Genomic DNA, 55770 nt, shown 5'->3' with positions numbered 1-55770 from the left:
AGACCTACTGAGCGCTAGAGCATTTTGCAGCCAGATGGAATCATCTGGCGTCGCACAAATGCGGCACAAACAATCAGATAGATCTGATCGGCGTTTCAATGAAACGGTGAACCGGTCTAGGCCGCGCGGCGCGGAACCGGGCCCACATAGCGCGACTGCGGGCGGATGAGGCGCCCGGTGCTCTCCTGCTCCAGCACATGCGCCGCCCAGCCGGCCACGCGCCCGATCGCGAAGACCGGCGTGAAGGTCTCGCGCGGAAGTTCCAGCGCCTCGAGCACGAGCGCGGTGTAGAATTCCACATTGGTCTTGAGCGGGCGCGAGGCCTTGCGCCGGGCGAGGATGTCGAGCGCGCCGGCCTCAACCTCCTCGGCGAAGCGGATGCGATTTTCGCCGCCGCGCAGGCCATTGGCGACGGCCTTCAGCACGTCCGCGCGGGGGTCGCGCACGCGGTAGACGCGGTGGCCGAAGCCCATCAGCCGCTCGCCGCGGTCGAGCGCATCCGTGAGCCAGGGCTCGATATTCCTCTCCGCGCCGATATCGTCCAGCATGTCGAGCACGGGTCCCGGCGCGCCGCCGTGCAGCGGGCCCTTCAATGCGCAGAGCGCGGCCACGACCGAGGAGACCATGCCGGCGCGGGTGGCGGCGACCACGCGTGCCGCGAAGGTCGAGGCGTTGAGCCCGTGGTCGACCACCGTGACGAGATAGGTCTCCATCGCCTTCACATGCTCGGGCGGAACGGCGGCGCCGCGCAGCATCCGCAGGAAGTCCTCGGCCTGGCCGAGGCCGGCATCGGGTGCGACGGGCGAGGCGCCCTGCCGGTCCCGCGCGATCGCTGCGACGAAGACAGGCATGGCCGCGGTGACAAGGATGTGCGCCGGAACCTCCGAAGCGTCGGGCAGGGCGCCAAGCATGAGGCGCAGTGCCTCGACGGGAGCAAGCCCGTCGGAGAAGGGGAGCAGCCGCTCAGCCACCGGGAAAGCGGCGACCCGCGCAGCACCGAGGGCGGAGCGAACGGCCGCCTCGCCATCCTCTTCCGCAAAGCCGCTCCAGAGAAGCGCGGCGACCGCCTCATAGCTCCTGCGCCCGGCCAGTTCCTCGACGTCGTGGCCGCGGACGATCAGCCGGCCGGCTTCTCCGTCCACATGGCTGAGCACGGTTTCGGCTGCGATTACGTCGTCAAGTCCCACAGACATGGATCACCTCATGAGATTCCTGCATCTTGACGGAATGATCAATGTCGTCAATCTTGATTCAGAGAATCAATGTTGAGGCTGGTCATGGCGGTCGCCGGCTATATCGATGCGGATGAGGCAACGGCACGGCTCGGGGTGAAGCGCACGACCCTCTACGCTTATGTGAGCCGGGGGGTGCTGCGCGCAATCGCGGACCCGGCGGATTCGCACCGCAGCCTCTACAGTTCCGTGGACGTGGATGCCCTCACAAAGCGGAAACGGCACGGCCGGAAGCCCGAGCGCGTCGCCGCCGCCACGCTCGACTGGGGCCTGCCGGTGCTCTCCTCGCGCATCACCTTGATCGAGCATGGCCGCCTCTTCTATCGCGGGCAGGACGCGGTGGAGCTCGCCGGCCATGCCAGCCTGGAGGAGATCGCCCGCCTGATGTGGGACTGCGGTGCGGAGGACCCGTTCGCCGGCCCCGCGCCCGCCGTCGACCAGGCATGGATCCGGCTCGCCGCCGCGTTGGGCAATCTCTCCGTGATCGAACGTGCAGCCGCGCTTCTGCCCCTGGTATATGGATCGACGGCCCTCACATGGCAGCGCGAGACACGCCGGCTCTGGCCGCCCGCGGTGGCTCTGGTGCGCGCGGTGGCGGCAGCGGCAGCGGGCACACGCCCCACCAGTGCTCCGGTTCATACGGTGCTGGCCGACGCCTGGAAGCTCGACAAAGGCGGTGCCGACCTCGTCCGCGCCGCGCTCGTGGTTCTCGCCGATCATGAATTGAACGCATCGACTTTCGCGGTCCGCATCGTGGCTTCGACCGGCGCGTCGCTTGCTTCGGCCCTCGCTGCCGGCCTCGCGGCGCTGAGCGGCCCACTCCACGGCGGCTCCACGAGTCTGGTCGAGATATTCTTCGATGAAGTGGAGCGGTCGGGCGATGCGGCGAAGGTTGTGGAAGAGCGTTTGTGGCGCGGTGACCGGCTGCCGGGCTTCGACCATCCGCTCTATCCGGAGGGCGACCCGCGGGGTTCCGCACTGCTCGGCATGCTGCCGCTAGCGGCAAGGCGCGTGGACGTGCTTGCCGCCATGGACCGGCTGGGCAAGCTGCCGAACGTGGACTTCGCTCTGGTGGCGCTGAGGCGCGCGCTGCGCCTCCCCCGGGGCGCAGCGCTCTCTCTGTTCGCCGTCGGCCGCACGGTGGGCTGGATCGCCCATGCGCTGGAGCAGTGCGAGGAAGGAAAGCTCATCCGCCCGCGCGCCCGTTACCGTGGCCAGGAGTGACGCGCCGTGAAGGGGATCAGTTCTTCAATTGCAAGCCTATCGCCTCTTCAATGCATCCATGAGAGCGGCACCGAGCGCGCCCTGCGCCTGACCGCCTTGCCCGGAGGGTGCATTCCGGCCATTGCGCGGCGGGGGGTTGTGCGCTGGCTTGCCGCCGCCGCGCTGCTGCTGCGGCCGTCCGCCCGCCGCTCCGTCCTTGCGCATGGAAAGGCTGATGCGTTTGCGCTTGATGTCGACCTCCAGCACGCGGACCTTCACCACGTCGCCGGCCTTCACCACCTCGTGCGCGTCCTTGACGAAGCGGTCGGCAAGCTGGGACACGTGCACCAGCCCGTCCTGATGCACGCCGACATCGACGAAGGCGCCGAAGGCGGCGACATTGGTCACGGTGCCTTCGAGCATCATGCCGGGCTCCAGATCCTTGATGTCGTCGACGCCCTCCGCGAAGGTCGCCGTGCGGAAGGCCGGGCGCGGATCGCGGCCGGGCTTTTCCAACTCGGCGATGATGTCGCGCACGGTGGGCAGGCCGAAGCGCTCGTCCACGAAAACGCGCGGGTCGAGCGCCTTCAGGGCGGCACTATCACCCATCAGTGAACGCACGTCGCGGCCGCAGGCGGAGACGATCTTGCGCGCCACGCCATAGGCTTCGGGGTGCACGGCGGACGCATCGAGCGGCTCGGCGCCCTTCGGGATGCGCAGGAAGCCGGCACACTGCTCGAAAGTGCGCTGGCCGAGCCGCGCCACCTTCAGGAGGTCCTGCCGGCTGGAGAAGGGACCGTTCGCGTCGCGGTGCGCCACGACCGCCTCTGCCAGCGAGGCGCCGAGGCCCGATACGCGGGCAAGCAGAGGGGCGGAGGCCATGTTGAGGTCGACGCCGACCGCATTCACCGCGTCCTCCACCACCGCATCGAGCGCGCGCGCCAGACGGTACTGGTCGACATCGTGCTGGTACTGCCCGACGCCGATCGACTTCGGCTCGATCTTGACGAGCTCGGCGAGCGGATCCTGCAGGCGGCGGGCAATCGAGACGGCGCCGCGCAGCGAGACGTCGAGACCCGGAAACTCGGCCGCCGCCGTCTCCGAAGCCGAATAGACCGAGGCACCCGCCTCGGACACGACCACCTTCAGGGGTTTCGGCGCCGGCATCTCGGACAGCATCTCGGCGACGAGCTTCTCCGTTTCGCGGCTGCCCGTTCCGTTGCCGATGGCCACCAGCTCCACATTGTGCCTGCGGATGAGCGAGGCAAGCTCCGCCTGGGTTCCGCGCACGTCGTTGCGCGGCGGGAAGGGGTAGACGGTCGTCGTTGCGACCAGCTTGCCGGTGCCGTCCACCACGGCGACTTTGACGCCGGTGCGGATACCCGGATCGAGACCCATTGTGGGACGGGAGCCGGCCGGGGCGGCGAGCAGCAGGTCCTTCAGGTTGCGTGCGAAGACGTGGATCGCCTCTTCCTCCGCCCGCTCGCGCAGATCCCGCATCAGATCGAGCGAGAGGTGCAGCGAGAGCTTGATGCGCCAGGTCCAGCCCGCGACCTCCATGAGCCACTGGTCGCCCGGAAGGGACCCGCCGATCTGGTAGGCGTCCGCGATCATGCGCACGACGGGCTTCACGGGCGAGGCATCGTCGGCATCGACCTCGATGTCGAGCGACAGAACATCCTCGTTGCGCCCGCGCAGCATGGCGAGCGCGCGGTGGCTGGGAACGCCTGCCCAGCGTTCCAGGTGATCGAAATAGTCGGAGAATTTCGCGCCTGCTTCCTCCTTGCCTTCGACGACGCGCGAACGCAGGAACGCCTTCTCCTTCATATAGGTCCTGAGGCGGCCGACGAGGTCGGCATTTTCGGAGAACTGCTCGGCCAGGATGTCGCGCGCGCCCTCCAGCGCGGCCTTCACGTCCGGCACGTCGTCGGTGACATAGGCCTGCGCCAGCTCCGCCGGGACGGCGGCACGGTCGGCGAGGATCGCCTCGGCAAGCGGCCCCAGCCCGCGCTCGCGCGCGATCTCCGCCTTGGTGCGGCGCTTGGGCTTGTAGGGGAGGTAGATGTCCTCCAGTTCCGCCTTGGTCGCCGCGGCGGCGATCTTCTCTTCCAGCTCGGGCGTGAGCTTGCCCTGCTCGCGGATGGAGGAAAGGATGGCATCCCGCCGCGCGTCGAGTTCGCGCAGATAGACGAGACGCTCGGACAGGAGTCGGAGCTGGGTGTCGTCGAGCCCGCCGGTCACCTCCTTGCGGTAACGAGCGATGAAGGGGACGGTCGCGCCCTCGTCGAGGAGCGCGATCGCGGCGACCGCCTGCTCCGGCCGGGCGCTGATCTCGGTGGCGATGAGGGAAGCGATGCGATTGATGTCGGTTGCCATGCCGGTTCCAGAATCGATGAACGGGCGGCGAAGATAGTTGCATTCCCATGTTCGGGCCAGCGGCGCTTATCCACAGCCGCGGCGCCCGCGCCTGCAAAGGCGCTCTCGCGCAGGTGTCAGGCCTGGATGACCACCACGCGTGTTCCCACCGAAGCCCGTTCGTAGAGGTCGATCACGTCGTGGTTGAGCATGCGGATGCATCCGCTCGAGACCGCTCCGCCGATCGTCTGCGGCTGGTTCGTGCCGTGGATGCGGAACATCGTGTCCCGGCCGTTCCGGTAGAGATAAAGGGCACGCGCGCCGAGCGGGTTGTTCGGGCCGCCGGGGACGCCGCCGGCATATCGCCTGTTGCGCGGATCGCGGCGAATCATGTTGTCGGTCGGGCGCCAGCTCGGCCATTCCGCCTTCCGCCCGACGACCGCGTTGCCGCGAAGGGCAAGGCCCTCCCGGCCGACGCCGATGCCGTATCTGATGGCCCGGCCGTTGCCGAGCACGTAGTAGAGCCGCCGTTCCGGCGTGTTCACGACAATGGTGCCCTCCGGATAGTCGCCATCGAACTCCACTTCCCTGCGCCGCAGCTCGGGCTTGATCTGGGAGAGCGGAACGGCCCTGATCGGGAAAGGCTCGTCCGGCCGGGCGCCATAGTTGGATTGCGCGGTCCGGAACTCGCCTGAGGCGCAACCCGCCGCGAACAGCGGCAGCCCGATCAAAAATCCGCGGCGAGAAATGGACATTTCATCTTCCCCAATTACCCGATGGCTCTCATTCAAAGAGCTATGGCGGTATGGTTAACAAACCCTCTACAGTTCCGAGCATACGCCATTTCCGCCGACGGCAGCGATGTTGAAACGTCTCATCCCGCCGCACTGGGCAGATGATTCCGACCGGCTGGGCCGGCTGGCCCAGCCGGCTTGCTTCCGGCCGGGAATTTCCGTTTTGTGACTGCGCAAAGGCGGTTTCGCCGGCTATTCTGCGGTGGTGCCGTCCCGGCCTGTATGAAGAATGGATCGAACCGGAAGAAAGCATGGCCCTCTCGCTACGGCTTCTTGCCATCGCGGATGCGCTGTCCTTGCGCGAAGGCATGCGCGTGCTGGAGATCGGATGCGGGCCGGGAGTGCTCGCCCGCGAGATCGCTCACCGGATCGGCGACGGCCATGTCCTCGCGATCGACCGCTCGGCAAAAGCGATCGCGCAGGCGCGTATGCTGTCGCGGGATGAAGTCGCATCCGGCAGATTGAGCCTGCGCCAGATCGCCGCCGAGGATTTGGAACTCGAAGCCGGCGAGCAGCCCTATGATCTTGCCGTTGCCATACGCGTCGGCGCACTGGATGGCCGCCATCCGGAGGCCGGACGGCGCGCCAGACGCCGGATCGCCGCGGTGCTGGGGCCGCGAGGGCGGCTCTTCATCGACGGCGGCGATCCGCTGCGCGAAATTGCGCTGGACTGAACGTCAGCTTGCCAGCGGAAGCCTGGTCTCCACACGAAGCGGGGGCTTCGCGGTCTCGACGAAGGCGCGGTGCAGGATCTTGACCGCCATTTCCCTCTCCTCGCTGGCGACCAGGAACTGGACGTCGACGCCCCGGCCGGTCTCTTGCGTCGCCAGAGGCTCGATGCCGGCATCGGCGAGCGCCGTGAGGCCCTTCAGCATAACCCCGAGCCCCTTGAGCTCGCGGCCGATGACGGACACCATGCCGGCGCGGCGCGTGGTGATGCTGGCGGAGGGGTAACATTCGGCAAGATCCCTCTCCACGCGCCGGACCGCCTTCAGCGGCGCCTCCACATAATGGACGATGGCGTTGGCGTTGGAGACCTTGGAGACGATCCGGACGCGATGGCGTGTGAGCACGTCCAGGATGGCCGCATCATAGCCCTTCACACCCACCATGTCCTGCTCGAACAGCTCAAGGCTGGTGACGGGCAGGCCGGTGATCATCTCGACGCCTGGAGTGCCTGCGGGCTCGGTATCGATCAGCGTGCCCGGGTCGTGCGGCTCGAAGGCGTTGGCGACGCGCAGCGGCACACCCGCCTGGCGCAGCTTCTTGGCCGCTTTCGGGTGGATCGCCTCCATGCCCATATTGGAGAGCTGGTCGGCCACGTCGTAGTTGGTGCGTCCGATCTTGCGCACCTTTCCTTGGCCCACGAGGCGCGGATCGGCGCTCGAGAGGTGGAATTCTTTGTGGATGATCGCCTCTCGCGCGCCCGTGAGCGCTGCGATGGTGGCGAAGGTGACCTCCGAATAGCCGCGATCGAACTCGCGCATCAATCCCTCCCGGCACTGGGCGTAGCCGGTGACGATGGGCAGCTCGCGCGAAAGGTCCACCTCGGCGAAAGCCGTTTCGATGCGTTCCTGCAGATCCGGCTGGCTTTCGTCGCGCCACCCGGTGAGGTCGAGGAAGCGGGCATTCACGCCGTGGCGGCGCAGGAGCAGCGCGAGATTGTTCGCGGAATGGGCTTCGCCCAAGGCCGAGAGCATCTCACGGATGGTCTGCATGTGCTCGACCAACTGAAAATGGCCGTAGGAGCACAGGCGCTGCAGGTCGATTAGGCAGCCGCGGGCGCCCTCGATGCGCTCGCGCACGAAATCGTCGGCCGCATGCCTGTCGCCCGGATGATCGAACATGTCGGCGTTGATGTCGCGCATGGCGCGGTTCACCTCGCTCAACGCATCCATCCAGCCGTGCTCGTTGTCGGCCTGCGCAAAGAGCGCATAGACGCCGGGCTTGCCGGACTTCTTGTGCTCCAGCAGCTTGTCCGTGATGCCGCCGAAGGCCGAGACCACGAAGGCACGCCGATAGAGCTCCTCGCCTTTGCGTTCTCCGACCAGGATCGTGTCGATGAGCTCGCGCGCCCGGCTCATGGATGTGCCGCCGATCTTCTCGACCGTGTGGCCGGGGCGCGCGGCCAGCGGTGCGCCGCGGCTCGCCGCGGCGCCTGCTTCTTTCGGTCCTGTCATGGTTTAAGCCTTCGCCTCCGCGTCAGACCAGCTTGCCGGATGCGATATCGAGCGCCTTCGCCTCGCCCCGCTGGGCCAGGAAGTCGGGCCGCGGCTTCTTGGCGCCGAACGGCTCGACCAACTGGTTCGACATGGCGTTGAACACGAAGAAGGCGTTCGAACGGGAGAACGGGGTGATATTGCCGTTGGAGCCGTGCATCGTGTTGCAGTCGAACAGCACGAGCGTGCCCGCCTTGCCGGTGGCTGCGGTGATCCCGTGCTCGGCGGCAAGCTTCGTCAGCGCGTCATGCGACGGCACGCCGACTTCCTGCTTCTTGAGCGAGTTCTTGTGGTTGTCCTCGGGCGTCTCGCCGGCACAGGCGATGAAGTGCTTGTGCGAGCCCGGCATCAGCATCAGTGCGCCGTTGAGCGCGTCGTTGTCGGTCAGGAGCAGCGAGGCGGAGACGGCGCGCATGCGCGGCATGCCGTCCTCGGCGTGCCAGGTCTCGAAATCGGAGTGCCAGTAGAACTCCTTGCCGTTGAAGCCCGGCTTGTAGTTGAGGCGCGACTGGTGGATGTAGACATCGTCGCCCAGCAGGAAGCTGGTGATGCCGGCGATGCGGCGGTCGCGCGCGAGCCGGTTGAAAAGCGGGCTCTGCTCCGGCAGCTTGAAGACGGTGCGCACTTCCTCCGAGTTGGGCTCGGTGATGACGCTGCCTTCCTCCAGGTCGCGCTCGCCGCCGCGCAGCGCCGCCGACTCGGCCATAAGCGCCTTCACCTCCTCCTCGGAGAAGAGGTTCTCGAGCACGATGAAGCCGTCACGGTCGAACTGGTCGGCCTGCTGCGCCGTCAGCGGCGCGTCGGGGCGCCACTGGCTCCACACGGTCTTGTCCTGGCGCGGCAGCCAGCGCTCCTCGGGCAGGCGGCTCGGATAGGGGTCCTGTCCTCGCTCGAGGGTCTCGGTGATTGCAGACATTCTTTTTCTCCTTCTTCTTTCGGTTTGCGCAGGCGGACGAAGTCACGCCTGCTCGGCCTCCAGTGCGTAGGAGCCGTCGTCCTGGTGCACCTCGTTGCCCGTCACGGGCGGGTTGAAGACGCAGGCCATGATCATCGGCTTGTCCGCGTCGCAGCGCAGGATGTGCTTGTCGTGGTTGTCGAGCGCGTAGACGACGCCGGGGCGGATCCCGTGGATCTCGCCGGTGGCGCAGTCCTCGATCGTCCCGGTGCCGTCCACGCAATAGACGCACTCCAGGTGGTTCTTGTAGTGCATCGGCAGTTCCGCACCCGCATGGATCGTGGTGATGTGGAAGCTGAAACCCATGCCGTCGGACTTCAGGAGCAGCCGGACGCTGTCCCAGCCATTCGAGAAGACGTGACGGTCGGTATTCTTGGCCTCGTTCAGGTCGCGTACGATCATGGGTATCACTCCGCTGCGATCTTGGTGGATTGGGCGATCTCGCTCACGGCCCGCTCCAGGATGTCCAGGCCCCGGGCGAAGGTCTCCTCGTCGATGGTGAGCGGCGCCAGCACCTTCACCACTTCGTCATGCGCGCCTGACGTCTCGATGACGAGGCCGTCCTCGAAGCAGCGCGCGCAGATCCGTTCCGCAAGTTCGCCGGAACCGACATCGATGCCCAGCATCATGCCGCGCCCCTTGAGGCGGGTGCCGGGAAGCTGGCCGGCGATCTTTTCCAGGCGCGACTTGAGATAGGCTCCGCGCCGGATCACCACTTCCTGGAGCGTGCTGTCGGCCCAGAATTTTTCAAGCGCCACGCGCGCTGTGACGAAGGCGTGATTGTTGCCGCGGAACGTGCCGTTGTGCTCGGCCGGTCCGAAAACGTCATATTCCTGCTTCACCAGCAGCGCGGCGAACGGCAGGCCGAAGCCCGAGAGTGATTTCGCCATGGTCACGATGTCCGGCTCGATCCCCATCTCCTCGAAGGAGAAGAAATGGCCCGTGCGGCCGCAGCCGGCCTGGATGTCGTCGACGATCAGCAGTGCGCCATGGTTGCGCGCGATCTCGGCGATGCGGCGTACCCACTCGCGCGAGGCGGCGTTGAGGCCGCCTTCGCCCTGTACGGTCTCCAGGATGACGGCTGCTGGCGGCTCGATACCGCTCGAGGGTTCCGCGAGCATGCGGTTCAGGAGGTCGGCGGTGTCGAGGTCGCCCATCGCCCCTTCGAAAGGCATGCGGGTCACGCCCGAAAGCGGCAGGCCGGCACCGGCGCGGTGATAGCCGTTGCCGGTCGCGGCGAGCGCGCCGAGGGTGACGCCATGAAAGCCGTTGGTGAAGGCTATCACATTGCTCCGCCCGGTCACCTTGCGGGCGAGCTTCAAGGCCGCCTCCACGGCGTTCGCCCCTGTCGGCCCCATGAACATGACGCGATGGTCCATCCGGCGCGGCTGCAGGATGATGCGCTCGAAGGCTTCGAGGAAGCGGGCCTTGGCGCCGGTGTGCATATCCAGCCCGTGCGCCACGCCGTCTCCGGCGATATAGTCGACGAGCGCCGCCTTCATGTCGGGATCGTTGTGGCCGTAGTTCAGAGAGGAACAGCCGGCCAGGAAATCGATATAGTCGCGGCCGTCGCTCCCGGTCAGCACGGCGCCTTGCGCCTTCTCGAAGACGACCGGAAAGCTGCGGCAGTAGCTGCGCGCCGCCGACTCGCGCCGTTCAAAGATGGCTTTCTCGTCCGTTGGTACGGTGGTCATGGTCTTCCCTTCGGATTGGTTGTTTCGGGGCTGCGTTGCATCCCGGCCTTTCTCAGGCCGCGCTCCGCGCCTCCTCTGGGAGCACGATGGTCACCATGTGCTCGGTGGCGTGCTCGCCGTCGAAATGCTCGTTCTTGCGGAAATAGGGCTCGCTCGCGAGCTCCGCGCCCTGGCCGCGTGCGAAGGATCTGAACAATGCCCAGCTCGCCGCGTTGTCCGAGGTGATGGTGGTCTTGAGCCGGCGCACCTGCGCACAGGCATCTCGTTTCATGAGTTCGCGAAGCATCTTCTTCGCGACGCCCTGACCCTGGGCGCTCTCGTCGACCGCGACCTGCCAGACGAACAGGGTCTGCGGGTCGTCGGGCATGAGATAGGCGGAAATCCAGCCGACAATGGCGCCATCGCGCTCGGCGGCCACGCATGTGTCGCCGAAATGGTCGCACTGGAGCAGGTTGCAGTAGAGGGAATTCTCGTCGAGGGGCTCGCAGGACTTGATCAGGCGCCAGACGTCCGCGCCGTCTTCCGTGCGGGGCGTGCGGAAGGCAATTTCATTCGATCGTTTTCGGACAAGTTGAATATTGCTGCTAGACATTGATCTCCTCTCCTGATGCGGACGGATATTACGATTGGCGAAGGATTTTTCAACAGGAAAAGGAAATTTTTATGTGCAAGAGGCGGCAAAATGCAGCGTTCTGGTTGATTCAGCGTGATAATTCCTTCGCTAATCAAATCATATTTTTTCTGCTATCAAAGGAGTTGATGATCCTCGGGCAAAGCCGTGCTGCATGGAAAACCGTACCCAGACAAGTCTCATCGCACTCCGACGCATTCTGCGGGCGACGGAGCTCAACGCCCGCATTCTGGCCCGTGCCACGGGTCTGACCACACCGCAGCTCATTGTCCTTGAGATCGTTGCGGCGGCAGGCCGCGCAACGCCGAAGGACATTGCCGGCACGGCCGGCGTGGGACAGGCCACGGCCACCGCGCTGGTGGACAAGCTGGAGGCGAGGGGTCTCGTCACCCGCACGCGCGGTGAGCGAGACCGCCGCATCGTCTGGGTAGCGGCGACCGAGGCGGGCAAGCAGATGCTGGAGGCTGCGCCGGACCCTCTGCAGCGCATATTCTCGGAGCAGTTCGAAGCGCTGCCCGATTGGGAGCAGGCCATGATCATCGCGGCGCTGGAAAAGGTCGGGGCCATGCTCAATGCGGGCACCATCGACGCCTCGCCGCTCCTCGATGTCGGCGCGGTGGATCGCAAATAGACCAGCAAGGCGGAGGGTGCTGCCTTCCGGCGGCCGCGTATATCGACCGCTCGATACACGCTTCACCCGGCCCGCCGAGAGGACGAGCCGGATAGGCGGACCGCAATTTCCGCCGTCAGTTTCCGTCCGGCAGGGTGAAGGCGATCACCTGGTCGCCGACGCGCGGCGTCAGGATGGAGTTGCCGCCGGCGACGAAGACGACATATTGCTTGCCCTTGTAGGTGTAGACTGCGGGCATTGCCACCGCCGGCGCATCGACCTGCGCCTTCCACAGAACATCTCCCGTCTTCATGTCCATCGCGCGGACCTTGGAGTCCATGGAAGCGCCGATGAAGACGACCCCGCCCTTGGTCACGACGGGCGCACCGATCGTCACCGAGCCCCAGGAATCGGGCATGTAGAAGCCCCATTTCTGGACCGCACCCAGCGGCTTCTGCCACAAGAGGTCGCCCGTCTTCAGGTCATAGGCGGAAAGCTCGCCGTATGGCGGGTTCCAGCAGGGCATGCCGAGCGGATTGAGAAAGTTCGAAAGGCGGAAGCCATAGGGGCTGTCCCGCATGGGGAAAAAGCCGCCGCTCTTGTCCGCACCGTCGCTGGTATCCTTGTTGTAGTCGTCTCGGCGGACCAGCTGGTAGATTTGCACCACATGGGAGTGATTGACCACGAAAGTCTGGCTTTCCGGATCCACCGCGCCGCCGCCCCATTCCACGCCGCCGGTCGTCGGGGGGTAGACAAGCGTGCCTTTCAGGCTCGGCGGCGTGAAGTGGCCGTCATAGCGGAGTTCCTTCGCCTTGCGGCTGCAATAGCCGAAGCTCAGCGCATCGGCGAGCCAGAACACGCCCGGCCATTCGGGGCGAACCAACGGCTGCGGCCGGTCGACGAAGGGCTGCGTCTTGGCCGCCACCTCGCCCTCCACGTCGGAGACCGGGACCGGACGCTCCTCGATCGGATAGACCGGCTCGCCGGTATAGCGGTTCAGCACGTAGAGGAAGCCCTGCTTCGAGGTCTGCACGAGAGCGGGGATGAGCCGCCCGTCCTTTTCAATGTCGACCAGCGTAGGCGGCGCGTTGGTGTCCAGGTCCCAGATATCGTGGTGCACCAATTGCCGGCTCCAGATGACCTGCCCGGTCTCCGTGTCCAGCGCCGTCACCGAGGTGGCGAGCGGTATGGGGTCGAGGCGGTTGCCGCCGTAGAAATTCGGGCTCGGGGAACTGATCGGGAGATACAGTATGTTGCGGTCCGGATCGATGGACATGCTGGCCCAGACATTGGCCGTGCCTGTCTTGGCCCGCATCTCCCGCGGAATGGAATCGAAGGTCCATTCGAGCTTGCCGGTCCTGGCGTCGACAGCAAAGATGGTCCCGGGCGGTGCTTCGCTTTCCACCCAGTCCTTGCCCGCCCAGCCGATGAAGAGCTTGTCCTTGTAGACGGTCGGCGGCTGGAGGATGGAGAGCGGCCATTTGTTGTTGGTGGTGTTCCAGGCGTTGATGTCGAGGACGCCGTCTTTCCCGAAATCCGCGCAGGGCGTGCCGGTATCGGCGTCGACCGCGTGAAGCTTCGCATCCATGGTGCCGATATAGATGCGTTTCTGGCAGCTCTGGCCCGGCAGCGGGCTTTCCGCCTCCCAGTAGGCGACGCCGCGATTCTTGAGATCGGGTTGGGTGAGCGCCTTCAGGACGGCTTTGCTGTCATAAGTCCACTTCACCTTGCCCGTATCGGGTTCGATGGCGAGGATCCTGTAGAAGGGCGTGCCGACATAGACCGTATCGTTCACGAACAGGGGTGTCGCCGACCACACCGACATCGGCACGTCGCCGCTGCCGTTCGACATGTCGCCCGTATGGACCTCCCAGGCCTTTTTCAATCGCCCTGCATTCTCCGGCGTGATCTGCTCCGCCGTTGAATATTTTTGCGCTTTGAGGTCGCCATTGAACGTTGCCCAGGTATCGTCGGCATTTGCCGTCGCAAGACCGATCGCACTCGTCAGGAGCAAGCCGCAGCAGAAGGAACGGATGGATATCATGCGGATGCTCCTTCTTTGACGGTATGGGCCCGTCCGCGCGGGCGGATGATGACGGCGAGCCAGCCCACCAGGCAGACCGCCATCGCGAGTTGAAGCCAGATGCTGGCAAGAAAATAGGCGGCGGCGCCTGTTCCCAGAATTCCAAGGAACAAGAGAAAGAGAAGGACACCGCGTAATAGACCGTGCATGGCGGGCTTGAAGACGAGCGCCAGGGCTGCAACCAGGATCGCCGCACTTGAGGCGATGACCAGCAGTGCGCCTTCGGTGCCGTTGATCCCGCTCCCGCGGGAAAGATACGCTGCTATGGATATTGCCAGGCCTGCCGCGGCTCCCAGGGCGATGAGTCCGGCGCCGATGCGTATTCCCTGAGCCATTATATTGCTCCTGTCGAGGCGGAGTGCCGTCCGGCCAATCACTTCCGCGGCTTCTCACCGAAAAATCCGGTAGCGGGCATCCATGCTCCGCGTTTAGGGAAGGAAACTGCTGCCGATTCGTGAATAAAAGGCTAAGTCAATGGTGTCAAAACCAAGTCTTATGCGCCAGTTAAGGCGGATGAGTTTACGATCATGTTGCCAAAACAAAGTTCATTTTATTTTATGTAGGAAAGAATTTCGCATTACTATCGCGTAGCGTTACAGCTAGACGGATTGCTCGACGCGATGCCAGGCATTATCGAGATGGCGTCCCAGCGCCCCCGCGAGGCGATCGGCGTCGCGCGCTTCGAGCGCGGCCATGATCTCGTCGTGTTCGGCCATGGCGGCAGCCCACTTCTGCGGCCCCTCGTGGCCGATGAAGCGCACGCGCTTCAGCCGCGCCTGCAGAATCTCATGGAAGGCGGCGAGGTGGGGGTTGTCGGCGAGAGCGACGATCGAGCTGTGGATCTGCTGGTTGAGCTTGTAATATTCCATGCGCTCTCCCGCCCGGTAATGGGCGGTCATCTGATTGTGCAGAGCGCGGAGCTGTGCAATCTGCTCGTCACTCGCTGCCGCGCAGGCGAGCCGTGCGGCCAGTTCCTCCATCGAGCGAATAAGGACCAGCATGTCCTTCACGTCCTTGGGCGTGAATTTCCGCACCACCGCGCCGCGGCTTGGAACGAGCTCCACCAACCCCTCGCTGGCAAGCGATTTCAAAGCCTCGCGCAGCGGCGTGCGGGAAACCCCCAGCGCCTCGCCCAATTGAGTTTCGTAGAGGCGCTCGCCGGGCCGCAACTCGCCCTCGATGATCATGTCGCGCAGGCGATTGACGATCTCCCTGTGAAGAGACTGACGCTCGATGGCACCGCGGCCTGAGGTCCTTTCGAGCATACGGTCACCCACCTTTCCCGTGATGTCCTGCCTAACCGGCATCATATGCCACCTTGAACGGGTTTTACAATGCACGCATAATTTTGTATACAACATTCAGAATACGTGATAGACGACGAATATCCGATTGCATTCGAGGGGAGGGAACCATCATCAGCGCGACCCCATCACCTGCTTTTTTCGCCGAACGGCCCGTGCTGGCGCTGGCGATGGGCGATCCGGCCGGCATCAGCCCGGAATTGACGGCGCGCCTTCTGGCGCTGCCCGAACTTCGAGGCCTCTGTCATTTCATTACCATTGGCGACCGGCGCGTCCTGGATGAGGGCGCCGAGATCGCCGGCGTGTCGCTCGACCTCGAAACTTGCAGGCCCGCCGACATCCCGACCGCGCCTTCCGAGAGGCCGGTTTTCGTGGATCTCGAGCATTTGGACCCGGAGGAAGTGCGAAAAGGCGAGGCGAGCCTTGCCGGGGGCACATTCGCGATCGAGAACTTCCGGACCGCCTTGCTGCTTGCCAAGGAAGGGCGGGTCGACGGGGTCTGCTTCACGCCCTTCAACAAGAAGGCCATGCGCTACGCCTATCCCGGCTATGACGATGAAATCCGCTTCGTTTCGGATGTGCTGGGCTACGAGGGCCGGATGCGCGAGTTCAATGTGCTCGACCGCATCTGGAACGCCCGCGTGACCTCTCACATCCCGCTGGGCGCGGTGGCCGGAAGCATCACGCAGGAGGCGATCCTGGCCGAACTCGAATTGACCGCGGACTGTCTCCGGCAGGCCGGCATCGAGGCGCCGAGGATCGCGGTGGCGGGTCTCAACCCTCACGCCGGCGACGGCGGCAGCTTCGGCATGGAAGAGATCGACATCATCGAACCGGCGGTGCGGCAGGCGCAGGAGCGCGGGCTCCTCGCCGATGGCCCGTTCCCTGCCGACACGGTGTTCCTCCGTGCGTTGAAGGAAGGGTTTCACGCGGTGCTGACCATGTATCACGACCAGGGCCAGATCGCGATGAAGGTGATGGGTTTCGACAAGGGCGTGACGATGATCGGCGGGCTGCCGTTCCCGCTCTGCACGCCGGCCCATGGCACTGCCTACGATATCGCGGGCCGCGGCATCGCGGATATCGGCGCCTCGCGGGAGGCCGTTCTTCTGGCCGTTCGCATGGCGAGCAGCCGCTCGCTGAAGCGTGCGGCCGAATAGAGGAGATCGCAGCGCGATCGACGATTTTGAAGCTCTACAAACGGGAGGAAAGAACATGATGAGACTTGTTTCTGCACTGGCCCTGACCCTCGCGGTGAGCGCTCCCGCGCTTGCCTTCGAGCCGAGCAGGCCGGTCGAGTTCGTCGTCACGTCCGGTGCGGGCGGCGGCACGGACACTTTCGCCAGGACCGTGCAGTCCATCATCACCAAGCACGAACTGATGGATTCTTCCATCGTCGTGACGAACAAGGGCGGAGGCAGCGGCGCGGAGGGCTATGTTTATGCCACCGGCTACCGCGGAGACCCGCACAAGCTGATCTTCGGCACCAACAACGAATATCTGCTGCCGAGCGTGGCAAAGGTGCCCTACAAGGCCGAGGACCTCGTCCCCGTGGCGGCCATGGCGCTCGACGAATTCCTGATATGGGTGAACGGGGAATCGGAATTTGATGATGCGGCAGCCTTCATAGCGGCCGCCAAGGCGACACCGAACGCCGTCACCTTCGGCGGCAGCCAGTCGAAGGATACCGATCAGATCCTCGTCTCCATGCTCGGCGACGTGGTGGGCGCCCAGTTCCGCTACATCCCCTTCAAGGGTGGCGGCGCGGCCGCGACGCAACTGGCGGGCGGCCACATCGATGCCAATGTCAACAACCCGAACGAGAACCGCGGGCAATGGGAGGCGGGCATGGTGAAGCCGCTCTGCGTCTTCCGCCCCGAACGCTTCCCCGAGAGCCAGCCCATCCACGATGGAAAAGGCTGGCACGATATCCCGACCTGCAAGGAGGCCGGCATCGATCTCGAGAACTACCGGATGCCCCGCACGGTATGGCTGCCCGCCGGAGTGGATGAAGAGGTCGTTGCCTACTATCGCGATCTCCTCCAGAAGGTCAGCCAGACGCCGGAATGGGCGGACTATCTGGCCAAGACCTCGCAATCCGGCGACTTCATGACGGGCGAGCAGTTCGACGGCTATGTCCAGAAGGACGCCGCAAGCGTGAAGAAGGTGCTCGAGCGCGAAGGCTGGCTCATTCAGTGACCACGCGGCGGCGCCTGTGTGAGCGGGCGCCGCTTTTGCCTCGGGAATGGGGAGGATCGTGATGTCGAACGGGAACGGCAGACAACTCTCGCGTTACGCGATGGAGATCGCGACCGCCATAGCGACGGGTCTGATCGGGAGCGCCGTCTGCTATGGTTCGATCGAGATCGGGATCGGCTGGAGCGAAACGGGGCCCGGCTCCGGCTTTTTCCCGTTCTGCGTCGGCGTCCTCATCGTCGCCGGCAGTCTCTGGACGCTGGGCCGCACTGTCCTGGCGAACCCGCACGGCGACGAGACTTTCCTCAACTGGGAGCGGGCGAAGCCGGTGCTCGGCTTCTTCCTGCCGCTGGTCGGCTTCCTCGTCGTTTCGCTGCTGCTCGGACTCTATGTCGGCGCCTTGCTCTATATTGCCGCAGCCATGATCTGGCAGGGCGGATATCGGCCCTGGCGTGCGCTGTTGTCCGGCCTGGCGGTCGCGGTTTTCTTCTACTTCGTCTTCGAGATCGGCTTTCAGGTTCCGCTGCTCAAGGGGCCGGTCGAAAACTGGCTCGGCATCTACTGACCGGCAGGAAGCCGCATCCGTCTGAAACGGCGGCTTTCCGGGAGGAGCTCAATGGAGAATTTCAGCCACCTTATGGATGGCTTCGCCACCGTGATCAGCGGCTACCACTTCATGATCATGGTCGTCGGCGTGCTGCTTGGCATCCTCGTGGGGGTCCTGCCCGGCCTCGGCGCCCCCAACGGCGTCTCGCTTCTCCTGCCGCTGACCTTCGCGATGGACCCGGTCTCCGCCATCATCCTTTTGTCCTGCATGTACTGGGGCGCTCTCTTCGGCGGGTCCACGACCTCGATCCTCTTCAACATTCCCGGCGAGCCGTCCTCCGTGGCCACGACCTTCGACGGCTACCCAATGGCGCGCGACGGCCACGCGACGCGCGCCCTGACGCTGGCTTTCGTCTCGGCAGGAATCGGGGCGATCTCCGGCGTTGTGATGATCACGCTTCTTTCAGGCTGGGTCGCGCGCTTCGCGCTGCAGTTCTCGTCACCGGAATTTTTCGCCGTTTACTTCCTCGCCTTCGCAAGCTTCATCGGAATGGGCGCCAGCGCACCCGCCAAGACGCTTGTTTCCATGATGATGGGCTTTGCTTTCGCCAGCGTCGGCATGGACACGATTTCGGGCGGACTGCGCCTGACCTTCGATATTCCGGACCTCATCAAGGGCGTCTCCTTTCTCGTCGCCGTGATGGGACTCTTCGGCATCGGGGAACTGCTGCTTACCACGGAGGAGGGGCTGCGCTTCGAGGGCGTGAAGGCCAGGATCCGCGCGAGTGACGTGTTCAAGACGCTCGCGGAGATCCCCCGCTATGCCGTCTCGATCGGCCGCTCGATCCTGATCGGCATCTGGATGGGCATCACGCCCGCCGGCCCGACGGCGGCCTCCTTCATGAGCTACGGGCTGGCCCGCCGTTTCGCCAAGGATCAGTCGCGCTTCGGCAAGGGCGATCCGCGGGGCATCATCAGCCCCGAGACTGCCGACCACTCCGCCGGCACCTCGGCGCTCCTGCCGATGCTCGCGCTGGGCGTGCCGGGCTCGGCCACGGCCGCCGTCATGATGGGCGGGCTCATGATCTGGGGCCTGACGCCAGGGCCGATGCTGTTCATCGACCGGCCGGATTTCGTATGGGGACTGATCGCGTCCATGTATCTCGGCAATCTCGTCGCCGTGCTGCTCGTGCTTTCGACGGTGCCGCTCTATGCGTCGATCCTTCGTGTCCCATTCGCGATCATCGGGCCCATCATCGTGGCGGTGATCTTTTCGGGCGCCTATCAGATCGCCAACTCCACCTTCGACATGTGGCTGGTCCTGATCTTCGGCATCGCCGGCTATGTCTTCAAGAAGCTGAACTATCCGCTCGCGCCGCTTGTGCTTGCAATGGTGCTGGGCGACAAGGCGGAGGACGCGTTCCGCCAGTCGCTGCTGATGTCGGACGGTTCGCTAACGATCTTCTGGTCCAATCCGCTGGTCAGCACCATCATGGGATTGGGCGTGCTGATGCTCGCCTGGCCACTGATAGCAAAGGCGGTGGGCTTCCGTAACGTCCTGCGCCGCGCCCGGCGGGATCCGTCGAGCGTCTAAAGCGAGATCGGGAGAACGACATGTTCCGTCACGCCAATTACGCGGGCGCAAACCGGAAAGTGGTGGTGTGCCTGGTCGGCTCCGGCGCCTTCGGGCGCAGCCTTCTGGCAAGCCGTGTGCCGCTGATGCATGTCGCCATGGCGGTGGACGTCGATGCGCGACGGGCTGCTGCCGCGCTGTGTGCAGCAGGCGCGGAGGAGGACAGGATTACCGTCTGCGAAAACGCAGAAGACGCGCGAGCGGCTTTTGCCGCGGGTAGCCTTATAGCCGCCGGTGACCTGGCGGACGTGATCGACCTGCCTTTCGACATCCTCGTCGAGGCAACGGGCAGTCCGGAAGCCGGTGCACGGCACGCGGAGATGGCGATTGCGGCAGGGCGCCATGTCGCGCTGGTCACAAAGGAGGTGGACAGCGTCGTCGGGCCGGGATTGGCCCGCAGGGCTGCGGCGGCAGGGGCAGTCGTCACGCCGGTCGACGGCGACCAGCCGAGCCTCCTGATCGACCTCGTCACCTGGGCGGAAGTCCTCGGCTTTGAGGTCGTCGCGGCGGGGAAGTCGAGCGAGTACGACTTTGTATTCGATCCGGCCGCGGGCACGCTCACCAGCAACGGCGCGACTGTCTCGGCGGCGAAGTTCGCTGCCCTCCTCGACCTCGGCGATCGCGACGTCGCGGAACTCGTAGCTGCCCGGGCCCAAGCGGCAGCGGCACTGCCGCAGCGCGCGGTGCCGGACCTTTGCGAACTGGCCGTCGTGAGCCATTCGGTCGATCTTGAGCCGGACCGGCCCGATCTTCACTGTCCCATCGCCCGCATCTCCGAGGTCCCGACCTTCTTTTCCACACTTCGTGAGGGCGGACTGCTCTCGGGCGAGCGCAGGATGGATGTCTTCCATTGCCTCCGGCTGCCCGGCGAGGTGAGTTTTGCCGGCGGCGTGTTCGTGGTGATACGATGCCGCGATGAAGCAAGCTGGGACATGCTGGCGGGCAAGGGGCATATCCTCAGCCGGACCGGCGAGACGGCCATGATCTACCTTCCGCGTCACCTCCTCGGGCTCGAGGCGGCGACCAGCATACTCGATGCGGCGCTGCTCGGCCGCTCGAGCGGCGCGCCGGAGCCTCGCCCGAGATTCGATCTCGTCGCGGTGGCGGAGCGGGATCTGGAGCAGGGCAGGGTGCTCGTTGCAAGCGGCCACCATCACGCGATCGAGGATGTGACCGCGGCCCTGCTGCCTGCGGCCGCGCTCGCGGCGGAACGGCCCGCGCCCTTCTATCTTGCGGCCGACCGGCGGTTGGTGCGGCCGGTGCGTGCCGGTGAGCCGATCCGGCTGGCCGATCTCGATCTCGACAGGAACTCCCCTTTGTTCATTGCGCGGCTGGAGCAGGATGCATGGTTTTTTACATCGCCCCCTCTGGCCGGTAACACTAACACTACGGCCTTTCGCGAAAGGAGTGCCTGATGCTGCTCGGCTGCATCGGAGATGACTTCACCGGCTCTTCCGATCTGGCGAACACCCTTGCGAAGGGCGGGATGCGGGTCACGCAATATTGCGGGATCCCGGACGCCTCCTCCGATCCTTCTGTGGAAGCGGGGATCGTGGCCCTGAAGTCGCGGACAATTCCGCCGGCGGAGGCCGTCGCCCTCTCGCTCAAGGCTCTCGAATGGCTCATGGCACAGGGGTGCCGGCAGTTCTTTTTCAAATATTGCTCGACCTTCGACTCCACGCCCGAGGGCAATATCGGCCCGGTGATCGACGCATTGCTCGCGCGCCTCGGCGCCGACCGCACGATCGTCTGTCCCGCCTTCCCGACAACCGGCCGGACCGTCTATCAGGGGCATCTCTTCGTCGGCGACCGGCTCCTCAGCGAAAGCGGAATGGAGCAGCATCCGCTCACGCCGATGACCGATCCGGACATCCGGCGATGGCTGGCCAGCCAGACCGAACATGCTGTCGGCCACGTCCCCGAATCCGTCGTGACGCGCGGGGCGGAGGCCATCCGCGCCGCGCTCGATGGCGAGGTTTCAGCCTGCCGGCCGGTGGTCGTCGTCGATGCCGTACGCGACGAGGACCTGCAGGCGATCGGCAGGGCTGCGCGTGATCTCAAGCTCGTCACCGGCGGTTCGGGAATTGCCCTCGGCCTGCCGGACAATTTCAGGCAATCCGGGCTGCTGGCAGAAAGCCGCGGCGGCTGGGAGCCCGCGCGCGGTCCGGCGGCGATCCTCTCCGGCTCCTGCTCGCGCATGACGCGGGCGCAGGTCGCTCGCTACCGGGAAGGACATCCTGCGCTCGAGGTGCGGCCGGAAGACCTGATGGCGGGACGTGTGACGGTCGCGGACGCCGCCGGCTGGGCGTTGGCCAGGATGGCCGACGATGCGCCGCTGGTCTTCACCTCGGACGAGCCCGCGGCAGTTGCCGCGGCGCAGAAGCGCTATGGGCGCGAGGAGATCGCGAGCGCGATCGAGGCATTCTTCGCCGAGCTGGCAAGGCGTCTTGCAGCCGGCGGGGTGGAACGTCTGGTCGTGGCGGGCGGCGAGACTTCGGGCGCGGTTGTGGAAGGCCTCCGGTTGCCTGCCCTTGAGATCGGGCCGGAAATCGCGCCCGGCGTGCCGGCCGTCAAAGCCACCGACAGGCCGTTGTGGCTGTCGTTGAAGTCGGGCAATTTCGGCGGCGCCGAATTCTTCGAGACGGCACTGAAGACGCTGGAGGGAAGCTCCCGATGAGCGCCGAAGCCAGGCTACGCGAGGAGATCTGCCTCTTCGCCCGCTCGCTCTTCGAGCGCGGCCTCACGCATGGCTCGACCGGCAACATTTCGTCGCGGCTGCCGAATGGGGATCTGCTGGTAACCCCGACCGGCTCCTCCTTCGGCCGGCTGGACCCCGCGCGGCTGAGCCGGCTCAGTCCCGACGGCAGGCACGTGGACGGCGACAAGCCGACCAAGGAAATGCCCTTGCACCAGGCGTTCTACGAGACGCGCTCATCGGCGGGCGCCGTCGTCCATCTGCATTCCACCCATTCCGTCGCGTGGTCGGTTCTGCCGGATGTCGATCCGGACGACCTCCTGCCGCCGCTGACGGCCTATTCGATCATGCAGCTCGGCAAGGTGAAGCTCCTCCCCTTCTTCGTCCCGGGCGATGCGGCGATGGGCGACGCCATTCGCGAGCTTGCCGGCAGGCGGTCGGCGGTAATGCTCGCCCATCACGGCCCCGTGGTGGCGGGGAAGGACCTTTTCGCGGCGGTCAACGCCATTGAGGAACTCGAGGCGACCGCGAAGCTCGCGTTGCTGACCCGCGGACACCAGCCCCGACACCTCTCAGGAGAGGATATTCAGCGCATTGTCTCGAAATTCGATGTGGAGTGGCCGTCATGATCCGGCTGTCGGCCAATTTGGGTTTCCTCTGGAGCGACCTGCCGCTGCCCGATGCCATCCGCCGCGCCAAGGCGGCTGGATTTGATGCGGTCGAATGTCATTGGCCCTACGACACCGATCCGGATGGGGTGAAGGCGGCGCTCGAAGAAACCGGCCTGCCCATGCTCGGTCTGAACACGTCCAAAGGAGGAGCCGGGGAGTTCGGGCTTTCGGCCCTTGCCGGCCGCGAGGGGGAGGCGCGCGCCGCCATCCGCGACGCTGTCGAGTATGCCGCTGCGATCGAGGCGCGTGCGGTCCATGTCATGGCGGGGCTTGCGCGCGGTGATGGCGCTGCCGCGATCTTCGCGGAAAATCTCGCTTATGCCTGTGAACTCGGCGCTCCCCACGGCATCACGATTTTCATCGAACCGCTGAATGCGCGCGACGTGCCGGGCTATCTTGTTGGAACGGTCGAAGAAGCCGCGGCGATCGTGGAGCGTGTGGGTCGACGTGAATTGAAGGTCATGTTCGATTGCTATCACCAGCAGATCATGGGCGGAGACCTGCTTCACCGGTTTCGGCGCCATCGCGGTCTCATCGGCCACGTGCAGTTCGCCGCCGTTCCCTCACGGGCGGAGCCGGATGAAGGGGAGGTGGCTTTCGACCGCCTGCTGCCGGCGATCGCGGCGGAAGGTTATGACGGCTTTTTCGGAGCGGAGTACAGGCCGCGCGCCGCAACGGACGCCGGCCTTGGCTGGTTGAAGGTGTTGCGCGGGAAGATCTGAAGGCGGCGGATTTCCAATCCGCGACATGGTCGGGCCGCCGGCATGGGCATCTGGTGCCCTGCGATGGTCTGCTATCCGCCTCCTGCAGGAGAACGTGGCTGCAAGCGCGTCTTCAGCGTGAGTCCGGCGCGATGATCTTGTCTGCCGCCAGGCTGGAGATCTCTTCGGAGCCGAGATCGAGCAATTCCTGGAGCACCCGTGCGGTATCGGCGCCCAGCTGCGGCGGATATTTCCGATAGCTGGCGGGCGTCTCGGAATACCTGATCGGATTGGCGAAGAATCGAAACGGGCCGTGTTGCGGATGGGGCATCTCAAAGAGCATTTCGCGATGGGCGATCTGCGGGTCCTCCAGCGCCTGCCTGAAATTGTTGATGGGGCTGCTCGGAACGCCGGCGCGGTCCAGATCGGTGCGCCACTCGGCTGCCGTGCGCCGCGAGAAGCATTCGGCCAGGATCGACACGAGGATGGCCTTGTGCGCCATGCGGTCGCGATTGGTGCGGAACCGCGCGTCCTCCGCGACGCCTTCGAGCCCGAGAACCTCGCAAAGCTTGGCGAATTGCCGATCGTTGCCGACCGCGATCATCAAATCCATGTCCGCGCAGCGGAAGGCCTGCCACGGGCATGTGGTCTGGGAAGCCGCTCCCGCGCGTACCGGCATACGGCCTGAGACAAGATAGTTCATGCCGATATGCGAAAGCGCCGCCATCTGGCAATCGAGAAGCGACAGGTCGATATGCTGGCCGCTGCCGCCGTTGTCGCGGTGGCTGACTGCGCCGAGAACGGCGATCGCCGCATAGAGTCCCGCAATGATGTCGGAAACGCTGAAGCCCACCAGATTGGGGCCCGCGCCGGGCTCGCCGTCCGGCACGCCGGTGATGCTCATGAGGCCGCTCATGGCCTGGAAGAGCGGATCGTAGCCGGGCAGGTGGGCGTAGGGACCGGTCTGGCCGAAGCCCGTGATCGAGCAGTAGATGATATCGGGATTGATCGCCTTCAGGTCCTCATAGCCAAGGCCCTGCCGGTCGAGAGTGCCGCTCTTGAAATTCTCCACCACCACGTCGCATTTGGCCGCAAGCCGGCGGATTAGCTCCCGGCCCTCTGCGCTCTTGAAATCGATCGCCACGGATTGCTTGCCGCGGTTCATTGCGAGGAAGGAGGAGGTCTCTCCGGTTTCGTTGCCGGCTTCGTCCAGCCGGTGTACGCCGAGATGGCGGGCTTCGTCGCCGTAGACGGGATGCTCGACCTTGATCACCTCGGCGCCGAAATCAGCCAGGATCTGCGTAGCCCAGGGGCCCGCGAAGACGCGGCTCAGGTCGAGCACGCGAATATGGGAAAGGCAGCCGCTCATGTTTGGGGGGTGCTTCTCGGGTCGCTGGAGGCTGAGGGGAAGGCAAGGGTGGTCTCGATGGGAAAGTCCATGGCGACGCGGGTGCCCACTGGATAGTCCGCCGTGGCTTCGGCACCCGCCTGGAACACCGTGTCGCCGACGCGAATATGGTACCGGTTCATGTTGCCGACGAAACCGGACATGACCACCTCGCCCTCCACGCGGTTGCATGTTCCGCCGCCGGGCCCGCCCGGCGCGGAAAGACGGATCGTCTCCGGACGCACCGACACGGAGATCGGCCCGGAATTGCTGCAATGGGAGCGTGGTGAACAGGCGATCGTCTGGCCTCCGCCGATCTCGACGGAGATCGCATCGCCGCCACTGGTCCCGATGAGCCGGCCGCGGACGAGGTTGGTGGAACCCACGAAACTGGCGACGAAGGAATCCTGGGGCGAGAAGTAGATCTCGCGCGGGGAGCCCATCTGGACGATGCGTCCTTCGTTGATGATGGCGATCGTATCCGACATCTCCAGCGCCTCCGTCTGGTCGTGCGTGACATAGACGGTCGTGACGCCGATCTGCCGCTGCAGGCGTTTCAGCTCGTTGCGCATCTCCTCGCGCAGGGTCGCGTCGAGATTGCTCAGCGGCTCGTCGAGGAGCAGCAGCCTAGGCTTGCGGACGATCGCCCGGGCGAGCGCCACACGCTGCTGCTGGCCGCCCGAAAGCCGGGTGGCGGGCCTGCCGCCAAATCCATCGAGGCTGACGGTGCGCAGCGCCTCGTTGACCATCGCCTCGATGTCGCGGCGGCTGAACCTCTCGTCCTTCGCCACGCGCAAGGGAAAGGCGACGTTCTCGAAAACCGTCATATGCGGCCAGATCGCGTAGGACTGGAAGACCATGCCGATCTTGCGCAGGTTCATCGGCACCCAGGTGCCGTCGGAGGAGTTGTAGAACGTCCGGTCGCCGACGCGGATCGAGCCCCGGTCGGGGAACTCCAGGCCTGCGATGCAGCGCAGCGTGGTCGTCTTGCCGCAGCCGCTGGGGCCGAGAAGGGTGAAGAAGGTTCCCTCGGGAAGGTCGAAGCTCGCGTCTCGGACGCCGCCGGCGGGCGAGCCGCCGGACTCCTGATAGACCTTGGTGAGAAAATCTACATGAAGCGCTGAAGAATCCGTCATCATTCGATATTCCAAAGAGCAGCACCCACGGTTTTCGGGGCGCGGACCGTAGCGGTTATTTGAACATCCTATCGTAGATGGCGACCATGTCCTTCAGGTCTCGCGCCGTGGCCTCCGGCGATATCACGAAGGTCTCGAAGCCTCCCTCCTTGGGCTTCAGCGTCGGCTCGGCCGCCGGGACATTCGGGTTGGCGGGGATATAGAGCGCATCGCGCATCACCGACTGCCCCTCCTCCGAAAGGATGAACTCGACCAGAAGCTTGGCGGCGTTGGGGTGCTGCGCGTTCTTGACGATGCCGAGCGGATTGACCGCCTGGATCACCGGTTCGAGCTTCACCCACTCCACCGGCGCACCCTTCTGCGCGCTGATGGCCGAGTGGTGGTTGAATGTCATGAGACCGATCGGGAACTCGCCGGCGATCACCTTGTCGAGCACGACGCGCTGGCTCGCGGGCACGTTGACGATGTTCTGCGCGGCGAGCTTCTCCAGATATTCGCTGCCTTTTTCTTCGCCCATGGTCTGCATCACGGTGTAGATGAAGCCGGGGGCGCCGAGCATCGTCGGATCGGACGTCCATGCGATCTTGCCGGTCCATTTGGGGTTGAGCAGCTTTTCGTAGGTGTCGGGGCGGTCGGCTTCCGAAACGAGCGTGGTGTTGATCGCCGGAACCATGAAGTAGAGATTGGCGGCCGTCCAGTAGCCGTCAGGGTCCTTGGTGCGCTCGTCGAAATCGGCGGCGGCTTCGGGCTTGTAGGGTTCGACGAGACCCGCCTCCATCAGGGGGAAGACAGCCGAGGAGCCGTCAAAGACATCCGCCATCGGCCTTCCTGCCTGCGCCTCACTCTGCACCTTCAGAACGACTTCCGACGAGGTATGACGCGCAGCGTTGACCTTGATGCCGGGATACTTGGCCTCGAACGCCTCGACGATTGGCCGGACGATCTGGTTCACGATCATGCCGGAGTACCAGACCACCTCGCCCTCCTGCTTGGCGGCGTCGATCGTCGCCTGGTCGATGGCGAAAGCCTGTGTGGTGCCGATTGCCAGCGTGCTCGCGAGCACGGCCGCCTTGGCGAATCTTCCGAAGAGCATTCCTTCCTCCCTTTGAATTTCCGGTCTGCTGGCCTAAATGTATCTAAAGACCAGTTTATTGTCCTTTACAGGGCCGGTCAAGCGGACGTTGCCTCAAGAGCCGGCGGCTTTTTCCCGGGCGGATGCGAGTTTTGCCAGAATCTCCGCGCGGCGAGCGGCCGCCCTCTCAGCCAGGCTGTCGTAGAGACTGTTGCCTCGCGCATCGATGGCCACGGTCAGCGGGCCGAGTCGTTCGACCTCCATGGCAACCAGCCGATAGTGCGCGATGAGATCGTCCCAGGCCACCTGCCGGATGCGCCGGATGGCGCCGGAAATGAGTGGCGCCCCGCCGCCGAGGAAGGAGAGATATACGCCGCCTACCTCGCCCAGCGCCTTGGCGCAATCGGCATCGAGCCCGCCCTTGCCACCGACGCAACGAAGCCGGAAGTGCCGGATGATCTCCGGCATCATCGCATTGAAACGGGTGCTTGTGGTCGGGTTCATGTACAGAACGTCGAAGCCGTCGTCGCCCGCCTTGCTGTAGCTGCCCAGATGGAAGAAGGCGGCGTTGTCGAGGCCAATCGGTGGATTGTGCCCGTCGCGGATACAATCGAGGATGCGCTGATGGGTGGGGATGCCGGCGGTCACGACGATCGGCCCGTCGAGCGTGACCATGTCGCCGAGCTGGAGGCTCGCGGCGGCTTCCGGGCAGAGTGGAAGCGTATGGTGATGGAGTTCTGCCATCGCGCCGCCTATTCGACCCTTTCCACCGTCCCGTCACTGTATATGCGTGCACGCGTTCGCCGGTTTATCCAGCAGTTGAAGCAGACGGCGACCGGGGTGAAGCCGTGGCCGGCTGCATAGTTCACATGCACGGCGAGTACGGTGGTGTCGCCACCGGTCCCCATCGGCCCGAAGCCTGTGGCGTTGACGGCATCGCGCAGCCGCTCTTCCATCGCGGCCAGGATCGGCTCGTCACTGGTGCTGCCGATCGGCCGCAGCGTGGCCTCCTTGGCCATCTTGGCGCAATAATCGAAGGTGCCGCCGATCCCGACCCCCATGACCACGGGCGGGCAGTGCTGGGAACCAGCCTTGATCGCCACGTCGAGGATATAGCTCTCGATCGTCTCGAGCGTGGGGAAGGTGAAGAGTTCCATGGCCGCCCAGCGGCCGGAGCCGAGCGCCTTGGGCGAGCAGGTGATGTCGATATAGTCGGCATCTTCGACGAGGTCGAAGGTGACAATGGGCATATCCTTGCCCGCATAGCCGCGCTCGAGCGTCAGCGGATTGGTCACGTGTTTGAGAATGGGCGGGTCGATCGTTTCGACCAGCGTCTCGAAGCCCTCGCGGATGGCGCTCTTGATATTGGAATCCCACCGCGCCCTTGTGCCGATGCGCACGAAATAGACCGGAACGCCCGAATCCGAGCACACGAAGCGGTCCTGCTCTTCCGCGGCGCGGGCGCTGGCGAGCATCATGTTCAGCGTGCGCCGTGCAGTGTCGGAAGTCTCCAGGTCGCGCGCCCGCTCCAGCGCGGCCTTTGTGTCGTCCGGGACCTTGCGCAGCGACCAGGAGTAGAGATCGCGTGCGAGCCTGCTGATGTCGGCGTCGCTGATCGTCATGGTTTCACCCGGGCGGACTCATGTCCGCCCCTCGCTTGCGAGCGGCGCAAGCGCGCTCAAGGTCGACGGCACGTCGTCTCCGGCGCTGCTCAAGGTAGGCGGCATGCCATCGGGAAGCGGGATGCGGTGCGCGTTCAGCGTCATCGAGACCATGGTGTAATAGCCGATGACCGCCGTCAGCTCCACCACGCCGCGTTCCCGCCAACGCTTGGACACGGCCCTGTAGGTTTCTTCGCTCACCTGGCCATGAAGCTGAAGCTCGCGCGCAAAGGCGTAGATTTCGCTCTCGTCGTCATCGGCAAAACGCGGTGGGCGCCCTTGGCGTATCGCTTCGATCGCCTCCTCCTTCAGACCCGCCTTCCTCGCCGCTTCGACATGCACGCTCCATTCCAGTTCGCTGTTCCAACGCCGCGCGGTGACGAGGATGGCCAATTCGTTGAGCCGCGCGGGAAGACTCGTCCTGTAGCGAAGGAATTCGCCAAGCTGCTGCCATCGGTCGGCAAGCTCGGGGCTGTGGATAGCAGCACGCAAGGGGCCGACCACGACTCCGCGCGGTCCGCGGACGACGGCGTCGAAGACGGCGCGCTGCTCGGGTGACAGGCTCTCCGGCCCGGGAAGTGTGATGCGCGCCGTCACGGTCTCGTCCTCCGGAAAGTGGTCTTGCTGGTGGTCATGGGCCATCGGCTCCTCATCGCGTTCCACTCCGACCGGCGGCTTTTTCCTGGAGAAGGCCAAGTTCCTCCAGAAGGGCCTCGGTGTGCTGGCCGAGGAGCGGCGGAGGGGTCTTGAACTCCAGCGGCGCATTTTCGAACCGCATCGGACTCACCACCTGCGGTACTTCGCCCGCAAGCGGATGCTCCAGCCGCCGCAGCATCTGCCGGTGGCGGACCTGAGGATCTTCGAAGACCCTCGGAATGGTGTTGATCGGACCGCATGGCACGCTGCAGCTGCCGAAGGCGTCAAGCCAATGATCGAGCGTGTTTTCGGCAAGCACCTGCGAGATCAGCGGGTGCAGCGTGTCGAGGTTGCGCACACGCTCCACATTGGTCGCATAACGAGGATCGTCGGCCAGGCCGGGCCTGCCGATCGCTTCGGCAAAGCGGCGGAACTGCTCGTCATTGCCGACGGCGAGCACGATGTGTCCATCCTTCACCGCGAAAACGTCCTGCGGCTGGATGTTGGGATGCTTGTTGCCCTTACGGGTCGGCGTCTTTCCGGAGACCAGAAAGTTCATCGCCTGATTGGCGAGCATGGCCACCGATACATCAAGCATGCCGATGTCGATCCGCTCGCCCTGGCCGGTCTCCGATCTCCGCGCGAGCGCAGCCAGCACGGCGATGGTGGCATACATGCCCGTCATGATGTCGACGATGGGAACGCCCACCTTCTGCGGGCCGCCGCCAGGCGCGTCGTCCCGCTCGCCCGTCACGCTCATCAGCCCGCCCATGGCCTGGATCATGAAATCGTAGGCCACCTGGTCACGCTTCGGCCCTGTGGCGCCGAAGCCTGTGATGGAGCAGTAGATGAGGTTTGGATTGACCTTCTTCAGGTCCTCGTAAGCCAGGCCGTAACGGGCCAAAGTACCGGTCTTGAAGTTTTCGAGCAGGATGTCCGACCGCGCGGCGAGCGCGCGCACGATCTCCTGGCCCTCGGGCGCAGCAATGTCCACCTCTACCGACCGCTTGCCGCGATTGACCGAGAGATAGTAGCCGGATTCGGCGGTGTCTCGGCCTTGCGCGTCTTTCAGGAACGGCGGTCCCCAGCGGCGCGTATCATCGCCCGCGCCAAGCCGCTCGATCTTGATCACGTCGGCTCCGAGATCGGCCAGGATCTGTCCTGACCAGGGGCCGGCCATGATGCGGCTCATGTCGAGCACGCGGATATGCGAAAGCGGACCGGCCATGGTCATGCCGCCGTGAAAGTGAACGGTGAGACGGAATCGCCTGGCGCGCCGGCTGGTGCATCATCCACGACGGCGGTGGCCGCCACCGAGGGCCGGGACGTCGCCTCCGCATACCAGGCGGCAAGCCTCGGGAACGCGCTTTCCCAGCGGCTCCCCTGGAAGCGGAAGTCCATCTGCCCGAGCGCGCAAATGATGGCGGCGTGGCCGATTCCGAACGGGGCGGTCGTGATCTCGCCAGCCTCCGCCTCTAGCCTTTCGAAGCAGGCTCGTGTCTTGCGCTCGAAGGCGGAGAGAAGCACGTCCCATGCGCTGTCCGGTCGCGTGCGTTCGGTGCGCCAGAGAAGCAGGATGTCCGTGAGCCCGTCCGCCAGCGCCATCCAGCGCAGCTGGCGGAAACGCTCCGGCCCGGCGTTGGGAAACAGTCTCGGCCCGTCGTGAAGGCCGTCCAGATATTCACAGATGACGCGCGAGTCGAAAAGTGCGCCGCCGTCGTCGAGCACGAGGGTGGGAATCTTCCCGAGCGGATTGTCGGCAAGGACTGCCTCGTTCGGCGTGCCTGCGAAAGCCACGACGGAGCGGACGCATTCGACCTGATTTTGAAGACCGGTCTCATGCAGCACGATCATGACCTTGCGCACGAAGGGTGAGCGGGGTGACCAATGAAGCTTCACGTGAATTCCATCTCCCTCAGCGGCCGAAAGGAGCACCGCCCCTCGTAACCCAGCCAGACGTTACGGAGGGTCATCATAAAAGTCAATATTACGGATGTTTGACCTATTGAAGATCCGAAGACTCGCCGCCTTCGGTGGACCCCTTGTCGAGAAATTCTCGGAGCGCGCGATTGAAGAGCTCGGGCTGCGCGACATTGGGGATGTGCCCGGCAGAAGGAATCTCGACCAGCGCGGCACCGCCGATCATGGCGCGCATGTGCCTCATCGTGTCCGGCATCTTGCCGTCGTCCTTGCCGACGATGAGCAGGGTGGGAACCCGGATCGTCTGCAGGACATCCGCGAAGGCATAGTCCTGCAAGGCTCTGGCACAGGCGACGAAGCCTTCGAGCGGCGTCGCGGCGATCATGCGGCGGATGTTCTCGGCGCTGCCCGAGGCGATGAAGTCGGGCGAGAACCAGCGGCGCACCGTCGCCTCCGCCAAAGCCTCCATCCCGTCTCGGCGGGCCTGTTCGATCCGCTCCTCCCAGCCGCGCGCGCCGCCGGGCGCGGTGCCGGCCTGGCCGTTGCAGAACACCAGTCTTTCGACGCGTTCTGGATGGTGGGCGTAGAGATGCAGGCCCGTCGGCACTCCCATCGAGAGCCCGACGAACGTGCATGTCTCGATTCGGAGATGATCGAGCAGTGCCTGCACGTCGCCGCCGAGATGGTCGAACGTACAAGGGCCGGGCGGTACGCTCGTCTGCCCGTGACCACGCTGGTCGTAGCGCAGGATGCGGTACCGGTTCGAGAGTGCGGCTGCCTGCTCGTCCCACACCGAAAGACCGGTGGTGATCGAGTTGCTGAAGACGATCCAGGGTGCGCCTTCGCTGCCGTCGATCCGGTAGTGGATCGAAGCCCCGGTCACTTCAAGGATGCCTGTCTCGCTCATTTCGCGCTTCCTCCATCCGCTCCGCCGAACCTCACACTCGATGCTCTCGACAGCACTGACATAAACCACATGGGGCTAGAAAAGGTCAATTAGTCAGTCTAATGTACTTTCGCTTTGTTGAATGAAGCACGACCAAGGGAGGAAACCCATATGACGCATCGAGGAAAAGGTCTTCTTGCCGCATTGGCCTTTATTGCCGCCTCGGCGGGGGCGACGGCGCACGCCGAGGAGGCGACGATGAAGTCCGTGACGAACGGAGAGGCGACCATCAGCTACTACGCGCAAGGGGAGGGACCGCTCATCCTCTTCATCGCTTCGACGGGTCGAGGCACCGAGGAGTTCGGCCTGCTCGCGGAGAGGCTGGCCGAACGCGGCTATCGTGTCCTCAGGCCGGAGCCTCGGGGCGTTGGCGAAAGCAAGGGGCCGATGGAGGGCGTGTCCTTTCATGATTTCGCCGACGATTTTGCCGCGGTCATCCGCAACGAAGGCGAGCAGGCGATTGTGGCCGGTCATGCCTATGGCAACTGGATCGCCCGAACCATCGCGTCCGACCATCCCGAACTGACGCGCGGCGTGGTGCTGGTCGCCGCGGGGGCGAAGGAGTGGCCCAAGGAACTCAGCGACGCGATCACCATGATCAACGATCCGGCATCCACGCGCGAACAGCGCCTTGAAGGCCTGCGGCTTGCCTTCTTCGCCGAGGGCAGCGATCCGACGCCTTGGCTCGAAGGCTGGCACCAGGAGGTGACAAGGAGCCAGAGAGCTGCGCGGAAGCTGACGAATCGTGAGGATTGGTGGGCAGGCGGAACAGCGCCGATGCTCGATTTGCAGGGCGGCTCCGATCCCTTCCGTCCGGCTTCCTCCCGGCAGGAGCTGAAGGACGAGTTCGGCGACCGCGTAACCGTCAAGGTGATCGAAGGAGCCAGCCACGCGCTGCCGGCCGAGAAACCGACTGAGGTTGCGGACGCGATCGCCGACTGGGCCGATCAGTTGAAGAACTGATTGCCGGCGTGGCGGCGCTCCCCGTCGGGGGGCGCCGATGCGGACTATTGCCCGCATCTCATTTGAGCTTGATATCGAAGCGGACGACCTCGCCACGATAAATGCCCTGGGCGATCAGGACCGCTATGCCGTTGCTGTCCACCGCTCGGCGGTGCACATAGGCGACGGGCGCATTGAGCGGCATGGAGAGCGATTCGGCCGTCTCCATGTCCGCTGTTCCGATGGTAAGCGTCTGCTGGGCGTTGATGATTTCCAGGTCGGGAATGTCGGCGACCAGCCGCAACGCGGTCTTGGTCTCTATGTCCTCCTTGGTGATCCGGTCGCGCAGCCGCTCGTCGATATAGACGTCCGTCAAAAGGAACGGCTGGTCGTGGCGCCAGTGGCGGCGGTGCAGATGCCGGTATGCGGGCGCAAGCTCTCCGATCTGGTAGAGCACATGTTCGAGCCGCACGTCAGGCGTATCGGAAAGCACCTCGATGCGCGCGGAGTGGCTGGGCCGCAGAAGGCCCGACCAGTCGGTTCCCACCGCGCACCAAAGCTCCTCCTGCGGGTGGCGGCGCACGAAAGTGCCCTTGGCGCGATAGCGCTCGATGAGTTGTTCCCGTTCAAGAATATCGAGCGCCTGGCGGATCGTCGCGCGGGCCACGCCGCATTCGCTCGCCAGTTCCTCGACGGTCGGGATTTGGCTGCCCACCGGCCACTGGCCCGACTCGATGCGCCGGCGGAACAGCGTGGCAAGCTGGATATAGCGGGAGATGGAACTGCGGCTGAAGTCCACCGCCTTCTTTTGCTGGATGTTCATGTTCCCCCGGGCCTCCTGGGAGCGCGATCAAATCGGTTCATGATCCAGATAATAGAGTTTTGTCGCGTCACCGGAAAGCCTCCATCCCGCGGCTGCGCGTAAAGAGGAAGAAGATGATGGCGAGGGTGACCATGACGACGGTCCAGACGAGACCGAAGGCGGCGAGTTCCCCGCCCTGTCCGTTGACCCACAGATCGAGCATGGCGACGGCGATGACCTGGGAGTTGGGTCCCGCGAGCAGAACCGCGACGGCAAGCTCCTTCGAGCAGATGAGAAAGATGAAGATCCAGGCCGAGATCAGCGCCGGAGACAGAAGCGGCGCAACGACCCGGCGCAAGGTGGAAAGGAGCGGGGCGCCCGAGACGGACGCGGCCTCCTCGAGCTCACGATGGATCTGCAGCACGCCGGAATAGGCGTATCGCATGCCATAGGGCATGTAGCGGATGAGATAGGCGATGACGATCGCCCACAGGGTGCCGTAGATCGGAAGGGGGAGGCGCAGGTAAATCTGCATCATCGCCACGCCCATGACGATACCCGGGAAGATCAGCGGAATGGTGGAGAGCTGGTCGATCAGCCAGGCGCCTGGTCCGCGCCGCGCGGCGATCCATCCCGAGACCGCGGTGAGGACGACGACCATCGTCGCCGCGCCCGCGGAGACCAGGATCGTGTTCACCGCGAGCTCAAGGTAGTGCGGATGATCGAAGACTGCGCGATAATTGTCGATGTTGAGGAAGGGCAGCATCCGGAGCGAGACGCCGCTCATATAGGGAAGCAGCGACAACCAGATGAGCGCCAGGATCGGCAGGAGAAGCACGATCAGGAAATCGACGAGGATGAACAGGCCTGCGAGACGGCGATATCCACCGAGATCGAAGAGCCGCGGCCGATATCCTTTGCCGGTGATGCTCTGGTAGCGGTCCGCGTTCTTGGCGAGCCGCCCGTAGAAGGTGAAGAGGATCGCCACGAAGACCATGAGCACCATGGCGAAGGCCGAGGAATGGCCGAGATCGGGTGGCATCTGCTGCGTGCTCTCGTAGACATCCGTCGTCAGGACGTCGATGCCGCCCGGCATTCCCACCAGAAGAGGCACCTCGAAGGCTTCCACAGCGCGGATGAACACGAAGAGGGCCAGCGCGATCACCGACGGCATGGCAAGCGGCAGCGTCACGCGTCGGATCGTGTCCCAGACGCTTGCGCCGCTCATGCGTGCAGCCTCCTCCATATCGGCGTTTGCGGCACGGAAAGTGGAGGAGAGCATGAGAAAGACCAGCGGCGACCAGAGGAATCCCTCGATCAGCACCATGCCGGCCATGGAGTTGACCGAGAACAGGATGTCCGGCGAGCCGGTGAGTTGCCGGTAGGCCATGTTGAGTGGCCCGACATTGCCGAGCAGGAAGAGCCACGCCACGACGTAAAGCACATAGGGCGTGCCCATGGAGACGATGGCGGTGACATAGGCAAGCACCTTCAGCGGCGCATTGGTGCGCTCCACGAGCCAGGCAAGAATGCCGCCGACGAGAAAAGAGACCAATGCGCTGCCTGCTGCGAAGATGATGCTGTTGAAAAAGCTTTCCGCCAGATTCCGGTCGGTCAACAGGTTGCGGAAATGGTCGAGAGTCCAGCCGGCTACCGCCCCGCTGGCGCCGACTTCCGCCACCGAGCTTTGTGCGAGCATCAGGATCGGCGGCAGTACTAGGATGGCGAGCAACACGGCCACGCCGAGAGCAAGCGGTGTGCGCGGGTCGCGCAGGAGCGAGGCGAAGAAGCCTTGCCTCGGTGCCGTTCGCTCCTCCCAGCGGAGATCGGTTTCGGCGGTCATGCTGGCCTCCTGCGATTTCATGGGCGGCACCTCGATTCCATCAGCGGCCGTGGAAGACCGGCCGGCGCTTTTCGACGACAGCGCGGGTGGCCTCCCGCGCATCCTCCGTGGCCATCAGCCGCGTGCTGTACTGTTGCTCGCGCGCATAGCCTTCCTCCACCGGCATGAACTCAACCTCGTTCAGCGCGGCCTTGCCAAGCCTCAGGCCCAGCGGCGCCTTTTCTGCAAGGAGCCGCGCCAGGCGTTCGGCGGCTTCGCCAAGCGCTTCGGCCGGGACGACCTCTTCGACGAGGCCGATCCGGTAAGCCTCGGCTGCCGTGATCGGCTGGCCGGTAAAGAACATCCTGCGCAACGCGCCCTGAGGGATCAGCCGGCCGAGATGTGCGCCGCCGCCGCAGCGGCCGACATTGATTTCCGGCAGGCCGAAGGTGGCGTTCTCCGCGGCGATCCGCATGTCGCAAAGGGAAGCCAGCACGCAGCCCGCCCCCAGGGCAGGGCCATTGACGGCGGCGATCACGGGAACGGCTGTGTTGCGCACGGCACCGAAGCAACGGCGGATGATGGCGGCCCGCTTGGGGTCTTCCTCCACCGTCGCGGCCAGGAACTCGTGCAGATCGAGGCCGGCGCAGAAGGCGCGTGTGCCTGCCCCGGTGAAAATGATGCAGTTGACGTCCTCCCAGTCGGAGGCGTTCTCGAAGCGATCGGCGATCTCTTCGTAGAGCGAGAGAGTCAGCGCGTTTACCGGGGGGCGGTCGAGTGTCACCGTTGCAATGCGGTCACGCTTGTCGATCTTGAGCGTCATTGTTCCCTTTCCACGTCTCTTGGCGCCCTCTAGCACGACAGGTGTCAAAACTCTATAGTCCAAAAGACTAGATGTTTGTATTTTATACGCGAAGCTGCTAACCGAAAGCCGGTCGGCATCCCGGAAAGCACCGAATAGGACAATGGACTGATCTTTAGAATATTGGAGGAAAGATGCAAGCCGAAGAGGACTGGGCGGAAAACGTCCGCATGATCCGCGAAAGCGCGCGCGCAGTGGTGCCGAATGACGGGTCTCTTGCGCGCATTCGCGCCCTGCGCTTCACGTCTCCGGGGTTCGACCGCTCCGTCTTTGCGCTGATGGCCGAGATGGGCTGGCTCTCGCTTCGTCTGCCGGAGGATTCCGGAGGGCTGGGTCTCGGGATGCGTGAATATTGCGCCCTCGCACAGGAGGTCGGATCCGGCCTGGTACCGGAGCCGCTGATCGGTGCGGCGCTTGCCTGTCGCCTTGTTCAGGCGAATCCTATGGATGACGCTGTCGCCGGTGCGATGGTCTGCCTTGCAGCTTGGCAAGATGAGGCCAACAGCCTCGAATGGCGCGACGGTGCGAACATAAGAGGCGGGCGGGTGAGTGGGCGCAAGCACTTCGTTCCATATGCGGCCGGCGCGGATGCCTTTGCCGTCGTCACGCCCGATGGTGTTGCGCTTCTGAGGCGTGATGCGGCGGGGCTGAGCCTTTCTCTCGTGCCGATGCAGGACGGCAGCGAAATGGGCACGCTCGCCATGGATGGATGCCTCCCCCTTGCGATCCTCCCGGCGAAGGAAGTCGATGAGGCGATCGACGAGGCCGCGCTGGCCACAGCCTCCTATCTCCTTGGCATGGCGGAGCGCGCCTTACAGATGACGATGGACTATCTTCGGACGCGCCGGCAATTCGACAGGCCGATTGGCAGCTTCCAGGCGCTCCAGCACCGGGCCACCGACATGAAGATCCAGCTCGAGCTGACACGTGCCTCGGTGGAGGCTGCTGCCGCGGCGATCGACGGCGGCGCGGAGGGGGCTACCCGCTCGGCGGCGGTCTCGCGCGCCAAGTGCCGCGCGGGCGAAACGGCCTTTCTGGTTGCCCGCGAAGCGATCCAGATGCACGGCGCCATCGGCTTCACCGATGAATACGATGTCGGGCTCTTCGCCCGCAAGGCCATGGTTCTGGGCAACCTTTACGGTTCGCCGGCGCTCCACCGCCGCCGCTTTGCAAATCTTACCGCGGAGGCCGCATGATGCCGGAAATCGCAGATTCGGCCGCGAATGCGCGAGCTGACGAGGAAGACCTGAACCTTCTTTCCGACGAGAATTTCCGGAAAGTGGTGCGCCGCTTCGTTGAGGAAAACTATCCGGATATCCCGCGCTACGCGCAGCGGCGCCTGCATTGGGAGGAGAACAAGCCCTGGTATCTCACGCTCTCGCGGCGCGGCTGGCTCTGCCCGAACTGGCCGCGCGAATATGGCGGGATGGGACTTTCGGCGGGCAAGCAGCTCATCATGATCGAGGAGTTCGAGCGTTACGGCTGCGCGCGTGTCAGCGATATCGGCATCGTCATGCTCGGGCCGCTCATCATCCGCTACGGCACCGAGGAGCAGAAGGCCTTCTTCCTGCCGAAGATCCTTTCGGGCGAACACATATGGGCGCAAGGCTACAGTGAGCCCAACGCCGGCTCGGACCTTGCCGCTGTGCGCACCGAGGCCGTGCTGGACGGCGAGGAATGGGTGATCAATGGCCAGAAGACCTGGACCACGCTTGGCGGTGACGCCAACTGGATCTTCATCCTCGCGCGCACCGACAGGTCGGTCAAGAAGCAGGCAGGCATCAGTTTCCTGCTGGTGCCGATGGACGCGGAAGGCGTCTCCGTCAGGCCCATCATGAACCTGGAGCTCCACGATGAGTTCAGCGAGGTCTTCTTCGAAAATGTGCGCGTGCCGAGGGACCATCTCGTGGGGAAGGTCAATGACGGCTGGACGATGGCCAAGGCGCTGCTCGGCCACGAGCGCGTCTTCATCGGCGCGCCACGGCTCTCAGAGGGCGCGCTGTCGCGGCTGAGGTTGCTCGCGAAGCGGATGGGCGTTGCCGGCGATCCAGGCTTTGAAGACCGGTTCGCGCGCCTCAAGCTCGACCTTGCAGATCTCACTTCGCTCTTCGAGACTTACGTGGAAAAGCTGCGCCGTGGCGAGCCCATCGGCGCCGACGTGGCAATCCTGAAGATCTTCCAGAGCGAGCTGTATCAACGCATTTCGGAAGAGATGATGGAGGTGGCAGGCGAAACGGCGGGACTCAGGGACCCGCTCGACGGCGATCCGCGTCTCCACGCAGCCGGCACCTATCTGATGGCGCGGCCGACGACCATCTTCGGCGGCTCAAGCGAGATCATGCGCAACGTGCTGGCGAAAGCTGTGCTGGGCCTGCCGAGCTAGGTCACCGATGGGAACAGTTGAGGGGAGCACCATGAATACGGACGAGAGCTGCAAAACGGTTCGGGTGGAGACGCGGAGCGATCTTGCACCCGGAAGGATCGCTGTCGTCACCATTGATAATCCTCCGGTGAATGCCGGCTCGCTGCAGGTGCGGCGCGACCTGTTGGAGGTGTTCGCGCGCCTTCGCGATGACGATGGGCTTGCCGGAGTGGTTCTCACCGGTGCCAACGGCAATTTTGTCGCCGGCTCCGATATTCGCGAATTCGACGCACCCCCACAGGCGCCGCATCTCCCGGAGGTCATTGCCGCCATCGAGAGTCTTCCCGTGCCCGTGGTGGCGGCGATCGACGGAGCCGCACTTGGCGGCGGTTACGAACTTGCGCTCGGTTGCGACGCGCGCCTCGCCACGCCGCGCAGCATCATCGGCCTGCCGGAGGTCACTCTCGGCCTCATTCCCGGCGCCGGAGGCACGCAGCGCCTGCCGCGTCTCGTCGGCATTGCCAGGGCGATCTCGCTCATCACCTCCGGCCGCAGAGTGAAGGCGCAGGAGGCATGTTTGCTCGGGATGATCGATGCGGTGGCAGAGGGGGACGTCGTGGATAGCGCCCTGGAGCATCTGAAGACGATGACCGGGCGCAAGCGGGTCGTCAGGGAACTGGCCGTGGCGTCCAACGATCCTGAGGAAATCGAAGCGGCTGAGCGCGAGGCGCTTGCACGGGCGAAGGGTGCCGCCGCAGTGCCCGAGGCCATTGCAGCGGTGAAGGCCTCCGCCGTCCTGCCCGCGGAAAAGGCCCTGTACCGTGAGCGCGAGACCTCCCTGCGGCTGCGCGTCGGACCCCAGGCGAAGGCCTTGCGCCACCTCTTCTTCTCCGAGCGCCAGGCGGCGCGCCCGCCGGAAGGCGCCGAACCCCTTCGGGTGAGCAAAGTCGGTGTGGTCGGCGCTGGGCGCATGGGGCAGGGCATTGCGCTCGCCTTCATGCTGCGCGGCTTCGACGTGCGCCTTTCCGAAAGCGACCCAGCCGTTCTGGAAAGCGCTCTCGCCGCGCTGCGCGGCGAAGCGGAAAAAGCCGCCTCCCGGGGCCGCGTCCACTCCGCGGATGAACTGATGGCGCGACTTTCGCCTGGCGGTCTGGAGGAGATGTCGGACCGTGACCTCGTCATCGAGGCGATCACCGAGGACATGGCCGCCAAAAAGGCCCTCCTGGCCCGGCTGGACGGGATCGTGCGTGCCGAGGCAGTGCTGGCCAGCAACACCTCCTATCTCGATCTCGACGAGATGGCCGCCGCAACGAGCAGGCCGGAGCGCGTTGGCGGGCTGCACTTCTTCAACCCCGCCCACATCATGCGCCTCGTGGAGATCGTGCGCACGGAAAACATCGCGCCCGCGACGCTGGCCACGCTGATCTCGATCTGCAAGCGCCTCGGCAAGGTGGGGGTGGTGGCCCGCGTCGGCGAGGGCTTCATCGGCAACCGCATCTTCAGCGCCTACCGCCGCCAATGCGAGTTCCTGCTCGAGGAGGGCTGCCTGCCGCAGGATGTCGACCGCGCGATGGTCGATTTCGGCATGGCGATGGGGCCCTTCGCCGTATTCGACCTTGCGGGGCTCGACATCGCCTGGGCGACTCGAAAGCGGCTTGCTCCCAAACGCGATCCGCGGATGCGCTATGTCGAAATTCCCGACATTCTCTGCAACATCGGCCGCTTCGGGCGCAAGACGGGCAAGGGCTGGTACGACTATTCCGCTTCTTCCCGCGGCGCGCCGGATCCGGACGTACAGGCGGTCATCGAGGCGGAGTCGGAAAGAAAAGGCATCGAGCGGCGCGCCATCGGTGACGACGAGATCAGAAATCGGCTGCTGGCGGCCATCGTCAACGAGGCGGCGCTGGTGCTCGCCGAAGGAATCGCCGAGCGGGCGGGCGACATCGACCTGGTGCTCGTCCACGGCTACGGCTTTCCGGCGCTGGCCGGCGGCCCTCTGCATTGGGCGGCGCGAATGCCGCGCGACCGAATTCTTGCTTCGGTCGATGCGATGGCGGCGGAGAGCGGCTTCGGAGCCGAACGCGCCTTCAATCTGCTGGAGGTCCTCGACCAGGCGGCTGGCTAAGCGATCCGGGCAGCGGGAAAGCTTCGCCTCGCGATTCCTCGACGCCTTATCCCGCAGTTTACAAAGTACATTAAACTAGCCTATAAAATTAATAACGAACTGTCGCGGGGGTGGTGTTCGCGTCTGGATGTCGATGAGGAGACCGGATCCGCAAGGATCCGGAAGAGGAGGAGCAAGATGAAGAAGTTCGCAGTCGCTTTTGCGGCCGTCGGCCTGACCTGTCTGGCGGGTGCCGCGGGCGCGCAGGATTTTCCGTCCCGTCCCGTCACACTGGTCAACCCCTACTCGGCGGGAGGACCGGCGGATCTGATCGGGCGTACCATCGCCGAAGGGATGGGCGACATACTCGGTCAGCCGGTGGTGGTGGAAAACAGGCCCGGTGCGGGCACGGCGATCGCCGCCACGCATGTGGCGCAGTCGGATCCGGATGGTTACACGCTTTTCATCGGAGGATCGCCGAGCCATGTCATCACCCCGGCGCTGATGACGACCAACTATGACGGGATCGAGGACTTCGCGCCCGTGAGCATGGTCGCGAACGTGCCAAACGTGCTGGTGGTCAATGCGTCTTCCGGCATGGAGACGATCGATGATCTCATCGCCAAGGCCAAGGAAGCGCCGGAGGCCATCTCCTTCGCCTCAGTGGGTGTCGGCAGTCTTCCGCAGTTCGCGGCCGTTCTCTTCCAGCAGGTTACGGGGACCGAGCTGACGCACATCCCTTACGGCGGGGCCGCGCCGGCGGTGGTGGACCTCCTGGCCGGCAATGTGGACATGGCGTTTCTCAATGTCGCGCCGCTCCTCCAGTATATCCAGGAAGGGCAGCTCCGCCCGCTGGGTGTGGCGGCGAGCGAGCGCTCCGATCAGATTCCGGACGTCCCTACAATGGAGGAGCTCGGCTATGAGGGCTTCCAGATGAGCACCTGGTACGGCATTTCCGCTCCTGCCGGAACACCTCCCGACGTGATCGCGAAGCTTGATGAAGCCATTGCGAAGACACTCCAGGAGGAAGATGTTCGCGAACGGCTGACGAATCAGGGTGTGCAGATCTTCTACAAGCCCTCGAGCGAGTTCACGGACTATCTGGCTGCCGACGCGAAGCGCATGCTGGAGCTCATCGACACGGCGGATATGCGCGCCGATTGAGCGGTCGAAGCGATGCTGCAGGCGCCGCTTGCCTCCGACAGACTTGGGCTTTTCATGAAACAGACCGTCACGCAGAAGATCATCGCGCGCGCAGCGGGACGCGAAAGCGTCGAGCCGGGAGAATACGTCAACGTCTCTCCCGACTACACCTGTTGCCAGGAGATCGCGTGGCCGGCGCGCAAGCGCATAATGGAGCAAGCCGGCGTCAGCCGGCTCGCGCGGCCCGAAAAGGTGATCATGGTCGTCGACCACACCACTTCGGCGGGAATGGGCACGGCCTACTACCAGACCCATCGCGAAATGAAGGACTTCGCGATGCGGAACGGGGCGCGTTTCTATGGTCCCGGGAGCGGATTGCGCCATCTTGTCCTGACGGAGAACGGCTTTGCAAGGCCCGGCATGCTCGTCTTTTCCGACGAGCCGAATATCGCCAGCATAGGAGTCGTCGGCGCACTCAACGTCCCAGTCTCGTCGGAGGTGGTCGTCACGCAGCTCACAGACGAGAACTGGATGATGGTGCCGAAACCCGTGAGAATGCGGCTGGAGGGCAGCCTGCCCTTCGGGGTTCTGGCGCGCGATCTCGTGCAGACCATCATCCGGGACTTCGCCCAGGGAGACCGTCTCTCCCAGTCGTGCATCGAATATTGCGGCCCGGCAATCCAGACACTGAGCCTCGACGAGCGGCAGTCGATCCTTGCCTGCTCTTATCATGCCGGTGCCGACACCGCGCTCATGCCGGTCGATGAACTCGCCCTTGCCTATGCGGCGGAACGGGCGAACGGAGAGCCGATCCATCTCTTCGAGAGCGACGAGGGTGCCGAATATGCTTTCGAGGCGACATACGACCTGTCCGGCCTTTCGCCCATGGTGACTGTCCCGCCTGAGTTGCACCAGGTCGTGCCGGTCAAGGAGCCCGCGGGGCTGAAGATCGACCAGGCCGCGATCGGCTCCTGCGCCAATAGCCGGTTGGACGATCTGCGCGCGGCGGCGGCGGTCCTGAAGGGCAATCGGGTGGCCCCGCACGTCACTTTCTACATTACGCCCGGCAGCCGCGAAGTCTATGCTGCTGCCGCGCGCGAGGGTCTGTTGGAGATATTCATGGAGGCTGGTGCCACGGTGCTTGCGCCCGGCTGCACCACCTGCTGGGGCTATGAAGGCTTTCTCAATCCGGGCGAGGTCTCCCTCTCCACCCACCAGATGAACTATCGCGGCCGCAACGGGAGCCGCGAATCGCTGTCCTATCTCGCCGGTCCCTATGTCGTCGCCGCCTCCGCGGTGGCGGGGCGGATTGCCGATCCGCGCGAGATGCTCGCGGAGATCGTCCAATGACGTTGATCACGGGCCGCGCCTGGAAGTTCGGCGACAACATCAGCGCCGACGACGGCATTATCCAGTATTCCAAGGTGCCGGACCTCGGCACCTTCGACATTCCCGCGCTCAAGGCGATGTGCTTCGCCACCATCGTCCCTGACTTTCCGCGGCGGGTGCAAGAAGGAGACATCGTCGTTGCCGGCCGCAATTTCGGCCACCACAGCCACCCCCATGCCGCCGTGGCCATGAAGGAGTCGGGCATTGCCGCCGCGCTGGTGGAAAGCTGCGATTCCGCCTTCATCCGCAAGGCGCTCAACGCCGGCCTGCCCGTCATCCCCTGTCCCGGCATCACCTCGATCATCGAGGAGGGAGATACCGTGGAAACCGACCTCGCCCATGGTGCTGTGCGCAACCTGAGAACTCGAAAGACGCTGAGCTACCGCCCGCTTGCGCCGCGCATGATCGAGGTATGGCGCGCGGGCGGGCTGGCGCCGGCGCTGAGGGCCCGCCTGGCCGGGGAGGCGTTGAGATGAGCCGCCTTCCACCCGCAGGCCGATTCAACCGCTGGGAGATTGTTGGGGCAGGCGTCCTCTTCCTGCTCGGCCTGTTTCTGGTCTGGGGAGGGTCCGGCTATCCGATCGGCCATCTCAGCCGGATGGGCCCCGGCTTCCTGCCCGTCGTGCTCGGTGTCATCCTCCTGCTGCTTGCCGTAGCGCTGATCCCGGAGGCGCTGCACGGCAGCGCCGAGTCGCCGAGTGTTCCGGTGCGATCCTTTGTGGCGATCCTTGCCGGCCTCGTGGCCTTCGCCTTGATGGTGGACCGCATGGGCCTTGTTCCGGCCGCCTTCGTCCTGGTGCTCGTCAGCGCATTCGGGGACAGCACGATGCGCTTGCGACGGGCGCTCGCGACGGCCGTGGCAGTGTCGATCATCGCCTATCTCGTCTTCCTGAAGGGCTTCCGCCTTCCTCTTCATCCGTTCTGGTGGGGCTAGGGACGATGGATCTGTTCTCCAACATCGCGCTCGGCTTTGAGCGGGCCCTCTCGCTCGACGCCCTCGCCTTCTGCTTTCTCGGAGTCACGATCGGCACCTTCGTCGGCGTGCTGCCGGGGGTGGGGGCGATGGCGGCCGTGGCGCTGTGCCTGCCCATCACCTTCTATCTCGACCCAACCGTGGCGCTGATCATGCTCGCCGGCATCTTCTACGGCGCTCAATACGGAAGCTCCACGGCTTCCATTCTGCTCAATGTGCCGGGCACGGTGACGGCGGCCGTCACGTGTATCGACGGTTATCCCATGGCCAAGCAGGGCAGGGCGGGAGTCGCCCTGCTCGTGACCACCATCACATCCTTTGTCGGCGGCTCGATCGCCATCGTGCTGATGATGCTCTTCACCCCGCTCATCGCACGATTCGCGCTGCGCTTCTCCTCCGCCGAGTATTTCATGATCATGCTGCTCGGCTTGATCGTCGCCTCCACCATCTCGCGTGGTTCGCCGCTCAAGGGGCTGGCCATGGTGGTGGTCGGGCTGGCGCTCGGGACCATAGGCATCGACATCAATACCGGAGCGCTGCGTTTCACCTTCGGGCTGTTGGAACTCTCAGACGGGCTGAGCCTCGTCGCGATCGCCATGGGCCTGTTCGGCGTCGCCGAGGTCCTGGCGAGTGTCGGCAGCCGGCACAATGTGCATGTGGACCCGAAGACCATCACCTTCTCCTCGATGCTTCCCAGCCGCAACGAGGCGCGGGCCGTCATCTGGCCCACCCTGCGCGGCACGATGATCGGTTCAGGCATCGGGGCGCTTCCCGGCTCAGGCGCCACGATCGCCACCTTTCTGGCCTATGCGGTGGAGAAACGCGTGGCCAAGGATCCTTCCCGCTTCGGCCGGGGGGCGATCGAGGGCATCGCAGCGCCCGAGGCCGCCAACAATTCCGCCGTGCAATCGGCTTTCATCCCGACCTTGAGCCTCGGCATCCCCGGCGACGCGCTGATGGCCTTCCTGCTCGGTGCGATGATGATCCACGGCATAACGCCGGGGCCGCGCTTTCTCGTGGAGCAGCCGGTCATGTTCTGGGGCCTTGTGGCGAGCTTCTGGATCGGCAACATTCTGCTCCTCGTGCTCAACATTCCGCTGATCGGTCTTTGGGTGCGGCTCCTTTCGATTCCCTACAACATCCTCTACCCGGTAATGCTGTTCTTTATCTGCATTGGCGTCTATTCCGTCTCGAACGAGGTGTTCGATATTTATGTCGTCATCATCTTCGGCGTGATCGGCTATGCGATGCAGAAATTCGGTTATCCGCCGGCACCCCTTCTGCTCGGCTTCATCCTCGGGCCGATGATGGAGGAGCATCTGAAACGCGCACTCCTGATGTCGCGGGGAGATTTCGCCATCTTCTGGGAGCGCCCGATCAGCGCCACGCTTCTGGCGATCACGGCGCTCATGCTCATCCTGTCCATCCGCAGCGTTTTCCGCGAGGCACGCCAGCGCCGCATCCTGCAGGCGGAGGAGGCGTCGCATGGTGGCTAGACCCAAACTCCTCCTCGTCGCCCCCATACCGCCCGAACTCGAGGCGCGGTTGTCTCTCCGCTTCGATCTCGTGCGCGACAGGCCCTCACCGGCGCGGCGCCTGCCGGGTTTTCGGGTCGCCGTGACGACCAGTGTCGCCGGCGCCGACGCGGCGCTGATGGACGGGCTTCCGGACCTGGAGCTCATCGCCTGCAATGGAACCGGGCTGGAGTCTATCGACCTCGAGGCGGCGGCCCGCAGGGGGATCTCGATACGAAACACGCCCGACATCGTGACGGAAGACACAGCCGATTTCGCTGTCGCGCTTGTCTACGCTACGGCGCGCCGGATCGCTGAGGCAGATCGCTTCATGCGCGCCGGTCGCTGGGGCGCGGAGCGGATGACGCCCTCGCGCCGCGTCCATTCGCGAACGATGGGCATCGTCGGCTTGGGCAAGATCGGCGCCGCGATCGCGCGGCGCGCCACGGGAATCGGCATGAAGGTGCGCTATTCCGGCCCGCGCCCGAAACCTGAGGTCCCGTATCCCTACGACCCCGCGGCCGAAGGTCTCGCCCGCACCGTCGACTTTCTGGTTCTAAGCTGCCCGGGAGGCAAGGCGACGCACCATCTCGTCAATGCCGCCGTGCTGCGGGCTCTCGGGCCGGACGGCATCCTGATCAACGTTTCGCGCGGCAGCGTGGTGGACGAGAAGGCGCTTATAGAGGCGCTTGCGCGAGGCGCGATTGCCGGTGCGGGCCTCGACGTGTTTGAATCCGAGCCGGACATCGATCCCGCTTTCTTCGCATTCGACAACGTTGTCCTCCAGCCGCACTATGCCGCCGTGACACGGGAGACGCGTGCAGCGATGGCGGAGATGCTTGATGAGGCGATCGGCGCGTTCTTCGCCGGCGAGATCAGGTGAGGCGAAGCCTTTTGAGAGTGCTTGTGGAAAGGAAAAAGCATGTTTTATGAACCGAAGGACGGGCACGGCCTGCCGCATGATCCATTCAAGGCGATCGTGGCACCCCGTCCGATCGGCTGGATCTCCTCGATCGATGCTGACGGGAGGCTGAACCTTGCGCCGTACAGCTTCTTCAACGCGCTCGCCGGCAACCCGCCCATGGTGGGCTTCTCCAGCGAGGGCGTAAAGGACAGCGTGACCAACGTGCGCGCCACCGGCGAGTTCGTCGTCAACCTGGCGACGCGGCCGCTTGCCGAGGCGATGAACCTCACCTCCGCGCGCGTGCCGCATGGTCACAGCGAATTCGAAATGAGCGGCCTCACGCCCGTGCCGTCCCGCCTCGTCAAGCCGCCGCGCGTGGGCGAAAGCCCGGCCGCCCTGGAGTGCAAGATCACCCAATCGATCGACCTGCTGGATCTCGCAGGCCGCCCCACCGGACGATGGTTCACGATCGGGCAGGTGGTGGGCGTCCATATCGACGACCGGTATCTTCGAAGCGGTTTGTTCGACGCTGCCGCCGCCCGAACGATCGCCCGCTGCGGTTATCGCGACTATGCCGAGGTGATCGAGATGTTCTCGATGGCCCCTCCGCAGCCGGCGATCGTGTAGATCGCCGAATGCCTGTGGAACTCACAAGAGATTGCTGGCCCTCATGAAGGCCCGAAGCCGTTCTTCCTGGGAGGCGCTGAGGGGCCAGGCCGAAGGCGGGCGGGTGGCGCCGCAGTCGTGCCCGAGTGCCCGCAGCGCTGCCTTGACGCCGGTCACATTGGTGCCGTTGAGCTCTTCGGCGCGGATCGCCTCGAAGGGTTTCATCTCGCCGATCAGCTCACGGGCCCGAGTGTAGTCGCCGGCTTCGAGCGCGTTGTGGATCGCCACCGAACGTTCAGGCCATATGTTGATCAGCCCCGAGGTAAACCCGCGCGCGCCGACCGCGTAGAAGACCGGGGCCCAGACCTCGGCGAGGCCGCCGACCCATACCACGCCGGGCCGCGAAGCCTCGATCGCCTCGGCCAGTTTCAACGGATTGGGCGTTGCCCATTTAACGCCCGCGACCGTCTCGATCGCGCACAGTTCGGCAATCGTCGCCGTGCCGATGGCATCGTTGCGCAGATAAAGGACAATGGGCGTGTCCTCGGCCACATCCGCGACGGCCTTGACGTAGTCGACGATCCCTCGCGGGGCGGCAAAGGGGTCGGGCGGCTGGTGGATCATGAGGCCCGAGACGCCGGCCTTGACCGACTCGCCGGCAAGCCGGCAGGCATCGCGAACCCCGCGGCCGACACCGCCCAGGACGGGCGCGCGGCCATCGACGAGCTCCACGACCGCCTTGGCCATGATGCACGCCTCGTCGATCGTGAGGGCGTAGAATTCGCCCGTATTGCCATTGACGACCGGCATGTGGACGCCCGCGCCGACGACCTTGTCGACGATGGGTGCAAGCCTGGCGGGGGCAACCTCTCCATTCTCATCGTAAGGGGTTACAAGAATGCCCGAGATGCCGGTGAGCGCATCGCGAAAGGCTTTTGACATGGTCAACTCCTCGACGGTTTTCTGGGACAAGCCGCGACGGGCGGCTCAGTAAATCGCGGGTTCGTCCGCTGAAGGCCCGAAGCGGGCGGTGAGATAGTCGAAATCGCACCCTTCGTTGGCCTGCGTGACGTGTTCCTTGAACATGTGGCCGTAGCCACGGTGGAAGCGTGGTTCAGGACGGGTCCAGGCGGCGCGCCGCGCCGCGAGTTCGTCGTCGGCGACAAGCATGTCGAGCCGCCGCTTGGCCAGGTCCAGCCGGACGATGTCGCCCGTGCGCAGAAGCGCCAGCGGCCCGCCGACAAAGGATTCGGGAGCCATGTGCAGGATACAGGCGCCATAGGAGGTGCCGGACATGCGCGCGTCGGAAATCCGCAGCATGTCCCGGTAGCCTTGTTTGATAAGGGCTTTGGGGATCGGCAGCATGCCCCATTCGGGAAAACCCGGCCCGCCCTGGGGGCCGGCATTGCGCAACACGAGCACATGGTCCGGCGTCACGTCTAGATCCTCGTCGTCGACGGCGGCTTTCATCTCCGGATAGGAATCGAAGACGAGGGCCGGCCCCTCGTGCACGTGGAATCGCGGATCGCAAGCAGCCGGTTTGATGACCGCACCGTCGGGGCAGAGATTGCCACGCAGCACCGCGAGCGAGCCTTCATGGTAGACGGGATTGGAAAGAGGGCGGATGACGTCCTCGTTATAGACCTCGGCACCTTCGAGGGTTTTGCCAAGCGTGACGCCGGTGCAGATCAGCACGTTGTGGTCGAGCCGCTCGCCGAGCTGCTTCATCAGCCCACGTAGCCCACCGGCATAAAAGAAGTCTTCCATCAGATACGCGCTGCCCGAAGGCCGCACATTGGCGATGACCGGCGTGGTGCGGCCGAGCGCGTCGAAATCCTCGAGCGTGAGCGGCACGCCGGCCCGGCGGGCCATGGCCAGAAGATGCACAACGGCATTGGTCGAGCAGCCCATGGCCATGGCGACCGTTACGGCATTGCGCACCGAAGCCGGTGTTACGAGCGCGTGCGGGCGCAGGTCTTCCCACACCATATCGACGATCCGCCGTCCGCATTGCGCGCTCATGCGCTTGTGTCCGGAATCGGGCGCGGGGATGGAGGAGGCGCCGGGCAGGCACAGCCCGAGCGCCTCGGCAATCGCCGTCATGGTGGAAGCGGTGCCCATGGTCATGCAGTGGCCATATGAGCGCGCGATGCCGCCTTCGATGCCCAGCCACTCCTGATCCGAAATGTTGCCTGCGCGGCGCTCGTCCCAGTATTTCCATGCATCTGAACCGGAACCGAGCACCTTTCCGGCATAATTGCCTCTCAGCATCGGCCCCGCCGGAAGGAAGATGAAAGGAATGCCGGCGCTGATCGCACCCATGACGAGGCCGGGCGTGGACTTGTCGCATCCGCCCATCAGCACCACGCCATCGAGCGGGTGGGAGCGAATGGTCTCTTCCGCCTCGATCGCAATGAGGTTGCGGTAGAGCATCGAGGTGGGCTTGGTGAAACTCTCGTCGACGGAGATCGTGGGGATTTCGATCCCCAGCCCGCCGGCCTGGGCGATGCCGCGTTTGACGTCTTCCGCCCGGTCCCGGAAGTGCAGGTGACAGGGATTGAACTCGGACCAGGTATTGAGAATGCCGATGATCGGACGTCCTTCCCAGTCCTGCGGGTCGAGGCCCATCTGCATCATGCGCGAGCGGTGCCCGAAGCTGCGCAGGTCGTCCGGTGCGAACCAGCGGGCGCTGCGCAGATCCCGGGGTGCTAAACGATGGCTGGTCATGAGGAGAGGCCTTTGTTCACGATGATGTGGTTGGACATCGGCTAGCTTACCGTCTGCCGCCTTGAGCGGGCCTTCAGAAGATTCCAGACTGAAAAGCAGAGCAAGACAGCGGCCATCAGAAGGAGTGTGGCGGAGATCGGCCGAGTCACGAATATCGACCAGTCGCCATTGGCGAACATCAGCGCCCGTCGCATATTGGTCTCGAAAATGGTGCCCAGGACGAAGCCGAGCACCATGGGCCCGAGCGGGAAGCCGTAGCGTTCCAGAAGGTAGCCGACGACGCCGAAGCCGAGCATCAGCCAGACGTCGAAGATGCGATACTCGCCGACATAGACCCCGACCACCATCAGCAGCGTGAGCACCGGAACGAGGTAGTGCCTGGGAATGAGGAGAACGCGGGGAAACATCCTGATGGTCAGCAGTTGCACGAGGAGAAGCGCCAGCGTCGCGAGCAGGAACGCCGCGTAGATCGTCGCGATCAGCTCGGGCTCGTTGCGGAAGAGAAGCGGGCCCGGCTGGAGCCCGTGGATGGTGAAGCCGCCAATCAGGATCGCCGTCACGCCGTCTCCCGGGATGCCCAGCGTGAGAAGCGGCAGAAGCGCACCGCCCACCGAGGCGTTGTTGGCGGTTTCGGCGGCATAGATACCTTCAAGCGAACCCTTGCCGAATTCCTCGGGCTTGCGAGAAGCAGACCGCGCTGCGCCGTAGGCCACCAGGTTCGATGCGGAGCCGCCAATGCCGGGCAGCACGCCTATGGCGATGCCGATGGCGGCAGAGCGCACCATGTTGATGCCGTTGGCGAGGAACTCTCCAAGACGGACACCTGCGCCCTCGAGGTCGAGCTTACCTTTCACGCGGGTGCCCGGCTCGGTGATCTCGCGAATGATCTGGGCAATGGCGAACAGGCCGACCATGAAGGGAATAATGCCGATACCCGCGAGCAGATCGATATTGCCGAAGCTGAAGCGTTGGGCCGCACCGATGGGTGCAAAGCCGACCGTCGAAAGCGAAAGCCCCAGAAGTGCGGCGAGCAGTCCCTTCAGGAGGTTGGACTCCGACAGCACCACGACGAGAACGAGGGCCGCGATCGTCAGCGCCGTGTATTCGGCTGCTCCGAACCGGATCGCGAAACGGGCGACGACAGGCGCAAATCCGACGAGGACGGCAAGCCCCAGCAGGCCGCCGACGGCGCTCGCCACCATGCCGGTGGCAAGCGCCTTGATGGCCTGGCCCTTGCGCGCAAGCGGATAGCCGTCGAACGTGGTGGCGATGGAAGAAGGCGTTCCCGGAATCCTCAGGAGCGTGGCGGCGACGAGCCCGCCCGAGACACCGCCGATATAGGTTGCAACCAGCATGGCGATGCCCGCGTCGGGCTGCATGGCGAAGGTCACGGGCAGCAGAAGGGCGAGCGCCATGGTCGCGCTCAGGCCCGGCAACGCGCCGAAGATGAGGCCTATGGCAACGCCGAGCATCACGAGAACGAGGATGTGCGGCTCGAATAGATGAACGACGGCGGCGAAGAACAAATCAACCATGGGCGGCCTCAACTCCACCAGACGCCGGGTACGGAGAGCCCCAGAAGGCCGTTGAGCGCGTAGCCCAACAGGACGACGACGAGGGCGGCGACGGCGAGCTTTCTGACGATCTCGGCAATCGCGAACGTGCCTAAAAGCAGGATCGAGCCGGCCAGAAACAGGAAGGATGCAAGCGAGAAGCCCAGGTGGTTGAAGGTCGCCACGTAACCGACCAGCAGGACGCCGAGCGCGATCCGGCGCCAGACCGCCGGCGGCGCGACGATCTCATTGGGCGTACCCAAGTTGCCATCCGACTTGGCCTGGCTGACCGCCCGGCTTGTTTCGGGGCTCAGCGCCGGAGGTCTGCGCAGTGCCAGGAGCGCCCCCAGGAGGGTCATGGCGCCGCCCAGGATAAGTGGAACCAGCTGGGGTCCGGGATCGCCCGTTCCGGGGAAATTCGAAACGATCGTCCGGCTGCCCAGAACGATCAGGACGCCCAGAATGCAGAAGATGAGGCCGCAAACCCGATCCGCCGTCACGACAGTGTCCTCCCAAGGGGAAAAGCGATGCGGGACCCGAATGGGCCCCGCACACCATGTCTATACGATCACTTGCCGAGAAGGCCGGCAATCGTCTTGTACTCGCGGGCAAGGAATTCGGCCGCCGCCTCGGGTCCGCGCAGAGCTGGAGCCTGGCTTTGCTTCGCCAGCGCCTCGGCAAATTCGGGATCGGCCTCGATCTCGGCGACGATCTGGTCGAAGGCATCGACCACGGCCTGATCGACCTCGCCGGGCCCGTAAACCGTCATCACCAGCGGGAGCGAGAAGTCGATACCCTGGGAAACGGTGGTCGGGAATTCCGGGGCGGCCGGATCCGGGTTTTCGTTCATCAGCGCGAGGACGACCATCTGCCCGTCTTCGGCATATTGCTTGGCGTTCGCGACACTCATGGAGATGACGTCCACCTGACCGCCGAGTAGGGCGGTGATGCGGTCGGACTCGGTCCCCGCATCGACGATCCGCATCTTGCCGCCGGCAGCCTGGTTGAGTGCTTCACCCTTGACCTGCGTCGTCCCGCCCAACTGCGAGCCGATATTGAGCTCGCCCGGATGCTCCTTCGCATAGGCGATCAATTCATCGACCGTGTCGAACGGCGCGTCCTCACGCACGGCATAGACCTCGTTGATCTCGGAGGTCGTCGCCAGCGGAGTGAACGATTCCCAGGAGAATGGCGACTGGCCGAAGAGATTGGCCGTGTGGAGGGCGGCGTGAAAGAAGAACAGCACGCTTCCATCGCTTGCGCCCTCCGCAACCGACTGGGCCGCGACGACCCCACCACCCGCAGGCTGGTTGACGATGGCTATCGAGGCGTCCGAGTGCTTCTGGAAGAACTCGGCGAAAAGCCGGGCGCCGGCGTCGGTGCCTCCGCCCGGGTTTGCGGGCACGAATACGCGCACGGTGTCGACGGGATAATCGACCTGCGCCAAGGCGGTGCCGGGCATCAACAGGCCGGCTGCGAGCAGTCCAGCTTTCCAGAATCGGGTCATTTTGATCTCCTCCTTGTTATCCGAGAGCGGATTTCGGCACGCACGGCGATCTCTCCCGTGGTGCGATCATTCGACGTCGTGTTCGCCGAAGGCGCCGAGGTCCGGCGTTTCCTCGACATATTCGTGCTGAAAGTTATCGACATTGAAGACGGCCACGACCGTGTCGTCCTCCAGGGCGATCGGAGAATGCACCATACCCATGGGGATCATGGTGCCCTCGAACGGCTTGAGGTCCAGGGAGGGACCGTCCTTGACGTCGATCTTCAATCGGCCTTTGAGCACCAGCCAACCCTCGTCTCCATTGACATGCCGGTGCCAGGGAAACCGCCCCTCGACCCGCGCGATGCGCAGATTGTATCGGCCGTCCAGGCGGAAGACATTGAAGTTTGTGCGCGGAGGGTGTCCTTCCAGCGTATCGATGACATTGAATTTCTTGAGTGCGCCGAGACCTCGGTCCATTTGTCCTTCTCCCCCGGGGATTAGTCCGAGACGTAGTTCGCGCCGTGGGCCGGGCGGTCCCACTCGACCAGGCCTGCCTCGAGCGCGGAGAGCTTGTCCTCGTCGATCTCGAAACCGAGACCCGGGCCCTGCGGCACAATCAGCTGCGTGCCGTCGTAGCGCAGCTTCTCGGTGACGACGTCGTCGATGTAAAGCAGCGGCCCCACAGGATCGCCCGCATAGTGCAGTTGCGGGACGACGGCGCCCAGATGCGCGTTGGCGGCGGTGCCGATGCTCATCTCCTGGGTCGTGCTGATGAGTGATTTGAGCCCCGCGGCCTCGGCCAGGTCGAAGAGCTTCTTGGCCTGATAGATGCCACCGGACTGGATGGTGATATTGAAGACGTCGACCGCGTCGGCCCGGATCATGCGCATGGCCTGAGCGAGGCTAGAGATGTGCTCGGAAATGTCGACATCGACCTGCTTGCGCAATTCGGCCATGCCCTCGTAGTCCTCGCGCCAGCTCGGGCTTTCCAGAAGCTCGAAACCGTATTGGCGGAACCGATCGTAAATGCGCAGCACATCCTTCCAGTGGTGGTGACCCTGGAAATCGAGCGCCTTGAGCTGGACCTTGTCGCCGAACCTGTCACGGAACGCGATGAGGAAATCCTCGTCCTGTTCGAAATTGACGCCCACATAGTAGCGGAACCGGGTCACCCCTTCGGCCACGAGCGCATCCATGTAGCCGAGATAGCGTTCGGTATCGCTTTTCTTCTTGGCCTGGAACACGGGATAGGTGATCTCGAAGCGATCGCGCTGACGGCCGCCCAGGAGATTGTAGACCGGCGTGCCGAGCGCCTTGCCGACGATATCGTAGAACGCCATCTCGACGCCGGCGGCGATCTGGGAGGCCGGCGTAAAGGGCGGATAGGTGTTCGCGTAGCGGAAATAGGAAGGCATGTAGGCCAGCAGCCGCTCATGGAGGGCGGCGATTTCGAATGCATTCTGCCCGAGCGCGACCTTTTCGATTCCCATCTTCACCGCGGCGGGATCGGGCATGTACATGCGATAGCAATCGAGATCGGAGATTTCGCCGACGCCGGAGATCCCGGCATCCGTCGAGAGCTGAAGAACGATATGGGAACTGATGGCGCCGGTGCGGCGTCGCGTCTGCACCGTCGTCAGTTTCACATCGGTGATCCGGATAACGTCTTTTCCGTTGGAATAGGTGTCGTTCATTTCGCTCTCATCTCATGGCTCCACAATCGAATCGCCGATCTACACACTCTGATTCCGATCGATGGCCGTATTCATGTTACAAACTCACTTTGCAAGCACAATTGGTATTACTTATGTGAAGTTGGTATGTCAATGATAGACCGCGCGTTGTGCAAGCGGCGTGGAAACGCGGGAATAAAGCGCGATTTGTGCCTTTTTCAGCTTGGAATATGCAAAAAGCCGATGCGGGTGTGATGCCGGATTTGTATGACAACGAAGATTGAGCCGGCGGGAGAATTCCCCTACATGCAAAAGATGCGATGCGGAGAAGGAGCCCGATCATGAGCAGCGACGAGCTGTCCTCGCCCGTCAAATCCGGCATGTCGGGCTCTCTGAGCGATCGTGTGTATGAAAAGATTTATCAGAACATCACCCTTGGCGAGTGGCCGCTGGGAACACGGCTGCCGACCGAAGTGGAGCTGGCGACGGCTTACGGCGTGTCCCGACCAGTCGTGCGCGAGGCTCTCCTGAGGCTGCGCATCGACGGAATTATCGAGTCGCGTCAGGGCGCGGGTACGCGCGTCATCAACATGCCCAACCGCTCGGTCCTCGAATTCGCCGAACC

The 55770-nt window shown here is 64.5% G+C and carries 54 protein-coding genes (2 of these 54 running past the window's edge); 24 read left to right on the top strand and 30 right to left on the bottom strand.

From position 1 onward, the window contains the following. Positions 1–11, top strand: the final stretch of a protein-coding gene (locus PVE73_RS22195) for an SMP-30/gluconolactonase/LRE family protein (protein WP_277364330.1). The gene continues 904 nt to the left of window position 1, outside the view; 11 of the gene's 915 nt are visible here — the last part of the coding sequence; its start codon lies off the left edge, out of view; it ends in the stop codon at positions 9–11. Positions 12–116: 105 nt separating this feature from the next. On the opposite strand, the gene PVE73_RS22190 is transcribed toward PVE73_RS22195, so the two are convergent. Continuing rightward, the gene (locus PVE73_RS22190; RefSeq protein WP_277364329.1) at positions 117–1193 is read right to left on the bottom strand and encodes a citrate synthase/methylcitrate synthase; all 1077 of its coding nucleotides are present in this window, start codon (positions 1191–1193) and stop codon (positions 117–119) included. A 69-nt stretch (positions 1194–1262) separates the two neighbouring features. On the opposite strand from PVE73_RS22190, the gene PVE73_RS22185 reads away from it, so the two are divergent. Further along, entirely contained in the window at positions 1263–2456 is a 1194-nt protein-coding gene (locus tag PVE73_RS22185) for a citrate synthase (protein ID WP_277364328.1), read from the top strand. Between the two features lie 36 nt (positions 2457–2492). On the opposite strand, the gene PVE73_RS22180 is transcribed toward PVE73_RS22185, so the two are convergent. Both PVE73_RS22180 and PVE73_RS22175 read right to left on the bottom strand, forming a co-directional pair. Next, positions 2493–4811: a Tex family protein gene (locus PVE73_RS22180; protein WP_277364327.1), complete on the bottom strand. Its 2319-nt coding sequence runs from the start codon at positions 4809–4811 to the stop codon at positions 2493–2495. Between the two features lie 116 nt (positions 4812–4927). Continuing rightward, on the bottom strand, positions 4928–5545 hold the full coding sequence (locus PVE73_RS22175) for a L,D-transpeptidase (protein ID WP_277364326.1): 618 nt from the start codon (positions 5543–5545) through the stop codon (positions 4928–4930). 290 nt (positions 5546–5835) lie between these two features. Between PVE73_RS22175 and PVE73_RS22170 the strand changes: the two genes are divergently transcribed. After that, positions 5836–6258, top strand: coding sequence for a class I SAM-dependent methyltransferase (locus PVE73_RS22170; protein WP_277364325.1), 423 nt, complete (start codon positions 5836–5838; stop codon positions 6256–6258). A gap of 3 nt (positions 6259–6261) precedes the next feature. On the opposite strand, the gene PVE73_RS22165 is transcribed toward PVE73_RS22170, so the two are convergent. Genes PVE73_RS22165 through ectA form a run of 5 tightly spaced genes read right to left on the bottom strand, consistent with a single transcriptional unit; the run spans position 6262 to position 11044 of the window. Next, complete coding sequence (locus tag PVE73_RS22165) at positions 6262–7764, bottom strand: aspartate kinase (RefSeq protein ID WP_277364324.1); 1503 nt, start codon at positions 7762–7764, stop codon at positions 6262–6264. Between the two features lie 22 nt (positions 7765–7786). After that, positions 7787–8719 (bottom strand): ectoine hydroxylase, encoded by a 933-nt coding sequence (gene thpD, locus PVE73_RS22160; RefSeq protein ID WP_277364323.1) that lies wholly within the window; start codon positions 8717–8719, stop codon positions 7787–7789. 42 nt (positions 8720–8761) lie between these two features. Next, positions 8762–9160: an ectoine synthase gene (locus tag PVE73_RS22155; protein WP_277364322.1), complete on the bottom strand. Its 399-nt coding sequence runs from the start codon at positions 9158–9160 to the stop codon at positions 8762–8764. 5 nt (positions 9161–9165) lie between these two features. Next, on the bottom strand, positions 9166–10452 hold the full coding sequence (gene ectB, locus PVE73_RS22150) for a diaminobutyrate--2-oxoglutarate transaminase (protein WP_277364321.1): 1287 nt from the start codon (positions 10450–10452) through the stop codon (positions 9166–9168). Positions 10453–10504: 52 nt separating this feature from the next. Continuing rightward, a complete protein-coding gene (gene ectA, locus PVE73_RS22145; RefSeq protein WP_277364320.1) occupies positions 10505–11044 on the bottom strand; it encodes a diaminobutyrate acetyltransferase in 540 nt (179 codons plus the stop codon). A gap of 193 nt (positions 11045–11237) precedes the next feature. On the opposite strand from ectA, the gene PVE73_RS22140 reads away from it, so the two are divergent. After that, positions 11238–11714, top strand: coding sequence for a MarR family transcriptional regulator (locus tag PVE73_RS22140; protein ID WP_277364319.1), 477 nt, complete (start codon positions 11238–11240; stop codon positions 11712–11714). 115 nt (positions 11715–11829) lie between these two features. Here PVE73_RS22140 and PVE73_RS22135 read toward each other — a convergent pair whose 3' ends face one another. The 3 genes from PVE73_RS22135 to PVE73_RS22125 form a co-directional block, all read right to left on the bottom strand. After that, positions 11830–13737, bottom strand: coding sequence for a pyrroloquinoline quinone-dependent dehydrogenase (locus PVE73_RS22135; protein WP_277364318.1), 1908 nt, complete (start codon positions 13735–13737; stop codon positions 11830–11832). Further along, complete coding sequence (locus PVE73_RS22130) at positions 13734–14111, bottom strand: hypothetical protein (protein ID WP_277364317.1); 378 nt, start codon at positions 14109–14111, stop codon at positions 13734–13736. The genes PVE73_RS22135 and PVE73_RS22130 overlap by 4 nt, the downstream gene beginning before the upstream one ends. Positions 14112–14375: 264 nt before the next feature. After that, a complete protein-coding gene (locus tag PVE73_RS22125) occupies positions 14376–15041 on the bottom strand; it encodes a GntR family transcriptional regulator (protein WP_277367548.1) in 666 nt (221 codons plus the stop codon). Positions 15042–15250: 209 nt separating this feature from the next. On the opposite strand from PVE73_RS22125, the gene PVE73_RS22120 reads away from it, so the two are divergent. The 8 genes from PVE73_RS22120 (at position 15251) to PVE73_RS22085 (ending at position 23543) form a co-directional block, all read left to right on the top strand. Continuing rightward, entirely contained in the window at positions 15251–16240 is a 990-nt protein-coding gene (locus tag PVE73_RS22120; RefSeq protein ID WP_277367547.1) for a 4-hydroxythreonine-4-phosphate dehydrogenase PdxA, read from the top strand. A gap of 58 nt (positions 16241–16298) precedes the next feature. Next, positions 16299–17279 (top strand): tripartite tricarboxylate transporter substrate binding protein, encoded by a 981-nt coding sequence (locus tag PVE73_RS22115; protein ID WP_277364316.1) that lies wholly within the window; start codon positions 16299–16301, stop codon positions 17277–17279. A gap of 61 nt (positions 17280–17340) precedes the next feature. Beyond that, entirely contained in the window at positions 17341–17841 is a 501-nt protein-coding gene (locus tag PVE73_RS22110; RefSeq protein WP_277364315.1) for a tripartite tricarboxylate transporter TctB family protein, read from the top strand. A 51-nt stretch (positions 17842–17892) separates the two neighbouring features. Next, entirely contained in the window at positions 17893–19416 is a 1524-nt protein-coding gene (locus PVE73_RS22105) for a tripartite tricarboxylate transporter permease (RefSeq protein ID WP_277364314.1), read from the top strand. Positions 19417–19436: 20 nt separating this feature from the next. Beyond that, a complete protein-coding gene (locus tag PVE73_RS22100) occupies positions 19437–20870 on the top strand; it encodes a flagellar biosynthesis protein FlgA (protein ID WP_277364313.1) in 1434 nt (477 codons plus the stop codon). Then, positions 20870–22132: a 3-oxo-tetronate kinase gene (otnK, locus tag PVE73_RS22095; RefSeq protein WP_277364312.1), complete on the top strand. Its 1263-nt coding sequence runs from the start codon at positions 20870–20872 to the stop codon at positions 22130–22132. The genes PVE73_RS22100 and otnK overlap by 1 nt, the downstream gene beginning before the upstream one ends. After that, positions 22129–22779, top strand: coding sequence for a 3-oxo-tetronate 4-phosphate decarboxylase (gene otnC / locus PVE73_RS22090; RefSeq protein WP_277364311.1), 651 nt, complete (start codon positions 22129–22131; stop codon positions 22777–22779). Before otnK ends, otnC begins: the two co-directional genes overlap by 4 nt. Then, positions 22776–23543: a TIM barrel protein gene (locus tag PVE73_RS22085; protein ID WP_277364310.1), complete on the top strand. Its 768-nt coding sequence runs from the start codon at positions 22776–22778 to the stop codon at positions 23541–23543. Before otnC ends, PVE73_RS22085 begins: the two co-directional genes overlap by 4 nt. Positions 23544–23655: 112 nt before the next feature. Here PVE73_RS22085 and PVE73_RS22080 read toward each other — a convergent pair whose 3' ends face one another. The 9 genes from PVE73_RS22080 to pcaD form a co-directional block, all read right to left on the bottom strand. Then, positions 23656–24891: a CoA transferase gene (locus tag PVE73_RS22080; protein WP_277364309.1), complete on the bottom strand. Its 1236-nt coding sequence runs from the start codon at positions 24889–24891 to the stop codon at positions 23656–23658. Continuing rightward, entirely contained in the window at positions 24888–26045 is a 1158-nt protein-coding gene (locus PVE73_RS22075; RefSeq protein ID WP_277364308.1) for an ABC transporter ATP-binding protein, read from the bottom strand. Before PVE73_RS22075 ends, PVE73_RS22080 begins: the two co-directional genes overlap by 4 nt. A gap of 55 nt (positions 26046–26100) precedes the next feature. Beyond that, positions 26101–27138 (bottom strand): extracellular solute-binding protein, encoded by a 1038-nt coding sequence (locus tag PVE73_RS22070; RefSeq protein ID WP_277364307.1) that lies wholly within the window; start codon positions 27136–27138, stop codon positions 26101–26103. Between the two features lie 93 nt (positions 27139–27231). After that, on the bottom strand, positions 27232–27861 hold the full coding sequence (locus tag PVE73_RS22065) for a fumarate hydratase C-terminal domain-containing protein (RefSeq protein ID WP_277364306.1): 630 nt from the start codon (positions 27859–27861) through the stop codon (positions 27232–27234). Positions 27862–27869: 8 nt separating this feature from the next. Continuing rightward, the gene (locus tag PVE73_RS22060; RefSeq protein WP_277364305.1) at positions 27870–28739 is read right to left on the bottom strand and encodes a fumarate hydratase; all 870 of its coding nucleotides are present in this window, start codon (positions 28737–28739) and stop codon (positions 27870–27872) included. Positions 28740–28757: 18 nt separating this feature from the next. After that, positions 28758–29420 carry a carboxymuconolactone decarboxylase family protein gene (locus tag PVE73_RS22055; RefSeq protein WP_277364304.1) on the bottom strand — a complete coding sequence of 221 codons (663 nt, stop codon included), beginning with the start codon at positions 29418–29420 and terminating at the stop codon, positions 28758–28760. Between the two features lie 7 nt (positions 29421–29427). Next, positions 29428–30642: a CaiB/BaiF CoA-transferase family protein gene (locus PVE73_RS22050; RefSeq protein ID WP_277364303.1), complete on the bottom strand. Its 1215-nt coding sequence runs from the start codon at positions 30640–30642 to the stop codon at positions 29428–29430. A 2-nt stretch (positions 30643–30644) separates the two neighbouring features. Beyond that, on the bottom strand, positions 30645–31313 hold the full coding sequence (locus PVE73_RS22045) for a glutathione S-transferase (RefSeq protein WP_277364302.1): 669 nt from the start codon (positions 31311–31313) through the stop codon (positions 30645–30647). 103 nt (positions 31314–31416) lie between these two features. Beyond that, the gene (pcaD, locus tag PVE73_RS22040; RefSeq protein WP_277364301.1) at positions 31417–32241 is read right to left on the bottom strand and encodes a 3-oxoadipate enol-lactonase; all 825 of its coding nucleotides are present in this window, start codon (positions 32239–32241) and stop codon (positions 31417–31419) included. Positions 32242–32391: 150 nt separating this feature from the next. Here pcaD and PVE73_RS22035 point away from each other — a divergent pair, with 150 nt between their 5' ends. Beyond that, positions 32392–33243, top strand: coding sequence for an alpha/beta hydrolase (locus tag PVE73_RS22035; protein ID WP_277364300.1), 852 nt, complete (start codon positions 32392–32394; stop codon positions 33241–33243). 58 nt (positions 33244–33301) lie between these two features. Here PVE73_RS22035 and PVE73_RS22030 read toward each other — a convergent pair whose 3' ends face one another. The 3 genes from PVE73_RS22030 to PVE73_RS22020 form a co-directional block, all read right to left on the bottom strand. Further along, positions 33302–34045, bottom strand: a complete 744-nt coding sequence (locus PVE73_RS22030) for a GntR family transcriptional regulator (RefSeq protein ID WP_277364299.1) — start codon at positions 34043–34045, stop codon at positions 33302–33304. A 67-nt stretch (positions 34046–34112) separates the two neighbouring features. After that, positions 34113–35867 (bottom strand): iron ABC transporter permease, encoded by a 1755-nt coding sequence (locus PVE73_RS22025; RefSeq protein WP_277364298.1) that lies wholly within the window; start codon positions 35865–35867, stop codon positions 34113–34115. 40 nt (positions 35868–35907) lie between these two features. After that, the gene (locus tag PVE73_RS22020) at positions 35908–36669 is read right to left on the bottom strand and encodes an enoyl-CoA hydratase-related protein (protein WP_277364297.1); all 762 of its coding nucleotides are present in this window, start codon (positions 36667–36669) and stop codon (positions 35908–35910) included. A 173-nt stretch (positions 36670–36842) separates the two neighbouring features. Here PVE73_RS22020 and PVE73_RS22015 point away from each other — a divergent pair, with 173 nt between their 5' ends. The 10 genes from PVE73_RS22015 to PVE73_RS21970 all read left to right on the top strand — a co-directional run bounded on the left by PVE73_RS22015 (position 36843) and on the right by PVE73_RS21970 (position 47724). Further along, complete coding sequence (locus tag PVE73_RS22015) at positions 36843–37904, top strand: acyl-CoA dehydrogenase family protein (protein WP_277364296.1); 1062 nt, start codon at positions 36843–36845, stop codon at positions 37902–37904. Next, positions 37904–39091 carry an acyl-CoA dehydrogenase family protein gene (locus tag PVE73_RS22010; RefSeq protein WP_277364295.1) on the top strand — a complete coding sequence of 396 codons (1188 nt, stop codon included), beginning with the start codon at positions 37904–37906 and terminating at the stop codon, positions 39089–39091. Before PVE73_RS22015 ends, PVE73_RS22010 begins: the two co-directional genes overlap by 1 nt. Positions 39092–39122: 31 nt before the next feature. After that, a complete protein-coding gene (locus tag PVE73_RS22005) occupies positions 39123–41195 on the top strand; it encodes a 3-hydroxyacyl-CoA dehydrogenase NAD-binding domain-containing protein (protein ID WP_277364294.1) in 2073 nt (690 codons plus the stop codon). 177 nt (positions 41196–41372) lie between these two features. After that, a complete protein-coding gene (locus tag PVE73_RS22000; protein WP_277364293.1) occupies positions 41373–42338 on the top strand; it encodes a tripartite tricarboxylate transporter substrate binding protein in 966 nt (321 codons plus the stop codon). Positions 42339–42392: 54 nt separating this feature from the next. After that, positions 42393–43667, top strand: coding sequence for an aconitase family protein (locus tag PVE73_RS21995; RefSeq protein ID WP_277364292.1), 1275 nt, complete (start codon positions 42393–42395; stop codon positions 43665–43667). Further along, positions 43664–44182, top strand: coding sequence for an alpha-IPM isomerase (locus PVE73_RS21990; protein WP_277364291.1), 519 nt, complete (start codon positions 43664–43666; stop codon positions 44180–44182). Before PVE73_RS21995 ends, PVE73_RS21990 begins: the two co-directional genes overlap by 4 nt. Further along, positions 44179–44640, top strand: coding sequence for a tripartite tricarboxylate transporter TctB family protein (locus PVE73_RS21985; RefSeq protein WP_277364290.1), 462 nt, complete (start codon positions 44179–44181; stop codon positions 44638–44640). Before PVE73_RS21990 ends, PVE73_RS21985 begins: the two co-directional genes overlap by 4 nt. 5 nt (positions 44641–44645) lie before the next feature. Next, positions 44646–46175 carry a tripartite tricarboxylate transporter permease gene (locus tag PVE73_RS21980; RefSeq protein ID WP_277364289.1) on the top strand — a complete coding sequence of 510 codons (1530 nt, stop codon included), beginning with the start codon at positions 44646–44648 and terminating at the stop codon, positions 46173–46175. Then, entirely contained in the window at positions 46165–47076 is a 912-nt protein-coding gene (locus PVE73_RS21975) for a 2-hydroxyacid dehydrogenase (protein ID WP_277364288.1), read from the top strand. Before PVE73_RS21980 ends, PVE73_RS21975 begins: the two co-directional genes overlap by 11 nt. Before the next feature lie 39 nt (positions 47077–47115). Beyond that, positions 47116–47724 (top strand): flavin reductase family protein, encoded by a 609-nt coding sequence (locus PVE73_RS21970; protein ID WP_277364287.1) that lies wholly within the window; start codon positions 47116–47118, stop codon positions 47722–47724. A gap of 21 nt (positions 47725–47745) precedes the next feature. On the opposite strand, the gene PVE73_RS21965 is transcribed toward PVE73_RS21970, so the two are convergent. From PVE73_RS21965 to PVE73_RS21935, 7 genes are all read right to left on the bottom strand, one after another. Then, a complete protein-coding gene (locus PVE73_RS21965; protein ID WP_277364286.1) occupies positions 47746–48645 on the bottom strand; it encodes a dihydrodipicolinate synthase family protein in 900 nt (299 codons plus the stop codon). A gap of 45 nt (positions 48646–48690) precedes the next feature. Then, the gene (gene araD, locus PVE73_RS21960) at positions 48691–50430 is read right to left on the bottom strand and encodes an L-arabinonate dehydratase (protein ID WP_277364285.1); all 1740 of its coding nucleotides are present in this window, start codon (positions 50428–50430) and stop codon (positions 48691–48693) included. A gap of 41 nt (positions 50431–50471) precedes the next feature. Further along, entirely contained in the window at positions 50472–51965 is a 1494-nt protein-coding gene (locus tag PVE73_RS21955) for a tripartite tricarboxylate transporter permease (RefSeq protein ID WP_277364284.1), read from the bottom strand. An 8-nt stretch (positions 51966–51973) separates the two neighbouring features. Beyond that, positions 51974–52483 (bottom strand): tripartite tricarboxylate transporter TctB family protein, encoded by a 510-nt coding sequence (locus tag PVE73_RS21950; RefSeq protein ID WP_277364283.1) that lies wholly within the window; start codon positions 52481–52483, stop codon positions 51974–51976. A gap of 68 nt (positions 52484–52551) precedes the next feature. Next, the gene (locus PVE73_RS21945; protein ID WP_277364282.1) at positions 52552–53490 is read right to left on the bottom strand and encodes a tripartite tricarboxylate transporter substrate binding protein; all 939 of its coding nucleotides are present in this window, start codon (positions 53488–53490) and stop codon (positions 52552–52554) included. A gap of 66 nt (positions 53491–53556) precedes the next feature. Further along, positions 53557–53949, bottom strand: coding sequence for a cupin domain-containing protein (locus PVE73_RS21940; RefSeq protein ID WP_277364281.1), 393 nt, complete (start codon positions 53947–53949; stop codon positions 53557–53559). A 20-nt stretch (positions 53950–53969) separates the two neighbouring features. Next, positions 53970–55166, bottom strand: coding sequence for an enolase C-terminal domain-like protein (locus PVE73_RS21935; protein ID WP_277364280.1), 1197 nt, complete (start codon positions 55164–55166; stop codon positions 53970–53972). A 320-nt stretch (positions 55167–55486) separates the two neighbouring features. Here PVE73_RS21935 and PVE73_RS21930 point away from each other — a divergent pair, with 320 nt between their 5' ends. Then, a protein-coding gene (locus tag PVE73_RS21930) for a FadR/GntR family transcriptional regulator (RefSeq protein WP_277364279.1) crosses the window boundary here: on the top strand, positions 55487–55770 show its start. Its footprint extends 439 nt past the window's final position; only the first 284 of its 723 coding nucleotides appear in the window; the start codon lies at positions 55487–55489; its stop codon lies off the right edge, out of view.

The organism is Chelativorans sp. AA-79, assembly GCF_029457495.1.
Lineage (GTDB): Bacteria > Pseudomonadota > Alphaproteobacteria > Rhizobiales > Rhizobiaceae > Chelativorans.
The sequence above is the reverse complement of the archived record's forward strand: the minus strand, read 5'-3'. Positions and strand labels throughout refer to the sequence as shown.

Coding starts and splice junctions, on each gene's coding strand:
- ectB (WP_277364321.1), bottom strand. CDS start 10,452: ATGACCACCGTACCAACGGACGAGAAAGCCATCTTTGAACGGCGCGAG.
- PVE73_RS21935 (WP_277364280.1), bottom strand. CDS start 55,166: ATGAACGACACCTATTCCAACGGAAAAGACGTTATCCGGATCACCGAT.
- PVE73_RS22015 (WP_277364296.1), top strand. CDS start 36,843: ATGCAAGCCGAAGAGGACTGGGCGGAAAACGTCCGCATGATCCGCGAA.
- PVE73_RS21985 (WP_277364290.1), top strand. CDS start 44,179: ATGAGCCGCCTTCCACCCGCAGGCCGATTCAACCGCTGGGAGATTGTT.
- PVE73_RS22130 (WP_277364317.1), bottom strand. CDS start 14,111: ATGGCTCAGGGAATACGCATCGGCGCCGGACTCATCGCCCTGGGAGCC.
- PVE73_RS22080 (WP_277364309.1), bottom strand. CDS start 24,891: ATGAGCGGCTGCCTTTCCCATATTCGCGTGCTCGACCTGAGCCGCGTC.
- PVE73_RS22035 (WP_277364300.1), top strand. CDS start 32,392: ATGACGCATCGAGGAAAAGGTCTTCTTGCCGCATTGGCCTTTATTGCC.
- PVE73_RS22155 (WP_277364322.1), bottom strand. CDS start 9,160: ATGATCGTACGCGACCTGAACGAGGCCAAGAATACCGACCGTCACGTC.
- PVE73_RS22030 (WP_277364299.1), bottom strand. CDS start 34,045: ATGAACATCCAGCAAAAGAAGGCGGTGGACTTCAGCCGCAGTTCCATC.
- PVE73_RS22190 (WP_277364329.1), bottom strand. CDS start 1,193: ATGTCTGTGGGACTTGACGACGTAATCGCAGCCGAAACCGTGCTCAGC.
- araD (WP_277364285.1), bottom strand. CDS start 50,430: ATGACCAGCCATCGTTTAGCACCCCGGGATCTGCGCAGCGCCCGCTGG.
- PVE73_RS22185 (WP_277364328.1), top strand. CDS start 1,263: ATGTTGAGGCTGGTCATGGCGGTCGCCGGCTATATCGATGCGGATGAG.
- PVE73_RS22010 (WP_277364295.1), top strand. CDS start 37,904: ATGCCGGAAATCGCAGATTCGGCCGCGAATGCGCGAGCTGACGAGGAA.
- PVE73_RS22075 (WP_277364308.1), bottom strand. CDS start 26,045: ATGACGGATTCTTCAGCGCTTCATGTAGATTTTCTCACCAAGGTCTAT.
- otnC (WP_277364311.1), top strand. CDS start 22,129: ATGAGCGCCGAAGCCAGGCTACGCGAGGAGATCTGCCTCTTCGCCCGC.
- PVE73_RS22180 (WP_277364327.1), bottom strand. CDS start 4,811: ATGGCAACCGACATCAATCGCATCGCTTCCCTCATCGCCACCGAGATC.
- PVE73_RS22120 (WP_277367547.1), top strand. CDS start 15,251: ATGGGCGATCCGGCCGGCATCAGCCCGGAATTGACGGCGCGCCTTCTG.
- PVE73_RS22060 (WP_277364305.1), bottom strand. CDS start 28,739: ATGACGATCAGCGACGCCGACATCAGCAGGCTCGCACGCGATCTCTAC.
- PVE73_RS22020 (WP_277364297.1), bottom strand. CDS start 36,669: ATGACGCTCAAGATCGACAAGCGTGACCGCATTGCAACGGTGACACTC.
- PVE73_RS22175 (WP_277364326.1), bottom strand. CDS start 5,545: ATGTCCATTTCTCGCCGCGGATTTTTGATCGGGCTGCCGCTGTTCGCG.
- PVE73_RS21945 (WP_277364282.1), bottom strand. CDS start 53,490: ATGACCCGATTCTGGAAAGCTGGACTGCTCGCAGCCGGCCTGTTGATG.
- PVE73_RS21975 (WP_277364288.1), top strand. CDS start 46,165: ATGGTGGCTAGACCCAAACTCCTCCTCGTCGCCCCCATACCGCCCGAA.
- PVE73_RS22070 (WP_277364307.1), bottom strand. CDS start 27,138: ATGCTCTTCGGAAGATTCGCCAAGGCGGCCGTGCTCGCGAGCACGCTG.
- otnK (WP_277364312.1), top strand. CDS start 20,870: ATGCTGCTCGGCTGCATCGGAGATGACTTCACCGGCTCTTCCGATCTG.
- thpD (WP_277364323.1), bottom strand. CDS start 8,719: ATGTCTGCAATCACCGAGACCCTCGAGCGAGGACAGGACCCCTATCCG.
- PVE73_RS21965 (WP_277364286.1), bottom strand. CDS start 48,645: ATGTCAAAAGCCTTTCGCGATGCGCTCACCGGCATCTCGGGCATTCTT.
- PVE73_RS22170 (WP_277364325.1), top strand. CDS start 5,836: ATGGCCCTCTCGCTACGGCTTCTTGCCATCGCGGATGCGCTGTCCTTG.
- PVE73_RS21990 (WP_277364291.1), top strand. CDS start 43,664: ATGACGTTGATCACGGGCCGCGCCTGGAAGTTCGGCGACAACATCAGC.
- PVE73_RS21955 (WP_277364284.1), bottom strand. CDS start 51,965: ATGGTTGATTTGTTCTTCGCCGCCGTCGTTCATCTATTCGAGCCGCAC.
- PVE73_RS22065 (WP_277364306.1), bottom strand. CDS start 27,861: ATGGCAGAACTCCATCACCATACGCTTCCACTCTGCCCGGAAGCCGCC.
- PVE73_RS22055 (WP_277364304.1), bottom strand. CDS start 29,420: ATGGCCCATGACCACCAGCAAGACCACTTTCCGGAGGACGAGACCGTG.
- PVE73_RS22085 (WP_277364310.1), top strand. CDS start 22,776: ATGATCCGGCTGTCGGCCAATTTGGGTTTCCTCTGGAGCGACCTGCCG.
- PVE73_RS22110 (WP_277364315.1), top strand. CDS start 17,341: ATGTCGAACGGGAACGGCAGACAACTCTCGCGTTACGCGATGGAGATC.
- ectA (WP_277364320.1), bottom strand. CDS start 11,044: ATGTCTAGCAGCAATATTCAACTTGTCCGAAAACGATCGAATGAAATT.
- PVE73_RS21980 (WP_277364289.1), top strand. CDS start 44,646: ATGGATCTGTTCTCCAACATCGCGCTCGGCTTTGAGCGGGCCCTCTCG.
- pcaD (WP_277364301.1), bottom strand. CDS start 32,241: ATGAGCGAGACAGGCATCCTTGAAGTGACCGGGGCTTCGATCCACTAC.
- PVE73_RS22105 (WP_277364314.1), top strand. CDS start 17,893: ATGGAGAATTTCAGCCACCTTATGGATGGCTTCGCCACCGTGATCAGC.
- PVE73_RS22025 (WP_277364298.1), bottom strand. CDS start 35,867: ATGACCGCCGAAACCGATCTCCGCTGGGAGGAGCGAACGGCACCGAGG.
- PVE73_RS22050 (WP_277364303.1), bottom strand. CDS start 30,642: ATGGCCGGTCCGCTTTCGCATATCCGCGTGCTCGACATGAGCCGCATC.
- PVE73_RS22000 (WP_277364293.1), top strand. CDS start 41,373: ATGAAGAAGTTCGCAGTCGCTTTTGCGGCCGTCGGCCTGACCTGTCTG.
- PVE73_RS22115 (WP_277364316.1), top strand. CDS start 16,299: ATGAGACTTGTTTCTGCACTGGCCCTGACCCTCGCGGTGAGCGCTCCC.
- PVE73_RS22140 (WP_277364319.1), top strand. CDS start 11,238: ATGGAAAACCGTACCCAGACAAGTCTCATCGCACTCCGACGCATTCTG.
- PVE73_RS22100 (WP_277364313.1), top strand. CDS start 19,437: ATGTTCCGTCACGCCAATTACGCGGGCGCAAACCGGAAAGTGGTGGTG.
- PVE73_RS22005 (WP_277364294.1), top strand. CDS start 39,123: ATGAATACGGACGAGAGCTGCAAAACGGTTCGGGTGGAGACGCGGAGC.
- PVE73_RS22125 (WP_277367548.1), bottom strand. CDS start 15,041: ATGCTCGAAAGGACCTCAGGCCGCGGTGCCATCGAGCGTCAGTCTCTT.
- PVE73_RS22165 (WP_277364324.1), bottom strand. CDS start 7,764: ATGACAGGACCGAAAGAAGCAGGCGCCGCGGCGAGCCGCGGCGCACCG.
- PVE73_RS21995 (WP_277364292.1), top strand. CDS start 42,393: ATGAAACAGACCGTCACGCAGAAGATCATCGCGCGCGCAGCGGGACGC.
- PVE73_RS22135 (WP_277364318.1), bottom strand. CDS start 13,737: ATGATATCCATCCGTTCCTTCTGCTGCGGCTTGCTCCTGACGAGTGCG.
- PVE73_RS21940 (WP_277364281.1), bottom strand. CDS start 53,949: ATGGACCGAGGTCTCGGCGCACTCAAGAAATTCAATGTCATCGATACG.
- PVE73_RS21970 (WP_277364287.1), top strand. CDS start 47,116: ATGTTTTATGAACCGAAGGACGGGCACGGCCTGCCGCATGATCCATTC.